This is a genomic window from Rubripirellula obstinata, from assembly GCF_001642955.1.
Taxonomy (GTDB): domain Bacteria; phylum Planctomycetota; class Planctomycetia; order Pirellulales; family Pirellulaceae; genus Rubripirellula; species Rubripirellula obstinata.
The window spans coordinates 1-53,841 of the sequence record NZ_LWSK01000029.1 but is presented as its reverse complement, the minus strand read 5'-3'; the positions used below and the strand labels follow the sequence as shown (position 1 = coordinate 53,841).

Here is a 53,841-nt window from a genome sequence, read left to right as displayed (position 1 = left end):
CAGCCGAAACTCTTGGCGAGTTCCGCTACCCGAAAATTGAGGTGACGCGGAATACTAGCTGTCCCCGTCTGAACCCTGGCGGGCCCAGCTACGAAAGATTTCGCCAAATACGGAACTTGTTTCAGGACAGTGCCCAAGTTGTAGGCCGTGTGGAGCTTTGCGACACACGGCCTACGTTTGCTGGACTCCAAGTGTGCGGGCTGCAAGCCGTCACGTGCGATCGGACGAAGGCGTGATCAGCCCTCTTCGCCACTCTTGTATTGATCCAACCGGCGATACAAAGTTCTTGCACCAATCTTTAGCACCTTGGCGGCTTCTTCGCGGTTGTCGCCGGTTAGCTTTAGCGTTTCTTCGATCGCCCATTTTTCGATCACGGCGAGTGGCTGACCGATCAAATCTGAATTGCCGCCGCCGGTCACAAGGACCGGCGATTCATCGCCACCCGATTGATCATCGATATCGACAAGTTCGGGTGGCAAATCGTCGATGTCCAGCGATTCATCGGTGTCCAGAACGACCATCGTTTCCACAAAGTTACGCAACTGTCGAACGTTACCCGGCCAATCGTAAGCAAAGAAACGCTTGGTGGTTGCTGGCGTAAAATGCGCAACCGGTTTGTCGTGGCGGCGAAGGAATTGCTTGCGGAAATGATCCATCAAGGGAACCACGTCTTCGCGTCGCTCTCGCAGCGCGGGCAACTCGATCGTGACGACTTTCAAACGGTGATAGAGGTCTCTGCGAAACGTTCCCGCGTCGATCAACTCTTCCAACGGTCGGTTGGTGGCCGAGATCAATCGCACGTTGACCTTGGTCGATTTGTTGTCACCAACGCGTGTCACCTTGCTTTCTTCTAACACTCGCAACAATTTGATTTGCGTGCTGGCGGGCATATCGCCAACTTCATCCAAAAACAACGAACCGCCGTTGGCATACTGAAACGCGCCTTCACGATCGGAGACAGCGTCGGTGAAAGAGCCTTTGACGTGACCAAACAGTTCACTTTCGACCAGATTTTCAGCGATCGCGCCTGTGTTCATCGCGACGATGCGTTTGTTGCGACGAGGGCTGTTCTGGTGAATCGCTTGAGCGATGACTTCTTTACCGGTTCCATTTTCGCCCGTGATCAACACCGTTGCATCGGTCGCTGCGATGCGTCGAACGCGATCGACCACGTCCTGCATTTTTTTGCTGGTGTAGATGATCCCCTCAAACCCAAACCGCTCATCAAGACGTTGCAGCAGTTCCGTGTTCTGCTTGCGAAGCGAAACTGCCTCGGCAGCTTTTTCCGCGATCGCTCGCAAACGATTGGGCGTGATCGGTTTTTCAAGGAAGTTGAATGCTCCCTTTTGCATCGCTTCGACTGCGACGGGCACGGTCGCATGGCCGGTCACCATCACGATTTCGCACTCGGGTAATTTCTCTTTCGCCAACGACAAGATTTTCATTCCATCGACATCGTTCATCACCATGTCGGTAATGATGATGTCGTAGTTTTCGCGTTGGATCATGCCCGCTGCTTCGGGACCGCTGGTGGCAACTTCGCAAACGTAGCCGACCTTTTCCAACGACTCGGTCATCGCTCGCGCGTGAGCCGCTTCATTGTCCACGACCAACATTTTCAGGCTGGCGGGATCAAAGGAAAGTTCATCGGGTTTGTTTGGTTCAGCAGGCATGTTTCGCGAGCGTCTCTACTTATTCACAACGGCGTAACGGCTTTGCAGCGATTCGACTTCCATCGGCCCTTCACGCATCGCTTTCATCGCCAACACGGCTGCTTCGGCCGCGGCGATTGTTGTGATGCATGGCACACCGCTTTGCACTGCCGCGGCACGAATCTGGCCTTCGTCCGTGCGAGCACCCTTGCCGCTTGGTGTGTTGATGATCAATTGCACATCGTCATTCTTCAGGTAATCAATCAAGTTGGGATGGCCTTCGGAGAGCTTGCGGATCGCCGTCACCTCGACACCGCCCTCGGTCAGCCGCGCGGCGGTACCCGCGGTTCCCAACAGATCAAAACCGAGTTCACGCAGTTCGCGACCAAGGGCGACCACTTTGTCTTTGTGTCGGGCCGACATGCTCAGGAAAATCTTTCCCGATTCTGGCAGAATACTGCCCGCCGCGATTTGGCTTTTCGCAAACGCGACTGAAAATCGATCGCTGATCCCCATCACTTCGCCGGTGCTGCGCATCTCTGGGCCAAGCACAATGTCCACGCCGGCAAATTTGCGGAATGGAAAGACACTTTCCTTGATCGAAACATGTTTCGGAATGACTTCGGCCGTGACGCCCAGTTCTTTCAACGTCATTCCCGTCATCACCTTGGTCGCGATCGCGGCAACGGGCACGCCGGTTGCCTTGGCCACAAATGGGGCCGTTCGGCTGGCACGCGGATTGACTTCCAGAACGTAGACCTGGAAACCATCGTCTTCGTTCTTAACCGCGAACTGGATATTCATCAGGCCAATGACTTTCAAACGAGCGGCAAGCTTCTTAGTCGCTTCGCGAATTTCGTCCAGCACCGGTTGGGTCAAGCTGTAAGGCGGGATCGCACAAGCGGAATCGCCCGAGTGAACGCCGGCCTCTTCGATGTGTTCCATGATGCCCATCACGACGCAGTCCGTCCCATCGGCGACGGCATCAACATCGACTTCGGTCGCGTCTTCCAAAAAGCGATCGATCAACACCGGTTGTCCATCGGCGACGACAAAGGCTTCGGCAACGTAACGTTCAAATTGCGGTTGGTCGTAACAAATTTCCATCGCCCGTCCGCCGAGCACAAAGCTGGGGCGAACCAACATCGGGAAGCCGATTTTTTTGCCTTCTTCGCGAGCTTCGTCCATGTTGCGTGCGATCCCGCTAGGCGGCTGACGCAGACCCAACTCTTCGATCAATTGTTGGAACAGTTCGCGATCTTCGGCCGCTTCGATCGTATCGACGCTGGTGCCAATGATCGGCACGCCGGCTTCTTGCAACCCACGCGCCAAGTTCAACGGCGTTTGACCACCGAACTGCACAATCACTCCGTCGGGCTTGATCGCGTCACAGATATTCAGCACGTCTTCGATCGTTAGCGGTTCAAAGAACAAAATGTCCGAAGTGTCATAATCGGTGCTGACCGTTTCCGGGTTGCTGTTGACCATCACCGATTCGATACCCAATTCACGCAGCGCGAAACTGGCGTGACAACAGCAGTAATCAAATTCGATCCCTTGCCCAATTCGGTTCGGCCCACCACCCAAGATGATGATTCGTTTTTTGTCCGAAGGCTCGGGCAATTCGGTTTCGTGTTCGTAGGTGCTGTAGTAATAAGGTGTATAAGCCTCGAACTCGGCCGCACAAGTATCGACCGACTTGAACACGGGGCTGATCCCCATTTCAAGCCTGCGAGCACGAACTTTGGTTTCCGTCGTCTCAAAAATCTTGGCGAGTTGGCGATCAGCAAAACCATCGCGTTTAACCGATCGCATCGTGTCGTCGTCGATGGCATCGAGCGAACCAAGTTTGATCAGCCGTTCTTCTTGTTCGACAATTTGTGACAGGTGATCCAGGAACCAGATGTCGATGTGTGACAGGTCGTAAATTTCCTGAATCGACATGCCCGCCTTCATTGCATAGCGAAGAAAGAACACTCGTTCGGCCGTTGGCGTGCTGAGCTTGGCGATGATTTCGTCCATGCTGGGCTGGTCTTCGCCGCCCCACAGGTCTTTGTTGTCGCTGCCGAATCCGAACGCGCCGACTTCCAAACCACGAAGGGCCTTTTGGAACGATTCGCGGAAACTGCGGCCGATCGCCATCGTTTCACCAACGCTCTTCATTTGCGTCATCAACGTCGGGTCGGCTTCGGGGAATTTCTCGAAAGCAAAACGCGGGATCTTGGTGACCACGTAATCAATCGATGGCTCGAAACAGGCCTTGGTCTTTTGAGTGATATCGTTTGGCAGTTCCCACAATCGGTAACCCACCGCCAACTTGGCTGCGATCTTCGCGATCGGAAAACCGGTTGCTTTACTGGCCAGCGCACTACTGCGACTGACCCGCGGATTCATCTCGATCACGATCATGCGACCGGTGTCGGGTTTGATCGCAAACTGAATGTTACTGCCGCCGGTTTCAACGCCGATTTCGCGGATCACGGCTTGGGATGCGTCGCGCATCCGCTGGTATTCTTTGTCGGTCAACGTTTGCGCCGGCGCGACGGTGATCGAGTCGCCAGTGTGAACGCCCATCGCGTCAAAGTTTTCGATGCTGCAAATGATGACGACGTTGTCATCTTTGTCTCGCATCACTTCCATTTCGTATTCTTTCCAACCGATGATCGATTCTTCGACCAACACTTCGGTCACGGGCGACTGGTCCAATCCTTGTTGCACCAAGACGTCGAATTCGTCTTTGTTGTAAGCGATCGCACTTCCGCTGCCGCCCATCGTAAAACTGGGGCGAACGATCGCGGGCAGGCCAACTTCCGTTTGCGCTTTACGAGCCTCTTCCAACGTTCCGACGGTGAAGCCTTTGCAGACGTCCAACCCGATCTTTTCCATGGCAGCTTTGAACTGGTCACGTTCTTCGGCCTTGGCGATGACTTTGGAATCCGCGCCCAGCATTTCAACGCCGTACTTTTCCAGCACTCCGTTGGCGTCCAATTCCATGGCCGCGTTCAAACCGGTTTGTCCGCCCAGGGTTGGCAGCAGTGCGTCGGGACGTTCGGCCGCGATGACTTTTTCTAGCATCGGCCAGGTCAGCGGTTCGATGTAGGTTGCGTCGGCGGTGGCCGGATCGGTCATGATCGTGGCCGGGTTGCTGTTGACCAGCACGACCTCATACCCCTCTTCGCGGAGCGCTTTGCAGGCTTGGGTTCCCGAATAGTCAAATTCACAGGCTTGGCCGATAACGATCGGGCCGCTGCCAATGATCATGATTTTCTTGATGTCGTCGCGAGCTGGCACTGGGATTGGGTCCGGCGGTAATGGCTGGTTTGGGGGATTCAAATTCCAGCAAAGAATAGCGAAATCTGATCGATCGTCGAAGCGGTGGTCTTTTGGGAACCCGCTACGATGTCTCGGAATCTCTTTCCAGCCGCTCGGCTCGCGACGTCATCAGCATTTGCACGGCGTCATAGGCGGCATGTGCCGTGATCGGGACCAGCAAATTCCCGGTCCAGATGACCAGACCGCCAAAATAAAGCCCCATCACGGCGGCCAAAATAATGTACAGCTTGCTGATCGGATGCACTAAACCAAACGCGATCGACGAAACGATCAGGGCCACCCAAGTCGCGGTGCTGCTGCTGGGGACGCCACCGGTCGCAGTCGCCAATGCGTTGTAGATATCGACCAGCCAATACATCAACCAGCCGCGAAACAGCAATTCTTCGCCGATTCCCGCACACAAACTGATGGCGATCATTTCCATCGGGCGAAGACTCAACAACGTTTTCATCATTCCGTCATCGCTAAGCCGTTCCAGCTCGCGGACCGGTTCGCACGGAATCCGCCGAACAATCTCAATCAGAATCAGCATCGGGATCGCGGCCAGCAACCCCAACAGGATTCCGCCGGTGACCGATTGCCCTACCCAGTCGCGTACTGAATCCCAATCCCATGACTCCGCCGCCAAACCTCGCAGCGATTCGATCACGCTGTTGTCGAGCGAAAACTCAGGAATCAGATCGCGTGGATCGGGGCCAAGCCACCAACCAAGTACCAGTGCGATCAATCCAAGTGCGATCTCGAACAGGACAGCGGTCAGAAAAACCTCATCCGGGCTCTGCGAATCTTCTTGAGGTTCTGAATTTTCCATGCGTGGATCTTCGCCCCATTGGACGAAATCGGCAAGTCACCACATTGGTGAAGAATTTGCAGAGTAAAGTTTCGCCGAGCAACAATCTTGCACTATTTGAAAGATTTGATCGCGGCAGAGTTGATCCATCCCCGGGGCGATGGACAATTAACGGCGAGAGATTGCGAATCTGGAAATCCCAAAGATCCGCAGATAATCGTTCCAACCTAATTTCGGCATTCCACTTTTGTCCGGTTCCCAACATCAATGTCTGATTAGCTTCGGCAGCAACTTGGGCAACCGCGACACCGTCTTGGCCGAAGCAGCGTCCATGATCGCGGCCGATGGCTGCGTCAATGATTTCGCTGCCAGCCGTCTGTACGAAACGCCGCCAATCGGTGGCCCCGATGGGCAAGAGCCTTTTTTGAATGCGGTTGCCGCGTTTGAAACCAACGTTGCCGCTGCTAAAATTCTGTCAAAACTGCAATCGGTCGAAGACAAACTGGGGCGGCTTCGCAAGACTCGTTGGGGAGCCCGTTCGATCGACTTGGATGTGGTCCTGCACGGTGAATTGATCGGCGGCAGTCGCGGATTGGTCGTGCCTCATCCTCGCTACACCGCGCGCCGGTTTGTGTTGCGGCCGGCATGCGACGTTGCCGGTCACTATCGCGACCCTCGGTTTGGATGGTCGCTGCAAAAACTTGCCGATCACTTAGACCAAGGCGTCGCGTCAATGGCTTTGGCCGGTGGCACCGAAGCGAATCGCAGTGAATTGTGCGACAGGCTTTCCCATGAATCCGGTTTGACCATCTTTAAGTCACGCCCCATCGCCCAGCCCATGTCAGTGATCGGTAACGCGCCTGCACCGAATCAAACGTCATCATCCGCAAACCGACATCCCACCATTCCACTGAGCACTGACACCGCGTGGGTGTCCGACTTCGTTCCCGACTTGCCCGATACAGAAAGCGAACCGGCAAAACTGCCAAACACGCCAAGACTGATCGCTCGCTTGCAGGCGACCGAACCAGGCAACCGCTGGCCGGCTCCCCATCAAATGTGGCCCGGCGGACGAAACTGGCCGGAATACCGGCTGGAACTCGACGACATGGATTGGGCCGCCAAAGAAGTCGTCTCAGCAATTCAATCGATGCGGTGCTCGTTAGTACCGGTCAGCGAAGACGGAAACTGGTGGCAATGAACGTATCGGCTTTCAAAACTCTGCGTCTCCGCGCCTCTAGCGACTTTGCGTCATCTTCTTCGATGTTCCCTTCTATCTCTATCGGGAAAAAGTAGCCGGGCAACGACTGGCCTGATGAAAATCATTGCAACGCAGCAAATTGGGCAAGCTGCACCATGGCCGGCAACACAAACTGCAGCGCTGCGAAGCATTGTGGCAACGGCACATTTCCCTGATCGCCAGCATGTAGGCCGTAGCGAGCCAAAGCGAGTTACGGCAATGTGCGCAACGCCGTAACTCGCTATGGCTCGCTACGGCCTACTTTCAAGGGTCGCGACAACTTGACAACGACACATTTTCATCAGCCCATGCGATGTAATTCTGCGGATAGAAGTGCGACCTATGTAAGTTGTGAACGCTACGCGGAACTGAATCCTGATTGGACGTCGTCGGGACCGCTTGGTTCGTCGCTTGGGTTGGAGTCCAGTTGGCAGCCAACTTCAATGATCGTCATCGATTCGGACTGTTGAGATTGGCATTAAACGGATTGGCATGGTCGACAGATCTAGACCATCGCCTCGGTCGAGGTGTCTTTCTTGGGAGACTTGGATAGCTTTAGCAATCGCAAACCAATATCGCTGCGCACGAAACCATAGAGCATTAAACCCAATAGCCCGAGGACACTGGCGGCCAGGATCTTGCTGTAATCGACCGCCTCGAACACGGCCGCTTCGCCGGGCGCGGGTGGCACCAGCGGCGGAACGGGTAAACCGTTCTGCTCGGCGATGTCAGCGATTTGTGCGAAGTGAATCACGGGAACGCCTCTCAATATAAACTTCGGCATGATGCCATCGGTTTGCCGGATCTTGTCGGGAGGATCAAGATTGAGGCCAGGACTGAACATTTTTTTGCCGAGCGTACGACCGACCGAAACGGTGCCTGCGCCGACGTTGATGTAGGCTTTGATAGGTTTGCCGTTGGCCTGCGAATCGTACAGATCCATGCGTTCTTTTACAGCGTCCTCGAACGTTTCGGCTTTCAATTTCGTCAACCCGTTTCGTTCAATTCCATAATCAATTGCCTTCAAACCTTCTTCGGAAAGCCCGAGTCCGCGATCTTCAAATCCGCCGATCGACGCGGCAATCGCTCGAGTACTGAACAGACCTTGTTCGACAAGAATGCGTTCCATGTCCAGCCACAACAGGTCGGGCAGGTTCGCGCCCCACTGCGATGCGGCTCCGCTGGTCACGATGATTGGCTTTAGTTCCATCACTTCGGCGGCCGCGTAAACACAGACGTTGATACCGGGGAACGAACCGCTGACCCCGATCGCGACGACATCGCCTTTATCGCAGCCCGCGTCGTGCAGCATTTGCACCGCGACAGCAGCGAAGTTGGGATTGATCGCGGTTCGCTTGGCGGTCACGTCACCGGCAAGACTGGTGACGTCGGACATCGCCAGTCCCAGCATGCCGCTTTGGGTCAGGTCCATCGTTTCATCGATGTCATAACCCAGTTCCATGCGAGCGTCGTAGATGACGTCGTAGGCCTCGGCGGCAAGCTCGGTGGCTGCCATCTTTTCATCGTAGTGTGGCTGTAGTCGTTCGACTTTGACCGATTCAACCACGATCAATCCAACAACGGCGGTGAATGCGATCAAGACTAGGCCGGTGCGCGAGACGGCCTTGGGACGCCAGTAAACTTTCTTCATGATGAGAGCGACATTCCGTAAATGATGATGAGGATCATGCGAATCGCGACGGATGCCGTCATCAAAGCGCACAGGGTTTCCAGCCAGCCTTGCCGGTCCATCCAGATCGCGATCAGCCCGGGCAGGATGTAACCGATGACCATGAAGTTGGCATCGCCGGTGGCCAGGAACGTGATCGAGCTGAGTTCGCCAAAGGGTACGAAGTCCAACAGGATGCGGATCAAGTAACCGACCAGGATCATCAGTACCGTTCGTCGCCGGCCGTAGATGATGATGAACGTTCCCAGTGCGTGAACGACCAGGTAGGTGATGCCTGCGGCAGCAAGCGTGAGTACGACGTCGAAGGGACGGCCAAGATTCAACGCGATGAATCCGGGAACGACCATGCCGCCGGCGGCGAGGCCGAAGAGTTCCGAAAAGATGAGACTGATGACCAGTCCCACGCCAACGGCGACCATCATCTGGTCAGCCATGTCCGTTGGGTTCATGAGGGTTTCCTTGTAAGTGGTTCGCTAAGATTGAATTGAGATTGGAATGGTTTCGTTTACTTGAATTCGCGTCGTCGGCTTCGGTTGGCGAAGTAGCGGACCAAGTCCAGGCCGACGCCAGCGATGTTGGCCATGCCCATGACCAAGCTGTTTCCTTCGGAGAGTTCGACGATCATCTCGAACACTTGGTCGACCGGTTGATCCTCAGCAAACACCAACTTCATCGGATCGATGCCCGCATTGGTGGCCGCGCGGGCAAAGATGTAAGTTCCCGATCCGATCAGCAGATAGCGGTCCGCCTCGGGCCAGTTCTTAATCACGGTTCCGAGTTGATCGCTGCGGTCAGGACGGTCGGCGCGGCAATTGAAAATCGCAATTCGTTTGTCGACGTCGGGATAACGTTCCAACGCCATCTTCCAAATCCTTTCGGTGGATTCAGGGTCGTTAGCCGCGAAACCGTTGACGAAGTTGATTTTGCGATGAAAGAAATCCATCTCGTAGGCCATCATCGCGCCGGGGTCAGGCTTGGCGCTCCACATGCCACGAAGGGCCACGCTTCGATCGACGCCAACATCCTCGCAGACTCGCAGTGCCAATGCAACGTTCTCAGCATGTTCCACGTAACTGAACCCGGCTAGGTCCAAGGGCGTGATTTTTTCAACGTCTTCTTCCGTCGTTGGAATGATCGTCGTACCACGTTCGGCGGTAACTTGGTTGTAAATGTCGATGTGGTCACGTTCGGCGGTAAAGAACTTTCCACCGCGTGGAACCATTCCTGCCAGCGCCCATGCGACATCACGTTCGGTCGGCCCCATCACATCCAAGTGGTCTTCGCGCGCGTTGGTCAGAACGCCGTGGGTTGCGCGGACCAGTTTGTCTTCGCACAACCATTGCAAGTATGGGATCAACGCCATGCACTCCAGCACCAATGCCTCGGATTCAAACTCGACCGCCGTTTTGACAATCCGAATCTGCTCGATCACGTTCGCTCGCGAGGGACGAAACACTGGGTATTCCGTGCCATCGGGTAAGATCATTCGCGGCAGCGTCCCAGTGGTTTTGCAGCATGTTCGAATGCCACCTTCACGCATTCCAGCGGCAATCAAGCGCGCAACGCTGGACTTGCCTCGCGTTCCATTGACATGAATCCGAATCGGGATTTTTTCAAGGCGTCGTCGATGCGTCAGCGATTCGATCAGCCCTCCGGCGATCACAGCGCCGGTGGTTCCAAGAAGAGCAAGTTCTGCGGTCATGCAGTCAGATAAGTTGAAAAGGTAGCAGAAGTCGCCAAGACTTTCGGCAAGGATTGAAAATTCGCGGAGGCCGAAAGTCTTGGCGACTTCCGCTACGGAATTGTGCTAATGAGAAAGCGAAACGTGTGCCAATCACTACTTTTGTTGTGACTTTATTTCTAAAAGCAACTTCATCATTTCTTCGGCGGATCGGTTGGCGATCTCGGCGATGCGAGGTCGATCGGTTTCGTCACCAAACTCGTAGGTGATCGCGTGAATGCCAAGCTCGCGTGCGACCCAGGCTTTGCTGGTCGCGCGGTGGACATTGTGCCCGTCGTCACGCAGCACATCAAAGTTCGGCATCCGCTTGTCGATCGCGGCCAACCAGTCTTTGGTAAAACCGTCCGGGAACAAATCGTTCTTCTTCGGCGCGGTGTAGAACATTTCGTTGTACGTGCTGTGGAAATCCAGGAACAACCAGGGACGACCATTCCCAGTCCTTTGCAACCGAAGCATCGAATCGCGAATCGTTTGGGTTTCTGGCTGCGTAAATTGCAGCCAGTCGCGATTTAAGTCGACACCGTTCGCGTTCGCTCGCCAATATCCGCGTGCGACACCGTCCGGATTTGCGATCGGAACGCATACGGTTTGAAACTTTTCACGAAAGTCCTTTGCCAGTGGCGTGTCGGCACACAAGGCTTCGACAAACAGCATCATTCCGATCGTGCCAGTGACTTCCGGTGGATGCTGACGAGACAGAATGAAGATCGAATCACCGGCGTTTGGATTGCCGATTTTCAGTTCGTAGATTGGCCGCTCGCGAACGGACTTGCCGATCACGGATTGGGTGACAAAAGACTTCTCTGCGAGCGATTCTACCCAGCGTGCGATGTCTTTGTTGCCGACCAACTCTTGCCCGGCAACCCACAAAGCCTGATCGCTGACGGGAAGTCGAAGCGTTATTTCACGGCCGCCCGGATGCCGGGACACGATCAGGTTCTCAGCGGGTTCCCAGTTGATTCGATCTCGACTGATTTTGGGTTCGTAACGGTGCGAACCGCCCTCGTATCGAAGTCGGACCAAGATCTCTTGCGTCTTGCTCGATTCGACTCGGAAGGCGTACCAAGCACTATCGTTAATCGGTTCGATTTCGGGTTTGATGATGATCTCAAAGTCATCTCGCCTGGTTTCAATCAAGCGGTCGATTTTTCCGCCTGGAAAATCAGTCGTGAAGCGTATTGCCTTGTCTTGAGATTCAAACGAGACCGCGGAATCAATCGTTGCATTCGGATCGGCAAGGGCAACCGAACTGGAGGCAACAAAGAGTAAAGAGAGAGTGCTGGAGGTCAGCAGGCGAATCATGTTGGTAAATCTTTTTCCAGGGGTGGAAAATCCGTTTCCGACACAGGGATTCCCCAGCAGAACTTTTGCAGAGTTTCGTGGTGTTTTGGGGAATCGGAATGCCGAGATCCGTGGTGACTTCGGCGAAACCGATGAATCGCACAGGGTGTGCCAATGTGTGAGGGACGGCAATCGCGTAGCGGAACTCGCATACGGCTTGTTGATTTATTGCCTTGCTGACTGATTGTATCGGATGCGGATCGCGCTAGAATTTGGTTTTCACTTCTTTCTTCCGAGGTCGATCCATTGCGTTGGGACCAGCCCGCTCTGTGCAGGGATCAGCAAGTGCTGTTCCCCGAAAAGCTCGATCAAATCATTCCCGCCGACCATCGTGTCCGCCAAATCGACTGGATCCTGCGACAAATCGATTGGTCCGACTGGGAACAACTCTACAAGCCCAACGATGCCGGAAGGCCCCCCATTCATCCTCGCGTCCTGGCTTCGGTCATCCTCTACGGCTTGCTCTGCCGTATCCGGGCCTCGCGTAAGCTCGAAGAAGCACTCAGCGTTCGCAATGATTTTCGCTGGCTCGTCGAAGGTCGCTCGATCGATCACACCACGCTGAGCAGCTTTCGCACCGCCCATCCCAAGCTGCTTAAAGGGATGTTCGTCAAAGTCGGTTTGCTGGCCAAAGAGATGCAGCTTTCCGCCTTCAAGATGTTTGGCTACGACGCCACGCGGGTCCGGGCGAGCAACCGAAGAACCGGAACTCGCTCGCTCGAAGAACTCAAGGAAGCCAAGAAGCAACTCCAAGAACAATTCGAGCAAGAACAGAAGAAAGCCGATCAAGAACAAACCGCCGAAGATCAATTGCACGCTGACGATTCGGGCTCCAAGGGGACGCTCGAGGATCTAAAGAAGAAGTCCGAGCAGATCGATGCCGCTTTGAAGCGATACGAGCAACTTGAACAAGAAGGCAAGACGAAGCCTGCACGTCTTCCGATCACTGACACCGATGCTCGTGTGAGCAAGAATAAGGAAGGCGGCTACGGAATCAACCACACGCCGGCCAACGTGGTCGACCAGGAAAGCGGCTTGGTGGTCGACAGTGACGTGATCGACGGGGTCAACGAAAATGGCAGCATGATCGGTGCGGTCAACCAAGCCCGCGAGAACTTGGAGATCGAAGGCGAAGCGGTGCAGGTTCTCGCCGACGGCTTGATGGACACGCCTGCGAACATCGTTGGCTGTCCTGAAAACGAGATGGAACTGTTCACCCCCGCCGGGCCGAGTAACCCGGCGTTTCGCGATGACCCCAGCGAGCCGGTTGCCGAGGAAGACATCGATCGCCTGCCCACTCGTAAGCGAGATGGCAAGAAGTACTTTGACAAATCCGCTTTCGTTTACGATAGCGAAGCGAACGCGTTTCATTGCCCGCAAGGCAAAGTTCTGGAGCACGCATCAAGCCGGACCGACCATACCGGTCAGCCTCGTGATACGTATCGAGCTTCGGCAAGCGTGTGCAACGGTTGTCCTTTGAGGGATCGCTGTTTTCAGAGCAAGGGCAACAAATCAGGTCGCCGGATCGAGTGCGGTAGCGAAGAGAAAGCGGTGCAAGATCACCGTCAGAAAATGCAAACCGAAGAGGCCAAAGTGGTCTACGCCAAGCGAGCCGCCGCGACGGAGCGTCCGTTCGCGGTGATCAAGCATGTGTTTGGACTGCGTCAGTTTCTGACTCGCGGTTTTGAGCGAGTGCGACAGGAATGGGACTGGGCCAACGTGGCCTTCAACCTGACGATCCTGGAGCGTCATCTCGGATCGGGTTGTGGCTTTCCTTAGCAGCCTGGCCTGAGCATCGTGCCTTCCCCCGTCCGCCTATCCCTCCAACCCGACACGACGACTTAACGAGGCTCCCGCTGCGCGATGAGCGCAGCGGGGGTAAGGGGGAAACCACCCCAAAACCCATCGAAAACGAGATAGTTCAACAAGTCGCCAAGAGTTTCGGCTACGAGGGGGACGCCGAAAGTCTACGCGACTTCCGCTACCTCCTAACCGAAGATTGAGCTGACATGGACTACTAACCCAACAACAAACCGCTTTCGCCACCGGCACCTTCTTCCCATTCACGCCGAATCTCGCGCAGACCATAGGCGCACATTTCAAACTGCTCGCTCATCTGCATCAGCACTTCGCTAGACGGCCGGTCATCGCCGCCTTGGATTGTCGCGGCGATCGCGTAAGCACGTTTGCCCTGTTTGCAATAATCCAAAAACTCATCACAGGATTGACCGCGTTTTGTCTTCCGCAGGCTTTCAGGATACATGCCTGACCAAAATAGAGTGAAATCGCCGATGTGCCGATGAACGCCGCGGCGAGCCAAACCGATCCGACGCTCGGCTTCGCAAAGCATCTGAAAAACCTCCGTCGCTGGCTGTCCGTCAGGCTGGCGGACTCGCTGGGTTTCATCGATTCGCGTGAACCGCAAAAGCAGATCGCTGACGTAGTCCACCATCTGGACATCGGCCACACCAAGTTTCGAGTGAAAGATGCACTCGCTTAGTCCGCGAAAGAAACGATCGATCGTTGACCGTTCTTCTCTGTTTGATTCAGGTTCCATTGTCTAGCTCCTGTGGTTTTTATCACCGTCGCCTCATTCGCCTGAATTCTACAACTAGTAGCCAAATCCTGCCGCGTCAAGAGATATTTGTGGGAGTCTAGGTTTTAGCCGACCAACTCACCAATCGAATCGGCTAAAGCATGGAATCCCGCGATACACTACCGCCAAACCGATTCGATCAAACGTTGCACAAGCGATCGATTATCCGAAATTGTCATCATTCCAATTTGACCGGTTTGCACCTCGGCACTGGTCAACGGATCCAACAGAGCGACACTCTGCATCAGAGGACTGGCGGATCTCATTTCCGCTTCTTCCGGGGATGGCTCCACCGCCAAGGGACCGCCCGCATTCGCACCCAGCGCCGGATGCGGCAGCGACTGGCTGGCACGAGGACGCAGCGGCGGCGGCATCGCGACCAATGACTTCCCGCCTCGCAAACGAATCGTTGATGGATGCTGATGGGAAACCGCTAAATTGTAAGCTTCGACATCACGAGTCGTGACAGCGACCAACAATTCTTTTTCTTGCGGATCGCAAACACAAAGCAATTCAGAACCTTCTTTGACAAAACTGCCCTGCAAACTTTCGATCCCAGCACCCGTCACTAGGCCATCACGCGACGCAGTGATCCTCAGCGACGCAACCTCCGCATTCAGTTCAGCAAGCTGGCGTTGAAAACTAGCCGCGCGTTCTGATTCCGAAGCAGCCATCGCCAAGTCACCAGTCCGACGCAGTTGCACTTCTCGCATTTGCGACGATTGCCACTGGTCAGCCAATTCATCTCGCCGCAACAACAATTCAGGTGCGTCCAATTGGACCAACAACGCACCGCGACTGACACGTTCCCCACGTTGAACAAAAACATCTTGAACAAACGCGTTCGTTGCCGCACGGGCAATCTGTTCGTCGCAAAACCGAACCACGACGGGGACACGACGCGCAAACGGCGATGTGGCCATCGCAAAGTAACTGACTGACGAAACGACAAACAACAAAACCAAACACAACCGAGTTCGATGCGGCGTTACGAAACGATACGCGTCGGCATCGTACTTCCAAACTTTGAACATCCAACGAGTCAGCGGCAACACGGCCCACAAGATCGTGGCAACCAAAGCCAAAAAGACCCCCAACCCCTTAAACCACAATGCGACACCCAACACCAAGCCGCCCATCCAGACGATTTGGAAAATAACACTGGCGATTGCGTGCAGGGTCGCCGCGGGTTGCCGCCAACCGGACAACAAGGCTGAATCTGCCGGAATCTTTACCAGCCATTGGTTGACGAAACCTGCCAATTGATTGCGGCCATGCATCCTAAGATTCGGAATCTCGGTCAAGTCAGACAGAACATAGTAGCCATCGAGCCGAAGTAACGGGTTCGCGTTGACCAACAAAGTCGCCGGTCCGGTGACGAAGAAGATTTGCACCATCAAGTGGGACGCAAATCCCGGTGGAAGAACTAACCAAGCCCAAGCGGCCATCGAAGCGATCGCCAGTTCGATGTAAACACCCGACAGTGCAATCTGAACTCGTTTCCAGCGACTGCGAAGCTTCCAAGCATCGGTTACATCAACGTATGCGAGTGGCGCGAACAGGAAAAACATGATCCCCGCCTTGCCGACATGAACGCCGTGATACTTCGCCGAGGTGGCGTGCCCTAATTCGTGCAACACCTTGGCGACCAACCAAACTCCAAACATCACGACCCACATGCTGGGATCAAACAGCTTGGCAATTTCGTGGAAGAACGATTCGCGATGGCCCAAAACCACGCCCATGCCGCTGACGACCAGCACCAACCACATCACGATGCCAACACGTGAAAAGATAAACCCAAAGTGTCTTGCCAACGGTTCCGCGATCCGATTGCAGGCAACGAGTGGAATGCGTTGACTGATCGCCATCGAAAGAATCCCAGGCAGACGACGCGACCAAGCAGCGGCCGCCGGTACCGCAGCGGGTCCAGTTGGCGGACCAGAACCCTCGATTGGCGACGCGACCTTATTGGTGACAAATCGCGAAACCAATTCGGCAACGTCTTCCGCTTCCCAGTCGATTCCTTCCACGTTCAACTGAGTCGTAATCTCGCCGATGTCACGACTGCCATCAAGCAATTCAGCGATACGAAATTCAACCGGCCCAAGTTGAAAGAACTTTCCCGCCGTCACATGACTGGCGATGACCTGCGTTCGCCCACCGACCGTGCGTTGTTCAAACGTAACGGCGTCGTCCATCGCAACGCGAGGAGCAGACGGTGGTGCAGCATTTGGGTCAGGTGTTTCCATCATTGATTCAACTCACAAATATCGCAATGAGTACTGAGTACTGAGTACTGAGTACTGAGTACTGAGTACTGAGTACTTGGTACTTGGTACTTCGTACTTACTTCCCTCCTAATACCCAATCATCCACAAACAACGTTCCACCGTCCCGCGCACCCACGACCAAATCCATGGCCTCAACGGTCCGTAGGCGACGGCTTTTCCTTGCATCCCCGGACGAAGCTCACCATCAACATTTGGCACTTCGATTCGTCCGATGAACACGTTTCGATCTTCGCGAAGTTCGGCTGCGGGATAGATTTCCTGCAGCAACAAATCCATCGACTCGCCACCGATTGCGTCGATCTTGACTCGCGTGTCCATCCCTTTGGTGATGAACCCGATTTCGTGCTCGGCAATTTCCAACTCAATCGCGACCGAATCCATTGCCGCGACTTCCAACAGCGTCTGTCCCAATTCCAGCGGCGATCCGATATGTCGCCGCAGGTCTCCGCTGACAACGACGCCGTCGATTGGACTGGTAACGCTAAGCCGTCGCAAACGATCAGACACCAAATCAATTTTGCGTTGCAGCTTTTTCTGTTCCAACGACGCTTGTTGTGCATCAGCGATTCGTCGTGATGCTAAAGCAGCGTTATGCTCTTTGACCGCTTGTTGCAACTCAGTTTGAAGCCCTTCCAATTCCAATCTTAACGGACGTCCATCCAGCAGCAGTAGCGACTGGCCAGCGGTGACCTGTTCGCCTGGCTTGACGTTGACATCCAACAATCGAGCTTCAAACGGCATTGCAATGTAACGTCCACTGAGTGTTTCAACGCCTGCCTTCGCAGCGACGCGGTAACGCACCGGCCAAACCGCAATGATGGCAACCAGCAAGACCGCGCCGACGGCCCAAGCCTTGACAGCGGAGCTAGTGCCCGACGCACTGGATCCTAACAAACCGGCCGACAAAGGCAGCCGACGCGCAGGCCGGCTGAACAAGGCCGCAGCCAAGGTGCCAGCGACCGGCTGCATCCATCGAATTGCCGCCGGATCGTCGTGAACCCAAACCTCGCAACGTGACGCACCGCCGATCGCGGGCAGAGTCACGGTTTGAATTTTGGTGTCCGGTTCCAACTGATCGGTATTACGCGAGGCTCTTCCCGACCACTCGCCGGCGACTTGATCGAACAGCGACGAACCCGAACCGATCCAACCCAACCGACAATCAAACAACCACTTCAAGTTGCTGCCACCGATTCCAGCGCGGACCGTGCTGGACGTTCCCGGCGGAGCGATCGCGCGAACGATCCGCTCCATTGCTTCGCGTCGATCTGATGCACCGCAAATCGCTTCGATGATATCTAACGTCGCCTTCGCATCGCTTGGCGATTGACTCGCGATCGCCGGATCCGCGGCGTATTGTTGACGTGCTGGTGAAGCGTCCACCGACGTCGGGATGTCATGTCCCGCCGCTGCCTTTAGCTGAGCGACCGCATCATCCAGCGCAGCGGCGATCGACGTCGAATCGCTAGTCGGCTGGGATGATGTGGGATGGTTCATGAGGTTTGATTTGATGTGTTTCGTCAAGCGTCGGTAATTTCACTTCACCCTTTGGGAAAGGTCAGGCTCTCAGGCCAACCTGCCCCGCTGCGCGGTGGAGGTAAAAGCCGTTTTCAATCCCATTGCTTCCCCTTTAACGCGGCCGATTGCACACCGCGATCTTCCAATATCTGCAGCGTGCAGCGGTCACCCGAAAGCAAACGTCCGTCGGGATTGCTTAACTTGACGCGAACTTGCACCGTGCCACTTTCTCCGTCGATCTTTGGCGTGATGGACCAGATCGATGCGTCGAGTGTTTCAGCAACGCTTCGCAATCGCACTCGCACAGAACTCCCCATCTGCAGTGCCAACGTGTCTTCCACGGGCACATCAAAAATCGCGATCAGTTCGTCGTCAGCCAACAGTTCCACAATCGATGGATTACTCGGCGAAATCGATTCGCCCGGTGACAAAAACACCTCCGAAATCACTCCGTCCATTGGTGCACGAACCGTACGTCGATTCAGCAACACCTCGGCTCGCTGAAATTCGGATTTGCGAAGTTCCAACTGTTCTTCCATGCTGGCAACCCGAGCCTTTGCGATTCGCAGGTCTGCCTCGCCGCGTCGCAGTTCATCAGGTCTGGCCATCTTGTTGGCAAACAGTTCCCGAATCTTTTCAGCACGGACTTGGTTTAGCTCCAGTTCAACTTTTGCAGCATTCATTTCGCCGACCATTTCAATCTGAATGCCAGCCGTTTTCAGAGCGGACACTTGCAGGTCATCTTCCAGCCGTGCGATCACTTGTCCAGCTTTGACGCGCTGCCCCACAACGACATCGATACTCTCGATCCGCCCGGTTTCGTCCGACGCCAACATGACTTCATGCCTGGGCTGAGTGAACCCGTCGTAGATCATCGCCATATCGCCAACGAACGATCCGCCAGTGTTCTGTGCAAAGGCGTTTTGCGAGAAAACCGGCGTAATGGAAACGCCGACGATCAAAGCGATCGCCAAGCGACGCTTGCGGGTAATCTTGACTGGAAGCAGATGGTTCATCATGGCATTGTTTCCTCATTGAGTTCGGGATTCGACTTTGAATCACCGTACATGGCGTCTTCCAACCAATCGGTATCAATCAATTGGTGTACGTCGTCGCGTCTGGGGGCAACCAGTGGCTGCATTGATTCTTGTTGTGGTTTGCTTGGTGGATCTAGGCCTGCTTGATCTAGGCTTGCTTGATCTAGGTTTGGTGGATTTAAGTTTGGTGGATCGATGTAGACAATTTTGGCGTTGCTAGGCTTCGCAAACACAGAGGTATGTTCGTCGGCAAGCGGTTGCGAAACCGATTCTTGCATCGCCGGATTCTGAATCGGCTGGTCTTGCGTCGAATCGTAAAACGAAGTCTCTTGCATTTGATCGATTGCGGACGCATCTTGGACAAACTGAACGCTGTTGTTACTTCGATCTTGGATTGGCGTTGTCCCGGTCTGTTGCAGCAAGGTTCCCATGGCACGTTGCAACTGCACGACTGCGATGACGTATTCAGTTTGAGCGGACACGAGTTCGCGTTCGGCATCGGTTCGGCGTGATTGAGCATCCAACAGCGTTTCCAGCACGACGCCGACCGACGATCCATCACCCGCCAAAGCTTCCCAACGCCCGGTCAGAATTTTTTCTTCCAAGACGGCAGTTTCCAGCAAGCGTTTTTTCGTTTCTTGGCTCTCCATCGCAGCGTTAACCGAAACCAACGCATCCTCGATCTCGGCCTGTGATCGTTGAACGACTTCACGCAATTCCTCGCTGCGCATTTGATAACGATACTGGGCTTCACGATAGCGCGACTTGGCAGCACGACGGCCGTAGGGCAATTCGTATTGCAAACCAGCGGCCATGCCAGGTCCGCCTTGCGTAAATTGGTCAGTCCAGGAATTGAAGACGCGATTGTTGCCATTGAGTCCCGCCAAGTAGGTTTCAAAGACTGCGGAAAGCTGCGGTTCTAATTCCGCACGCGTCACACGGATTGACAGAGCCGCTGCTTCCAATTGCGCGGTCGCCGATCGGATCTCGTTACGGTTTTCGATGCCCGTGCGAACCGCGTCTCGCAATTTCCAGGTCGTCGTCGGCGGACTCGGCAAGTCGCTGGGGATCATCTCCATCGAACTCATCGCCGTGGTCAATGCTTCGCTACCCACCAAGACTGCCAAGCCGACTTGCTGCCTTTTAATTTCCGCACGCAATCGCACTTCGCGATCCACGCGTCGTGCAATGCGTCCGCGAACCTTGGCCAGTTCGATTTCACCGGCATCAAAGTCCATCCGCGCGGTCAAGAACGCTTCGATACTTTTGCCACGTTCAAGCAATTCCAAGGTTTGCAAATAATGACATCGCAATTCGTACAGACGCCAATACGCTGTCACGACTTCCGAAATACGCGTCTCCACTTCGACCCGCATGTCCTGCCAACTGACGCGGCTATCGATCCTGGCCTGAGTCAGCAAGCGTTCGTTATAGAATTGACCGCTTCGCGACATCAAAGGCTGCGTCAGGCTGAGGCTTAATCGCGAATTCCCCTGTTCTTCGGGAAGGAAGAACGTGCTGTTGCTGTTCGCCAAGCCCAACTGTTGGGAAACATCTAACAAACCACCGCGGCGAGTGGTTCGTTGGATGCCGCCGCTGGCCGTCAAGTTTTCTTCGACCAATCGAGGCGGCCCTCCGGTGGTCAACGTGTTTCCCACCGGATCATTGTTTCGATTGACGCGGCTGTCGAACAAAACCCGAGCGTCAAAGACAGCATCTTGTTGCACGATTCGTTCGATCGCCACGCTGGCTTGGCTGGCAACGATCTTGATACGCGGACTGTTGTCCAACGTGTCTAGCAAAACGGTATCCAGACCGAATGCGACCCAAGTCGGCTGATCGAACAACGATTCACTCGCCCGTTGGTCCCACCAGTGAGCTGCAACTCGCTGGCTGTCACCGCGAATGATTTCAATCGGCTGCTGAATGGGATCAGGCTGAATCGGATCAGGCTGAATCGGACCAGGCTGAACTGGATCAGTCAGCGGGCTTTCAATCATCAGTCGATCGTATTGCGGTTGATTCAACTGTACTGGTGCTATCTGCACTGGGTCGATCTGTACTGGGTCGATCTGCACTGGGGCGATCTGCATTGCGTCGATCGGAATCGGTGAAACGGTTAATTCCTGTGCCAAAACTTCCGAAGGGCACAAACCAGTTAGCGCAACGGTAGCGACCAGCATGACAACCCATTGGATTGGAATGCATATTCGACGTTCATTTCGACGCGAATTTAGGGTCACTAGTTTTAAAACAATCAATGTGGGGATGTCTGTCGCAGCCCGGTTTTGGGGCGGCGCGCAGAAACTGCCGTGATTACGATGCCCCGCCTGCCTTCTAATTCGGTCGGTCTCGTCGTATCGATGACACCGTCTGTAATGAACGCACGGTTGAACAATAGGATCGCCGGGCATAACCGTTGCGTCTGCAACCCCCGACGTAATCGTCAAAGTCCAGGCAATCCGAAAACGGTCGCTCCCTTGCCGAATCGCACCCCCAAAGCGTCGATGCTGACCACGGAGAGCTGCGCCAACACTGCGCCCCATCGAAAGTTGCATTTCACGAAGAACCGTGCAACACAAGCTGGGAAACTCGACAACGCCTATCGTTACCGATCCAAGGATGGAACCAACTGTGGCCAAGAAGAACAAACGAACGTTTGATTTCTACCCGCTCGAAGACCGCGTGCTACTTAGCGGCGAGGGCTTGGAGGGACTTGACGGACTTCAAGAAGCCGACGCCGATCTCACCGATGCGTTGCTGGAAGACGCGCTGACCGATGATGCTGCGCAGTTCGCATTTACAAGCACGGTGCCACAAGGCGAATCTGCTAATTCCTCCGATGATGATCCATCGATTGTCGCCCCCATCGATACGCCCACCTTTGATCCTGCTCTACCGATCGAAGTGGTCTTCATTGACGCAGGAGTCGAAGACGCTGACACGCTGCTAAGTGATCTACGCAACGATTCAGCCGACACGCAGTGGCTAATCGTTCGTTTGACATCCGACCGAGACGGCATCGATCAGATCACCGACACGTTGTCAGAACTGCACGGCGTCGATGCGATTCACCTGATCAGTCACGGCGATGGCGAAGGCATCCAACTTGGTAACACGCGATTGGATGTCGATTCAGCGCCGTCGTACGCCGGTGACATCGCCGGATGGGGCCACTCGCTCGATTCCGACGCCGACCTGTTGATCTACGGTTGCGATCTGGCCAGCACCGTCGAAGGCCAAGACCTGATCGAGATGCTGGCGCTAGTGTGCAATTGCGACGTCGCCGCCAGTGACGATGCAACCGGCCACGAAGACCTGGACGGTGACTGGATTCTGGAATACACCGTCGGCGATGTTTCGACGGATGTAGCGTTCGGTTACGTGGCGCAGGCATCGTGGCGGAGCTCGCTGGATATCAACACGGGCTTGGTGGGTCACTACGAGATCGAAACGCCGGGTGCTAACCTCGATTCGGCGGGCAATCAAGACGGCACGCTTGTGAATTCGGCGGCCATCACTAGCTTCGATCCAGCGGTTGGCGATCGCTCGCTAGTGTTGAGCATTGACTCAGGCGGTAACAGCTATTTTGAGATCGCCGACAATGCGGCTCAGGATTTCGGCACCGGTGCGTTTACGGTCAGCGCTTGGTACAGGTGGAACGGCACGCCGACGGGTGATCTGCACTTGGTCGGTGACCACGACGGCGGCGGGACCTCATCCGGGTTTCGGCTGTTCATCAACAGCGGCGGAAACCTAATGTTCGAGCGTGACTCGGGATCGGGCGCATCGACCCTTGGCCTCGGTGCAGCCACACTCGATGGTACCTGGCAGATGGCCACGGTCACCTTGAGTGGCACGACCGTGACCGGTTATCGCAATGGGATCCAAGGTTCGTCGACCGGAGGTTTAGCCCTCAACGTCAACACAGCCAATCCGCTGCGCATCGGTGCGCAATCGGCGACGACGGGCGACTTCGACGGCAACATCGACGACGTGCGGCTCTACACGCGAGCGCTCAGCACATCGGATATTCGGGAACTCTACTCGCAAGCCGATTTGGGTCAGCCCACTGGTTACTCGAATCCCGGCGGCTCAGACAACTCCGCCGAGTTCAACACCAACGTCACGTTCGCGGGCATCGACAACACGAGCGGTCAAGACGGCAACGCCTACGGCAACTACACCGCCCAAACGGCGTCGGTCGAAATCGGGCAAACCAACACACTGTCCGTCACCATCCAAGACGACGGCAACAACTCGATCACCGCCTGGATTGATTGGAATCAAGACGGCGATTTTGATGACGTCGACGAGGAGTTCATCGTCGCTAGCGGTGTCAATGTTGCTGGCCCCCATACCATCGACATCACCACACCTAGTTCGGCGTTGCTGGGCACCACGATCATGCGAATCGGCATGGCCTTCGATGCCGCGCCAGGCCCCGACGGCGGAGTTTCGTTCGGCGAATACGAAGACTACAGCGTCAACGTTGTCGCATCCGACCCACTGCTCGACGACTTGGCCGTACACCTCGAGTTCGAGGACGGTACCGGAACGATCGCCAATGATTCGACCGACAACAACAACGATGGAACGCTTATTAATGGTACGGCGTTCGTTTCGGGAACGGTTGGGGCTGGCGCGGTTGACTTCACACCCGACACCGGCGGGCAGTCACACATTGAAATCGCCAGTAGCGCTACCAGCACAATCGGCAGCGAGGATTTCTCGCTCGCGTTTTGGGTCAACCCCAACAGCACAAGCACCACATCGCGACTGATCCACGACGTTCAGGGCAACGGTTACGATCTCATATTTCTCGGCAACAACATGCGTTTCACGGTCGACGGCACCGGCGGAACACGCATGGTCGCCGCCGCTGTCACGTTGGACACTTGGCAACATGTCACGCTGACCCGCCAATCGACCGGCGTGAGCATTTACATCGACGGCACGCTTGCCAGCAGCACGACCGGAGCCACCGGAGACATCACCAACACAAGCGATTTGATCTTGGGAGCCCAGTCACAATCTGCGCTGGGCATCGAAGCCCAGATGGATGACTTCCGTCTGTACAAACGAGCGCTCACGTCCACCGATGCCGCGGCGCTAACCGCGCTGAAGAACATCACCGACGTCACCGTCACCACGACGCTGGACACCAACAACGGTGACACGTCGAGCTTGGAAGCGTTGATCGCCGACGATGGCGGCGACGGGATCAGTTTGCGCGAAGCGATCATCGCGACCAACAACACCGCCGGTTTGAATTCAATCTTCTTTGACATCGGCACCGGCGTGCAAACGATCACGCTCGGTTCGATCTTGCCCGCGATCACCGACGCGTTGACCATCGACGGCACCTCGCAAGGCGGCTACACCGTCAGCCCGCTGATCTTCTTGAACGACGGCGCGACGATTGCCACCGGTTTGCACCTCGCCGCGGGCAGCGACGGCAGCACAATCCGCGCGATCGGCGTCGGCGGGTTTGGCACGCAAGGCATCTTTGTCGAATCCAGTAACAACACGATTCGTGATAGCTACATCGGTGTCGATTCGACCGGAATCGCCGCGAATGCGAACGCCATGGGCATCGAGTTGTTCGGTGACGGCAACACGATTGTCGACAACGTCGTCTCGGGCAACACCGAATACGGTTTGCATCTGCTGGATTCCAACAACAACACGATCCAAGGCAACTACGTCGGCGTCGATGCGACCGGAAATGCGGCACTCGGCAACTCCGACGACGGAATCCGGATCAACGGATCGTCGAACAACACCATCGGAGGCGACCGCACGGCGGGCCAAGGGAATGTGATTTCCGGCAACCTTGGCGTTGAAACCGACGGGATCGAGATTCTCAACGCGTCCGACAACAACCAGATCTTTGGCAACTTCATCGGCACCAACTTCGATGGCACCGCGGATCTGGGAAACGCTCGCAACGGAATCACCCTTTGGAACGGTCCTGACGGGACCGAGATCGGTGGAATCGGGACCGGCCAAGGCAACATCATTTCCGGCAACGCCGACTTCGCGATCTTTGCCGGTGCTACCACGGCGGACGTGGTAACGAACACCAACGTTGTCGCCAATCTCATCGGACTTGCCGCGAACGGTAACACGATCCTCGCCAACGACTCGGGCGGAATCTACGCGGACCTCGGCGTCAAAGATTTCAGGATCGGTGGTGCCACCGTCGCCCACCGCAACATCATCAGCGGCAACGGCAGCAGCGGAATTTCGGTCTTCAGCGGTGCCAACAACGTCACCATCGAAGGCAACTACATCGGCACCGACGCCACCGGTGAACTCGATCGCGGAAACAACGCCTACGGGATCTCGATCAGCGGTGGCTCGAACATCACGATCCGCGACAACGTGATCAGTTGGAACGACGGCATGGGCATCAACGTCAGCAGTTCGACCAGCGTCACGATCCAAGGCAACCTGATCGGATTGGATGACGACGGTGACACGGCGGCCTTCAACACCGGGTCGGCCATTGAGATTTCCGGATCCTCCAGCGCGATCAAGATCGGTGGCGACCAACCCGGCAATCGCAACGTGATCGCCGGCGACAACGTCACCACCCCCGTCAACCTGATCGGAATCTACGGCGGCACAGGCGTTGTCATCGAAGGCAACTACTTGGGCACCGACATCACCGGCAACACGGTCGTCGGTGGGGGCGGAACCGTGATCGCCGTCAACGGTGCCGATGGCGTCAAGATCGGTGGTGACGAAGCCAATCGGGGCAACGTGATCGGCGGCGGTTTGTACAGCGGCATTCACATTTCCAATGCGACGGGAACGTTCATCCAAGGCAACTCGATCGGTGTCGGTGCCGACGGAACCAGCGACATCGGCAACGGTGCCAGCGGCATTCAACTGCAAACCACAGCACTGAGCACGCTGATCGGTGGTGCCACCGCGCTCGCCGGCAACACCATCACCAACAACCACGGCTCCGGAGTCGCATCGCAATCGTCGACGATCGTGGGCACGACGATTCGCCGCAACAGCATCCACGAAAACAACGGCCACGGCATCGACTTGGGCCAAGACGGACCCATCGCCAACACCACTCAAGTCTTCCCGACAATTACCAGCGTCGAGTCCAACGACGGCACCGCGGTCAAGGTGTCGGGTACCGTTTCGTCGGTCGCCAACACCGACGTCATCATCGACTTGTATTCCAACCCGACCGGCAATGATCCGTGGATGCACGAAGGCGAAACGTGGATCGGCAGCGTCACCGTGACCACCGACGGATCGGGGAACGCCACGTTCGACGCCACCGTCTTCGCCGACGTCGCGGTCTCGGGCGACTACGTCAGCGCGACCGCCACGGCCGCCGACGGCAGCACGTCGGAATTCACCGCGCAAACAGCACCGACACTGGTCGCCAACTTCACGCCCACCGATTTGCAGATCACCTCGGCCGGTGGTGGATTGCAACTCAACGATGACGGCGGCAACGACGCTTACCTGATCGCCGATGACGGCGGCGCGATTCTGGGTGGTTTGACGGCAGTCACGATCGAGGTCGACATCTCGACCTCAAACACACTTGACCAAGGACTCTTTTCCTACGCCTCGCCCGACGGCAGTACCAACGAATTGTTGCTGTATTTCAATGCCGCCGGCAAGTTTTCTGTTCGCGTGGCAAACGTGAACATGGTGTCCGCCGGCGACTATAGCTACCTCCGCGACGGCAATCCCCACACCGTCGGCGTGAACTGGGACAGTGCCACCGGTGACGTCAATTTGTACGTCGATGGCCAATTCCAGGAAACGGTCACCGGGTCATCCCAGGGCACCACCCTCGACGGTAACGGTGTGCTGGTTCTCGGTAACGACCAGGACAGCGTCGGCGGTAGCTTCCAGGCGACTCAGGCTTTTCGTGGCACACTGAACCGCGTCCGCGTGTTTGATGACGTTCGAACAAACGAGCAAATGGCGGCCAGTTACCGCAGCGAATTGCCGCACGACGAAGCCGGCATGATCGCCCAATGGAACTTTGACAATCTGTCGACCGATGGAGTGATCACCGAATCGGTCTCGGGCAACAACCTGACCGTCCGGCACACCAGCGAAACCGGGTTCACGGCCAATGAACCTTCGCTGATTTTGACGCTCGACGAAAACGCACTCGACGGAACCGTCGTCGGCGCGGTTGTCGGGACCGACCTCGAACGCGAAGCTCAAATCGCGTCGTTGTTGGCCGCGGATTCAACCCTGCGTTACAGCGCCGAAACGGGCAAGTTTTATCAACTGCTCAGTTCCGAAGAATCGACCTTCGCCGCTGCCAACACGGCGGCGTCGGGCACTTCGCTGGGCGGCGTCGCCGGACAATTGGTGACGATTCGATCGGCCAACGAAAACGAATTTGTTCGCGAGATTGCCACCAGTGGCAGCATCGCCGTTTGGCTTGGCGCGAGCGATCAAACCGTTGAGGGCGAGTGGCGTTGGCAGGAAGGCGGCAGCGACGCGGACGAATTCTATCGAGGGAACGCGACCAACGGTTACCGAACCGGTGGGTATGAAAACTTCATTGCGTCTGAGCCTCAAAATGGATTTCCCGAAGAAGACTATGCGGTGCTGATACGAAACTTCGGGCAATGGCGTGACACCGGGACATTCGCATCGCACGTGATCGTCGAGTGGAACGCCGACGAAGTACTCGACGTCACCAATGCGTTGACTTACACGATCGACTCACAAACCGTCGCCGGTGCGTTCGAGATCGACGCCGACAGCGGCCAAATTCGCGTGCTCGATGGACTGCTGTTGGATTCCGACACACAGGCGACGCACACGATCACCGTGCAGGTCAGCGACGGCACGAATTCCTACAACGAGAATTTCACAGTCTCGCTAAACGATCTGGTCGAAGACAACAACGCGCCGACGAATCTTTCCAGCGGCATCGAATTGAACACCGATGGTGGCAACGATGCGTATCTGATCGCCAACGATGGCGGCGCGTTTCTTGGCGGGTTGAATCAATTTTCCGTAGAAGTTTCACTGACGAACGCTGGCGGCCGCTTTGATCTATTCTCCTATGCCAACAGTGTCGATCCGAACAACGCAATTCGATTTGGCATCAATGATTCAAATTTATTTCGATTCCATCTCAATGGGATCTTGTACACGGGCACCGTAAATTACGAACATCTACTTTCCGGAGAGCAAGCGAACTTTGCGTTCACTTGGGACAACACCAACGGTGATTGGGCAACCTACATTGATGGACAACTCATCGAGACGGGAACGGGGGCCGGCGTTGGTTGGACGGTTTCAGGCGGCGTCGGTGATGGTTCGCTCGTCTTGGGCAACGACCAAGATTCCGTCGGTGGCGGCTTCAATCCCGATGTTGCCTTCATGGGCACCCTTCACGACGTTCGCATCTGGAACGAAGTCCGCAGCGAAGCCGAAATCGCCCTGAACCATCAGCAGAAGTTCGACAGCGGCAGCTTGCCGAGCGGCCTGATCGCCAACTGGCAGATGAATGGTTTCAATGGCTCCAACGAAGTCGTCGATGTCGTTTCGGCCAACAACCTCAGCATCGGTCACGCGACCGGCACTGGCTTCATCGCCAGCACGCCAACCGACGACCTGCACATCAGCGAAAATGCGATCGCGGGAAGCACCGTCGGGTTTGTTGTGCCGACCGATCCAGATGCGTCACAGGATATCGTGAGTGATGGCTTGTTCACCGAGTCCGCTCCCGCCACAGGCAGTTTTTCCACGATCGCCGCAGGCTCCACGTTTGGTGGTTGGACCGTTGGTGATGACGCTTCGGTTTTCCTGGCCACCGACATGGAGCCGCCGCCCTCGGGTGGTTACGGGATTAGCTTGGATCGAGTGGGATCTTTGGTTTACCAGGATTTGGCGACCGTGGCGGGGAAGCAGTATCAAGTCGTCTTTGACCACGCCGGCGGATTCGGCGACGGTGTGGTTGACCACGTCACCACGCGTGTCTCCGCTGGCGGCGTCTCAGACGATTTCACCTTCGAGAAACCGGACGGGCTTAGCTATGCCAACAAGATGGGCTGGGAGACTCGCTCGCTTCAGTTTACCGCCGATGACGAAACGACGCGTTTGACGTTCGCCAGCACGATCGAGTCGCTGGCCGATAGCGGCTTTATCGCGGGCATCCGCGTGATCGAAATTCCACACGCGGTCAGCACAATCCTGAACAACGACCCGACGCTGGACTACGACGCAGCGACGGGCAAGTTTTATCGTGCGGTCAACATCGCCACCGATTTTGCTTCCGCACAGGCCGATGCGATCGGCAGTCAACTCAACGGAGTGTCGGGGCAACTGCTCACGGTTCGGTCCGCCTACGAAAACGAACTGGCACGCAACTTTGAAGCCAGCGGGAACCAGATCTGGCTGGGCGGTTCGGACGTCGAAACCGAGGGAACGTTTCGTTGGTTCGATGGCGACCAAGCCGGCGACACGTTTTGGACCGGCGGCGTCTCGGGATCCGCTGTCACTGGCCAATATGCAAATTTCCCTTCGACCCAACCAGATAATTTCGTCGGCGTTCAAGACCATGTCATTTTGGTCAAGGGTAACGGCACCTGGGATGACGTTGGCGGTACTGCGACCACACCGACCTACGTCATCGAATGGGACGCTAGCGAAGTGCTTTCCAACTTCACGTTCAACCTGACCGATGACGCGGACGGACGGTTTCGGATCAACCAGTCCACGGGCGAGATCACCGTTGACGATGGTTCGATGATTGACTTTGAAACCGCGACCAGCCACAACGTGTCGATCGAAGTCACCGACGCGGCCGGCAACAGCCGCACGGAATCGTTGTCGATCACGGTCGATAATGAACTGGACGCCAACCAAACGGTTCCGGGTTCGCTGTCGGTCGTCGAAGAAGGCACGCTGACTTTCACCAGCGGCACGGCCACCGAAGTCAGCGTCAGTGATTCGATTGGCGGAATCAATTCGCCGTTGCGAGTCACGTTGTCGGTCAACGACGGCGTGTTGAATTTGTCGCAGACGACGGGGCTGACGATCGTTGCCGGCAGCAACAATAGCGGCAGCCTGGTCATCGACGGCACCGAGTCGGACATCAACGCGGCGCTGAACAACATGACGTTCACACCCGATGTGGATTTCAACGGCAACGTTTCGCTCGAAATGACCACAACGTTCGCTTCGGTAGTCGATCTGGACGGGCAATACACGTTCGACGGTGGCAACGCGAGCGACCAAAGCCCCGGCACGGCGCAAGACGGAACGTTCCAAGGGAACGCGACGACAATCATCGACCCCCAGCGCGGCGAAGTGCTCTCGCTCGACGGCGACCGCGACTTTGTCGAGATCCCGGGCACGTTCGACAACCCAAGTAACGTCACCTTGGCCGCTTGGATCAATCCAACGCTGGCGGGTGACCAAGAAATCATTTCGCTGGGCGACAACATCGCGTTGCGTGTTCGCTCGAGTGGTCAGATTCACGGGATTTACTACGACAACGGCGGGTTCAACCAACTGTTCAGCACCGTCAACGTGCCGACGAGCCAATGGAGCCACGTCGCGATCACGTTTGATGATGCTGCCAACACCGTGCGGCTGTACATCAACGGCGTCGAAGTCCAATCCGCCACCGAAAACGACTCGCTCGTTTACTCTCGTGGAACCAACACCTTCATTGGTGCGCATGGTTTCGGAAGCACCGGTTTCGACTACAACGGCCGCATCGACGACGCTCGCGTCTACACCCGCGCGCTGTCCGCTGCCGAAATCGCCGACCTGACTGGCGACCAAGTACCGCCCACCAGTGAAAGCACCGTCACCGACACCGTGGCGATCACAGTCACCAACGTCAACGATGCTCCGACGATCAGCAGCGGGTTTGAAAGCTATGTCGGTGACTTCGGCGGTTCGACGACCCACACCGAATTAGGCAAAGGGACGGTGATTGCTGACAATCGAATCGAGGTCGACCACAACCAGACCTATGACCTGTCGGCGATCGTTTCGGCGGCCAACATTGATCCGACTGAGACGCACTACCTCGGATTCATCAGCTATGACAGTGACGGCAATGCCATCACCGGCAATCAAGTCGGACTGACGCCTGGATCGGCGCAAACCACGCTGGCGGTGGATTTGCAACCGGGTGATACGGTGATTGAATTGGCCGACGCAAGTGGATGGTACAACGGCAATAGCGACAACGGCCACGCGTTGGCGTGGTACGGGTACACCAACAGCGATGGCTTCACCTACGCCGACTACACCTACACACGCAACATTGAGTTCGATTTGTGGGAATCGGGCGACGTCGACTATGCCACCAACACGATCACGTTGACCAATCCCTGGTCGGGACCGACGCTGCGAGCCGGTGATGCCGTTGGCAATGCTCAGTCGCAAATCGGAACTTACCAATACGTGCTTCTCTCGAATGAAGCCGTGTCCGGAACGCCCACCGAGCTGACGGCCACGATCGGCGGCGGAACATCTGGCGGAAGCAGCACATTGTTTCGGCACGGCACCGCTTCGATCGCGCCCTTGATCCTGGCCAACTTCCGCAGCACCGCGACCGAACTAACGATCAGTGACTTCACCATCACGGCGAATCAGGGCACCACCATCTTCACCGAAGACGGTGGCCCGATCGCGATCAGCGACGCTGACTTTGCCATCACCGACCCCGACGACACGTTTGCCGAATCGGTCACGATCACGCTGACCAATGGACGAATCGGCGACATTTTGAACGTCAACGAAACGGCGATCAATGCGTTGGGAATTTCGGTTAGCGGCATTCCCGCTGGCAACCTGACCGCCGACGGCAGCATCACGCTGACGCTGACCAGCGACACACCCGAATCGGTCACGTTCCAGGATTACCAAGACGCGATTGAGCTGATCACGTTCGAGAACGACAACCAAGATCCCGACACCACCGATCGCACACTGACCTTCGTCGTCAATGATGGCGATGTCGATTCGGCGACCGAAACGCTGGTTGTGAAAGTTCACGCGGTCGACGACGCACCGATTGTGTCGACCACGCCGAGGAACCCGACGTTCACCGAAGGCGCAAACCCGATCGGCGTCTTTATCGGAACCAGCATCAATACCGTGGAATTCGGCGACCGAGTCGGATCGTTTGAGATTTCGATTGCCGGATTGGCCGATGGTGCGCACGAACAGTATCGCATCAACAACGAATTGATCGAACTGGTCGACGGAAATCAAGGCACCACCAACAGCAACGGTTTCGAGTACAGCGTGAGTGTCAACGCGGGTGTCGCAACCCTGACGATTTCGGACGAAGTCGGCTTCGGCGCGGGAACCGCGGCCAACATTATCTCCAACAGTGCCTACCGAAACACCAGCGAAGCACCAACCGAAGGCACTCGCACTGTCACCCTGGAATCCGTCACCGAATTTGAACAAGACGGCGTCAACGACACCACGATCGTCGGCACGCAATCGGTGATCACGATTGTCGCGGTCAACGACGGCCCCGTCGCGTTCGATGATCCGGGTGTGTTCGAGGGCGTGAATTCCCACAACCCGGTCAGCCATTGGAAGTTCGGCGAATCGACCGGCACCAATGCCAACGACATCGGATCGGCCAACAACGATGCCACCTACATCGGCGGAACGCTGGGGAACCCCGGCGCGATCAACGGCAACAGCGACACGGCGGTCTACTTGGATGGCACCGAGTACATTGAAGTCGCGCACAACGCCGACTACCTACTCGACAACGGCACGATTTCGTTGTGGTTCAACAAGAACAGCGGCGTCGGGCGGCAAGATCTGTTCAGCAAAGATGCCAACGGATTGGGCGACGGCGGACACCTGTCGCTGTACCTCAACGCGGCCGACCAACTCGAAGTTCGCTACCAAACCGTTTCGACCAGCCACATCATCACGTCATCGACCAGCGTCGCCCACCAAACCTGGCATCACGCGGCGGTTTCGTTTGGCGCTGGCGGATTGAGCTTGTACCTCGACGGCGTCGAAGTCGGCACCGACCCAGTCACCGGCGGATGGGGAACCACCTCGGGTGGAACCGGCAACGCCGAAGCCATCGCGATCGGTGCCAGTCGGCAAAGTTCAACGCCGGGAACTTGGGACACCGTCACGAACCACTTCATCGGCGACATCGACGAAGTCGCGATCATCGACGGGCAGCTTGATGCGTCGGCCGTGCAAGCGTTGTTTCTCAATGGATCGGCTTCCGCGGGCACGCCCGTTGATCTCGCAGCCGATTCCGATTCAATCGGTTTCTATCGCCTGGGCGAATCCACCGGAACGAACGCCGGCAACGAAGCCGGCGCAAATGACGGCACGTACAGCAACGTGACGCTGGGGCAACCCGGCGCGAGCACCGACGGCAACACCGCGGCCGATTTCAATGGCACCAACAGCCACGTTGATCTGGGCACGTTGGATGTCAACGGCACCGGCATCACGATGTCGGCATGGATCAACGCCGATGATTTCGGATCCACCGATGCGCGGATCATCAGCAAGGCGGATGGAACCGCCGAAGCCCAGCACACCTGGATGCTCAGCACCGACGATGTCGGCGGCGACATGGTTCTACGAATGCGACTTTCCGCGGGCGGCACCACCGACACGTTGCTCGCCAACGACGTCGCGCTGCAAGCGGGCAATTGGTATCACGTCGCCGGGACCTACGATCAAACCAGCGGCCTGATGCGGATGTACGTCAACGGAATTCTGGTTCAACAGCAATCCCACAGCGTCGGCGGCGCGGTCGATCAAGACCCGACCCAAAGCGCCTGGATCGGTGCCAATCCCGATGGGTCCAACTACTTCGACGGAAAGATCGACGAAGTTGCGATCCTGCAGCGTGAACTATCCGTCGAAGAAGTCTACTACCTCGCCACCGGCAGAACCAACTACATCGTCGATGAAGATTCCGCGATCAACATCGACGCGGCCAGCGGCGTGCTGGCCAACGACACCGATGCCGAGAACGATTCGCTAACCGTCACCGAAGTCAACTCGGTCGCCGCAAGCGTCGGCAATCAAATCACGCTTGCATCGGGCGCACGCGTAACGCTCAACGCCGACGGCAGTTTCGACTACGACGCCAGCGGCGCGTTCGACCACTTGGCCCCCGGCGCAACCACCACCGACACGTTCGACTACACCGTCAGCGACGGCAACGGCGGAACTGATATCGGCACCGTCACGGTGACGATCACGGGCGAAAACGACGAGCAAGTCGTCACGACGAACGCCGGGATCACGGTCAATGAAAACTCCGCGACCAATGTGATCACCGCCGCGATGTTGGAAACGACCGACGCCGACAACACCGCCGCCGATTTGACCTACACGATCACCGACACCGTCGACAACGGAACGTTGCGAGTCAGCGGTACGGTTCTGGGCGTCAATGATACGTTCACGCAAGCCGACATCGACGGCGGACTGATCACCTACGACCACGATGGTACCGAAACGGCGTCAGACACCTTTTCGTTCAGCGTTGACGATGCCATTGGCACACCGATCACGGGAACCTTCAACGTCACCGTGAATCCGGTCAACGACAACAGTCCGGTGATCACGTCCAATGGCGGCGGTGCGACGGCAACGTTGACCATCAACGAAACGATCTCGACCGTCACCACCGTGACCGTCAGCGACGCGGACGTTCCGGCGCAAACGATCAACTACACGATCAGCGGAGCCGATTCGGACGATTTCACGATCGACGCCAGCGGAAATCTGTCTTTCGCCGCAGCCCCCGATTTTGAAAATCCGACCGACGCCAACGGCAACAATGTCTACGTGTTCACCGTCACCGTTAGCGACGGAACGAATACCGATTCGCAGTTGTTCAACATCACCGTGATCGACGTTTCAGCCACTTCGCTTGTCGTCACAACCACCGCCGACACCGACGACACGGGACTGGGCGCGAGCTACACGATCGAGCAACTCAATGCGGTCGGTGGCGGAACCGACGGGTTCGTCAGCTTGCGTGAAGCGATCATCGCGGCCAACACCACGACCGGTGCCGATTCGATCACGTTTGGCATTGCCACGTCCGATACCGGGTACACGAGCGTTCCCGCGGGCGAAGATTATTGGACGATCAACGTCGGCGGTGCCCTGCCGACGATCACCGACGCCGTCACCATCGACGGCACTAGCCAAGCGCCCGCGGCCGGTGTTCCCGTCATTGAGTTGACCGGCGACGGCAACAGCCACGGATTGGTGCTCAGCAACCACACCGGAAGTGAAATCCGCGGCCTCGTGCTCAACAATTTCGCCGACGCGTTCAAACTCGACGGCGGTGGCGATCATGTCATCGCGGGCAATTACATCGGAACGAACATCACCGGCGACGCGGCCGCATCGAACGGTAGCGGCGTCAACATCAACGGTTCGACCAACGTGACCGTCGGTGGAATCGGTTTGAATGACGGCAACGTCATCTCGGGGAATACCAGCAACGCAGTTCGAGTTCGTTCTGGTGCGACCGGTTTCTCGCTACTGGGCAACTTGATCGGGCTCAGCGTTGACGGCGAAAACGATATCGCCAACGGATCGACCGGTCTGTTCATCGACGCCGCGAACGCCGTCATCGGCCAAACCGGTGCGGGCAACGTGATCGCAGCGAGCGCGAGCAACTTACTGTACTTGGGCAGTGGTTCCGTCAACGCAACGGTCCAAGACAACATCATCGGTTCCAACGCGTCGGGCACCGAAACCTACAGCACCAGCTTTCATGCGATTCTTTCATACGGCGATAACGTCCTGATCGACGCCAACACCATCACGGGCAAAATCACCGGTATTCGGCAAGACGGCGATGGTGGCGTCATTTCCGCTAACACGATTTCGCAAATCGGATCGACCGGGATCATCGTGACCGGCGATACTCGCATTTCCGCAAACGTGTTTTCCAACATTGGCAGCACCCGCATCAGCGTCGCCGGGTTGGGTGCTAACGACGGTGATCTGATCGACGCCAATGTCAACGACGGCATGGATCACCCGATCCTCACGTCCGTGCAACTCGTTGGCACCACGCTGTCGCTCGACGGCTTTATCGGTGTGACCGCCGGTGACACCGACTTTGCCAACGCACGAGTGGAATTTTTCAATGACACCGACGGCAGCTTCCTCGGGTTCTTGACCACCGACGCGAATGGATTGTTCAGCGGCGACTTGACGGTCAGCGGTTTGACGATCAACGACACCGTTTCAGCAACCGCGACGAGCAACAACGGAACCGGCCTGACGTCGGAATTCGGCGCGTCCACCGAAGTCAACGCGCCCGTCGTGATCGTTAACAACGTCACCACGCCGCTGGACGAAGGATCGACCGGCAACGTCATCACCACCGCGATGTTGCAAGCCACCGACGCGGACAACACCGATGCCGAATTGGTTTACACAATCACGTCGATCCCGACCAACGGCACGCTGCGAATCAGCGGCGTTGCACTGGCGGCCAATGCGACATTCACCCAAGCCGACATCGACGCGGGCCGATTGACCTACGACCACGACGGCAGCGAAACCACGTCGGACACTTTTGATTTCAGCGTCACCGACGGCAACGGTTCGACCCAAACGGGCACCTTCAACGCAACGATCAATCCGATCAACGATGCGCCATCGGGAACCGACGCGACGATCACGATTTTGGAAGATTCCACCTACGTTTTGACGGCTGCTGATTTCGGATACTCCGACATCGAAGGCGATGCGTTTGATCGCGTTTACATCGACACGCTGCCGACTAGCGGGCAACTGTTGTTCAGCGGGTCCACGTTCACTGCGCCCAACTCTATCACCAAAGTCGACCTGGATGCCGGGCTGTTAACGTTTGTGCCGACCAGTGGCAGCAACGGATCCGGCTATGACAGTTTTACGTTCACGGTTGCCGATGACGGCGGTACGGCCAATGGTGGCCTGGACCGCGATCAAACGGCCAACACGATCACGTTCGATGTCACGGTCGCTCATCGCATCGAAGGCAACGTGCTAGAAGACGTCAACGGCGATTCGATTCTTGCCGACGCGGTCGGTGCGGATGGTGCAACGGTCTACTTGTACCAAGACGCCGACGACAACAACGTCATCTCGGCCGGCGATACGTTGTTCGCCACGACGACGACCGATACCGGTGGCTTCTATTCGTTCAGTAGCCTGCTCGATGACACGTACTTTGTCGTCGTCGATTCCAGCACGATCGTGTCGAGCAACGGATTGAATTCAGGATTCACCCAAGCCGACATTCGCGCCGAGCAAACCTACGGCGTCGCCGGTGCGGCCAGCGGGATAGGCTTCCAGCCTGTCGACGGATCCAACTTCGGCGGCCGCGACGCGGGCACCACCGACGACGCCAGTTCACTGCTGACCGCCCAACACGTCACTCGCGTGATCGTCAGCGGCAACGACGTCGGCAACATCGACGCCGGGTTCAGTTTCAACGTCGTCACTGGTGTCAGCGATTCTGGCCAAGGCAGTTTGCGACAATTCGTCGACAACGCCAACGCGATCGCCGGCGGCAACGCGATGCGATTCGTGCCCGGTGTGGCAACCAACACGACCGACGGCAGCGGCAACGATTGGTGGACGATTCAATTGGCATCGAACCTCCGTACCATCGCCGACGCAGGAACCATCCTTGACGGAACCGCGTTTTCATCCGCCGACGGCACGACCGTCTTGGATTCCAACGCGGGACAAATCGGCAGCGGCGGCACCGTCGGCTTGGGTGCCGACGGAGTGCTCGGTACGGGCGATGATGTCACGATCGCCCAGTTCGACCGAACCGAATTGGAAATCGTTGGCGCTTCGACCAGCGGCAACGTGATTGTTTCCACGGCTGATGACGTCGAACTCCGAGACTTGGCCATTCGCAAGCTGGCCAACGCCGCCGTTTCGTCGAACATTGTTTCGATCACCGGTGACAATAACACCGTCGCTGACTCGCTAATCGGCGTTTCCGCTGACGGTACCACTTTCGCGGCGACCGGGACAAACAGCAGCCTGGTCTCCGCCAACACGGCATTGAACCTGACGTTTGCGGGCAACTACATCGGATTCGCTGGCAGCGGCGGAATCTCGGCCGCCAGCATCATCGCATCGAACGGGGCGTCCTTCGTTGGGAACGAATTCGATGGACAGTTCCAATTCGGTTTGTCCGCCTACAGTTCCGACTTCAACGTCTCGGGCAACCTGGTGGACGGCGTCTTGGCTGGTTTCGGCATCGGCACGTTCTACGGACCTCACGACAACATCAGCGTCACCAACAACACAGTTCGCAACACCACCGGCTACGCGGCGATCGCGGCTGGATGGGGATCGTCGGACATGACGATTTCGTCGAACATTGTTCACAACAATACCAACGGAATCGAAATTCGTCACAACGACGCCGAGCCGCTGGACGAACCGGTCAACATTGTCGTTTCAATGAACTCGACGTTCAACAACGCCGACAATGGCATCAACATAGCGGACACCGGAGCCAACGACGGCGTGCTCGACACCGATTCGTCCAACGACGGCATCGACCATCCGATCATCACCAACGCCAACTTAATCGGCACCGACCTGACGCTTTCCGGTTACGTCGGCACGGCACCCGGCGATACCGATTTCGCAAACGCTCGCATCGAATTCTTTGAGTCCGACGGTGGTGGCGAAGGCCAACGCTATCTCGGATTCTTGACGACCGACGCCAACGGCAACTATTCCGGCACCCTGACGGTCACCGGAGTCGTCGACACCGATGCGATCGTCGCCACGGCAACTTTGACCGGCATCGGCACCTCGGAATTCGGCAACGAGTTCGGCGTCAACGTTTCGCCCATCAACAACGTCCCGGCAACCCAGAACGCGACCGAAGACACCGTTCACTCGATCACCGGCCTGAGCGTCGGCGATGCGGACACGAACGTCACGTCGGTGCAGTTGAGCGTTAACAGCGGCACGATCTCGGTCACGCTCGACGGCAGTGCGACGATCACCGCCGGTGCCGACGATTCGACGACGTTGACCGTTTCGGGCACTCAAGCCGAGATCAACGCCACGCTCGCCACGCTTCAATATTTGGGCGACTTGAACTTCGCGGGCACCGACACGTTGTCGATCGTCAGCACCGATGCCGGTGGACTGACCGATTCGGATTCAGTCACCATCAACGTCGCGGCCGTCAACGATGATCCGCGCAACGCCGGTTCGCTGCCGTCGGCCGTCACGGTCACCGAAGACGTGCTCAGCGATGTCGATCTGTCCGCGATCAACCTGCAAGATCCTGACGACGCGGGAAATGATCTGGTCGTCACGCTGACCACGTCGACCGGCGGTGAACTGTTCGCGACGACCGGCGGCGGCGTGATTGTGACCGGCGATGGCACCGGATCACTCACCCTGACCGGATCCCAGAGCAGTCTGAACACGTTCTTGAACACCGCCAGCAACATTCAATACCGCCACAGTGTTTCCCACACCGAAGGCAATGCATCGGACACGATCGCGGTCGTGTTCAACGATCAAGGCAACACCGGCAGCGGCGGCGGAACCGACATTGCCATCGGCAGCGTGGCCGTCGACATTACACCGGTCAATGATTCGCCCAACGCGATCGTTGCCGGCAACGGCCCCAACCTGATCACCAACGGCAGTTTTGAAAGCGGCAGCACCGGATGGATGTTTACCGGAAACGCAGGCGTGTCCACCAATCCCGCGACCGATGGCAATCATGCGGTCGCGTTCGGTGGCGGCAACATGCCCAACAACGCTGTCGTTTCTCAAGCCATTACCACCACGATCGGACAAACCTATACCATTCGCTTCGATCATTGGGCCATTCGTGGAACCCCGGACGGATCCACCCAATCGCTAAACGTTCAAGCGATCGGGTCCGCCACGTTGTTGGATCGAGATGTCGCATCGGTCGTCCACAATATCAGCGGTGGCGTCACCGATTTCGGGAACCACAGCTACACGTTTGTCGCTGATTCAACCTCGACGACAATTCAGTTCACCGACATCTCGACGGAAACGTCCGGCATCGACGGGTACCTTGACGATGTCCGGGTCTACCAATCCGTTCCCGCGCTGACCGTCGCCGAGAACTCGGCAAACGGAACGTTCATCGGCGCGGCGTCTGGCAGCGACCCCGATCGAACCGATCAGTTCGCCTACACGCTGGACAACAATGCGGGCGGACGATTCGTCATCGACGACCGCACCGGCGAGATCACCGTCGCGGATTCGTCCCAACTGAACCACGAAGCCAACACCTCGCATTCGATCACGGTACGCGTCACCGACGATGCCGGTGAATTCACGACTCAAGCGTTCACCGTCAACGTCACCGACGTGAATGAAGCTCCCGTCATCGCGACGCCTTCCCCGCAAACCGCGACCGAAGACGTGACGCTGGCGATCACCGGTGTTTCGATTGCCGATGACGACACCAACGTCACTTCGGTACAGATTTCAGTGAACAACGGCGACCTGAACGTCACGCTGGACGGATCGGCAACGATCTCAAGCGGTGCCAATGACTCTTCCGCGCTGACGATTGCGGGAACGCAAGCCGAGATCAACGCCACGATCGCCTCGATCAACTACACCGGCGACGCTAACTTCAACGGAATCGACACGCTGACGATCACGGCGACCGACGGCGGCAGCTTGACGGACGTCAAAACCGTTTCGATCACCGTGGATCCCTTCAACGACGCGCCAACGCTGACAGGCGGCAGTACCGTAACCCTGGCAGGAACGAACGAAGACACAGTCTCAACGGGCAGCAGCGTTGCGTCGATCTTCGCCAGTGCCGGCGGCAACGACGTCGATGCGTCATCGCTGTCGGGCATCGCCGTCACCGCTTTGACTGGCAACGGAACTTGGCAATACAGCACTGACGGAACCAACTGGACCGATTTTGGTAGCGTGTCGTCGACCAGCGCACTGTTGCTGACCTCGACGTCGCAGGTTCGCTACTCGCCCGACGGGATTGATGGCGAAACAGCAACGTTTGCCTTCATCGGTTGGGATCAAACGACTTCCACCGGTTCCAGCAACGGTTCGCCAAGTTTGGTTGATCCAACGGGCAACCAAGGTGGCACCAATGAGTTCTCGACCGAGTCCGCCACCGCGTCGATGGTCATCACGCCCGTCAACGACGCGGTGATCGCCGTCGCCGACACGGGCGATGCCACCGAAGCTGGCGGCATCGCCAACGCGACCGTCGGCAGCAACGCGACCGGCAACGTTTTGGCCAACGATACCGAAGTCGACCCCGGCGACGTCTTGAACGTGACCGGTGTCGCCGTTGGAGTCCAGGCTTCAGCCGCCGGGAACATTGCCTCTGCCGTCACCGGAACCTACGGTGCGATCACGATCAATGCCGACGGTGACTACACCTACGTCGTCGACGAAACCAATCCGATCGTGCAGGCCCTGCGCACCAGCAGTAACGCGATCACGGACACGTTCACCTACACGGTGACGGACACCGGCGGCGCGACCTCGTCGACTCAGGTCGTCATCACCATCGACGGACAGAACGACGCTCCGGTCGCCGTTGCCGACACCACGATTGCGGTCGAAGCCGGTGGATTGGCCAATGCTGACTCGGGAACCAACCCAACCGGCAGCGTGTTGACCAACGACACTGATGTTGACGCTGGCGACAGCAAGACCGTGACCGGCGTTCTCGCTGGAGTCCAGGCTTCAGCCGCCACCAACGTCGGCACCTCGGTCGCCGGAACCTACGGTGCGATCACGATCAACTCGAACGGGTCATTCAGCTACATCGTCGACAACAGCAACGCGGCGGTCGAAGCGCTGCGCACTTCCAGTGACACGCTCGACGACATCTTCACCTACACGATGACCGACGACGCCGGCCTGGAATCGACGACGCAAATCACCGTCACGATCCAGGGCCAAAACGATGATCCCGGCGCGGTCGATGACGGACTGACGGCGGTTGAATCCGGTGGAGTCTCCAATGCAACGGCTGGTTCCAATGGAACGGGCAACGTGTTGACCAACGACACCGACATCGACGACAGTGACGGTCAAACCATCGTGGGCGTTGACTCGGGCTCTCAATCCATCGCGTCGGGCAATGTCGGCTCCGGCGTTGCGGGAACCTACGGCACGCTGACGATTGACTCAACCGGCAACGCGACTTACGTCGTCAACGAATCCAACGCCGCGGTTCAGTCCCTGCGAACGGTCAGCGATTTTCTGACAGAAACCTTCACTTACACGATGCAAGACGCATCAGGTGCCGATTCCACCGCCGAAGTCACGATCACGATCACCGGCCAGAACGACGCTCCCGTTGCCGTTGCCAACGTCGCGACCGCGATCGAAGCGTCCGGGATGAACAACAACATCTCGGGCACCGATCCGACCGGCAACGTTCTAACCAACGACACCGATGTTGATGCAAACGACAACAAGACCGTTGTTGGCGTCGCTGTTGGAGTCCAGGCTTCAGCCGCCGGGAATGTAGGGTCTGCCGTCACGGGAACCTACGGCAGCATCTCCATTGCCAGCGATGGCAGTTACACGTACACGGTCGACAACGACAACGCGGCGGTCGACGGGTTGCTCGATGGTGAATCGTTGACCGAGACGTTCTCGTACACGATGTCCGACACCACCGGTCTGGAATCGACGACTCAGATTGTGATCACGATTGATGGACGCACCGACTTGCCGGTCGCCGAAGCCGACACCGATACCGCTGTCGAATCCGGTGGAGTCGCCAACGCGACGCCCGGAACCAATCCGTCCGGCAACGTTTTGACCAACGACGCTTCCAACGATGGCAAAGTCGTCATCGGCGTCGATCCAGGCACCACGGGAACCGCTACCGGTGACGTGGGCGTGACCGTGGTCGGCACCTACGGCAGTGTCGTGATTGGTGCCAACGGTGACTTCACCTACACGCTGGACAACACCAACCCAGCCGTCGAAGCGCTGCGAACCTCCGGCAACCAAGTCACCGACGTGTTCACCTACACGATGGAAGACAACGCCAACAACACCTCCACGACGCAGTTAACCATCACGGTCGATGGCCAGAACGACGCGATCATTGCGATCGCCGATGTCGACACCGCCGTCGAATCGGGCGGGCTGAATAACGGCACCGCCGGTAGCGACGCGACTGGTAACCTTGTTGACAATGACACCGACGTGGATTTCGGCGACACCAAAACCGTCGTCGGCGTCCAGCTTGGAACGCACACTTCGACATCGGGAAGTGTCGGTGCCTCGGTCGCCGGTAACTACGGCAGCATTGTGATCAACAACGACGGCAGCTACACGTACACGATCAACGAAACGCTGGCCGCCGTCCAGTCACTGCGAACGGCAACCGAAACGCTGACCGAAACGTATTCCTACACCGTGACCGACACGGCCGGAACCACCAGCACGACTCAGGTCGTCATCACGATCCAAGGTGGCAACGACACGCCCACCGCAGTCGTCGATACCGCCACGGCGTTTGAAGCGGGCGGAATCGCCAACGGCACCGCAGGCACCAACCCGACCGGCAACGTCCTCGACAACGACACCGACGTGGACGCAGACGACACGCAAACGGTCACCGGCGTCGCGGTTGGAATCCAGACTTCAGCCGCCGGGAATGTGGGTTCGACGGTCACAGGTTCGTACGGCAGCATCACGATCGCCAGCGACGGCACCTACACCTACACCGTCGACAACAGCAACGCGACCGTGCAAGCCTTGCGGACCAGCGGCCAGTTCGCCAGCGACACGTTCACTTACACGTTTGAAGACACCGACGGACTGCAGTCCACGACTCAGATCACCGTCACCGTTCGCGGTGCCAACGACGCGATCGTGGCAACCGCCGACACGATGACGGCCACCGAAGCCGGCGGAACCGCCAACGGCGTCGCGGGCACCAACCCGAGCACCAACGTGCTCGCCAACGATACCGACGTGGACGCGGGCGACACGATGAACGTCTCGGGAGTTGCCGCGGGCAACGTCTCGGCGGCAAGCGGCAACGTCGGCACCAGCGTCGCCGGTTTGTACGGCAGCATTCAAATCGCTTCGGACGGGACGGCCACCTACACGGTCGATAACAGCAACACCGCCGTGCAAGAACTGTTGAACTCCGGCGAAACACTGACCGATGTCTTCACCTACACCGCCCAAGACACATCGGGCGCTGAAACGTCAACGCAGGTTACCGTCACCATTCAAGGTGCCAACGATGCCCCCGTCGCGATCGCCGATGCCGGCACCGCCGACGAATCCGGCGGCATCGCCAACGCCACCGCAGGCAACAACGCGACCGGCAATGTGCTGACCAACGACAACCCAGTCGATTCGGGCGACGACCACACCGTCACCGGCGTCGCCGTTGGAGTCCAGGCTTCAGCCGCCGGCAACGTCGGTTCAGGATTGATCGGAACCTTCGGAACGATCACCATCAACTCCGACGGCAGTTACACCTACGTCATCGACGAATCCAACACGGACGTGCAAGCGTTACGCACGTCCAGCCACACGCTCAGCGAAGTGTTCTCGTACACGACCGAAGATACCGCAGGCCTGGCGTCGACATCTCAGATCACGATCACGATTCGCGGAGCCAACGACAATCCGGTTGCCGTCTTTGATACCGTAACGGCAGTCGAAGCCGGCGGCGTCGCCAACGCGACTGCTGGAACCGACCCGACCGGAAATGTCCTCGACAACGACACCGACGTTGACGCTAGCGATTCACGAACCGTCACCGGAAACATCATCGGTTCAGCCACCGGTGCAGTCGGCACATCAGTCGCCGGTTCGTACGGCTCGATCACAATCAACACCGACGGTTCGTTTAGCTACGTCGTCGACAACAGCAACGCGACCGTCGAAGCACTCGGTTCGGCGTCCGACACGATCGACGACGTGTTCACATACACGATCACCGACGCCGCAGGAGCCACTTCGTCGTCTCAAATCACGGTCACGATTCAGGGCCAAAATGATGCTCCGATCGTTGTCGGTCCGAACACAGCCACGGTCGTTGAGTCCGGGTCGCTGGCCTTCAGCGCCGCCGATGCGGGCTTGATCGACACCACCGATTTCGACGGCGACATTCTCACCGTCACGCTCACCGCCAACCACGCCTCAATCGCGATTGCTCAAACGACGGGCCTGACGTTGATCGACGCCGACGGCACCGACGGCACGCTGCAATTCAGTGGAACCGCTGCGAACATCGACGCGGCCTTGGACGGACTCGATTACGATTCCCAAGCCGGCTACAACGGAAACGCTTCGCTGATTGTTTCGGTCGATGACGGATCTCTGACCGATTCAACGTCAATCGCGATCACCGTCACGCCAGGCACAACCACGTTCACATGGGACGGCGGCGGCACAACGAACGATTGGTCCGATGCAGACAATTGGGATCACGACTTGGTTCCCGAAGCCGACGACGTGGTTGTCTTCAACGTCACCAGCGTGAAAGATTCGACCATCGACACGGCGTTCGCGGGCGGCGTCGGCAGCATCATCGTCGATGCGGCCTACACCGGCGATTTGCTGATGCTGCGAAACCTCGACGTCGCCGGCAATGCGGATTGGTCGGGCACCGGAACGTTCGACTTGAATAATCAAACGCTCGATGTTGATGGCAACTTGAACATCGACGGTTTATTCGATGCCCGCAATGCAAGCGTCGCAATCGCGGGTGATTTGACCGCGGGTAACTCGCGAATATTCGCAGGCAATTCCAACTTCACTTTCGACGGTTCGGCCAACCAAACCATCGACAGCGGCTCGACGTTGGGCAACGTCACGTTCGCGTCGGCGGGCGAAGTGACCCTGGCCAGCGATTTGAGCGTTTTCGGAAGTCTCGTTCGCAGTAGCGGAACCGTTGATGCCAGCGGAGTGGAAGTTTCGTTACAAAGTTCGACCGGCAGCGTCATCGACGTGGCGGGCGTAACGTTCAACGACTTCGTCTTCCGAGCCGACGGGGTGACGACGTTGCAAAGCGACGTGGATGTCGATGGTACGTTTACCACCAGCGTCATCACCACCGTCAACGGTGGCCGCTTCTTGCTCGGCGGCGACGTGACGCTTGGACACAACACTGCCACGGGAACAACCGAGTACGTTCTCGATGGAACCGGCAACCAAACGCTTGCCGCAAACGGCACCGGCGGAAGCACCCTGACGGACTTGCGAATCAACAAGGCGTCGGGCGATGCCACGATGACGGGCCGATTGAATTTGCTCGGCGATCTGATTCACGATCAAGGCAACACGATCGCGACGGGATTGAATTTGCATCTCACCGGAACCAACGCCGGCACCATCGACGGCGGCATCGGCGCGATCAACTCGCTGACCATCAACACGTCGGGTGCAAAAACCATCGACGGCGACTTGACCGTCAACGGCGCGACGACGATCACGGCCGCCCAAACAATCAACGGTGGCAAGATCATCCTACTCGGCGATGTCGACACGCTGGACGGCGACTACACCGGCACGACGGTGTTTGAGATCGGCGGCGCGAACGACCAGTCGATTTCCAGCGGCGGCGACACGGGCATCCTCCGCAATCTGGTGATCAACAAAACCGGCGGCACGGCGACACTGACCGAAGACGCGAACTTCCGCGGCGGATTTACCTATCAAGCGGGCTCGTTCGATAGCGGTGCCAACGAGATCGGTTTCGGCGGATCGGGTTTGAACATCGACGCGGGTGCGTTGCAACTGGGTAATGTCGCCTTTACGGCAGACGCAGATGGCGACATCACCGGCGACTTGAACGTCAATCAATTGAATCTGAACAGCATCAACTCGCTCGACGGTGGCGAGATCCAAGTGCGTGGCAACCTGATCGGCATCGACACGACCGTCGACGGAACAACCGCGATTCGCTTGGTCGGCAACGGCGATCAAAACATCAGTGTCGCCGACACGACCGACGGCGATCTGTTCATCGACAAAGCGAGTGGTACGGTGTACCTGAACGCGGACTTGACGCTCGATGGAACGTCGCAACGATTGGTGATCGCAGACGGTTCGTTATGGACCGCCGGACACACCGTTAGCACGACTGCGGGCGTCGTCGTCCAATCCGGTTCCACGTTGACCCACGGTGGAGACATCACGGGTGATTTGACGATCGAATCGGGCGGCAGGTTGCGCACGATCGTCAACGATCCGGCCGGTGACCAGGCAACGCGTCGTGATGTTTCCGGATCACTGACGATCCAAGCGGGAACGACTTGGCAATTGTCGCTGCTCAACAACACCGTCGGCGGCTTCGTCGACAACGTGCTGACCTACGGCACGAAGAACGGCGACTTCGACAATATCCAAACGCTGAACAACAGCGGCGGTTTGGTCGCTTACGTCGAAGACGACCCGGCCAATAACGCAATCGACTTGTTCCTCAACTCCGCCCCCACCGGAACGATCAACGATGTGGCCGTTGACGAAGACGCCGCCGACACGGTGATCGACCTGGACGCCGCATTCAGCGATGCCGAACACGCCGACAGCGAATTGACGTACACGTTGGTCGGTTACAGCGACCCGGCTTTGCTGGATTCCGCCACAATCGACGACGCCGCCGGCACGTTGACGTTGGACTACGCCGCCGATCAGTTTGGCACGTACCAAATGACGGTTCGTGCGACCGATGTTCGCGGCGAGTTCACTGATGTGACGTTTGATGTGACCGTCAACCCGATCAACGACGCGCCGATTGTCACCGGTCCGCCCGCCGCGACGGTCGGTGAAGGACAAACATTGACGTTCGATTCGGCGACCGTTGGCGTGATCGACACGCTGGACATCGACACCACGAATTTGACGGTGACGTTGACCGCCAATCGCGCCGCGCTGACGCTTTCGCAAACCAGCGGACTGACGTTGACCGATGGCGACGGCAGCGACGGGACACTCGCATTCAGCGGTTCGCAAGCGGACATCGACGCGGCACTTGACGGATTGACCTATGCGTCCGTCAGCGGTTTCAACGGCAGCGCGTCGCTGGTAGTTTCGGCCAGCGATGGTTTCCTTTCCGATTCGCACACGGTCGACGTGACCGTCGCGCCGGGCCAAAGCGTGTTCCACTGGATCGGTGGCGGCGGCGACAACTTGTTCAGCAACGCGGCGAACTGGGATTTGGGAATCGTCCCACAAGCCGATGACGTGGTGATCTTTGACGGCAACAGCACGACCAGTGCCGTCGTCGACTCGGCGTTCACCGACGCGGCCGTTTGGGAAATCTTGGCCAAAGCCAGCTTCACGCACACGCTTTCGACCAACATCGACTTTGTCGTTTCCGGCAACGTCGACATCTTTGGCGGATCGTTCAACACCGCCAACGATCAACTCAACATCGGCGGCGATTTCACGCAAACCGGCGGCAGCGTGGTGACGACCGATTCGGCTTGGATTTTGGATGGGGCCGGCGACCAAGCGTTGGATGCGATCAACTCGCTCGATGATTTGACGATCAGCACCGCCGGCACGCTGACGATTGGCAGTGACTTGTCGTTGACCGGCAACCTGACGCACACGTCCGGCAACGTCGATTTCGGAACCCATCAAGTCAACCTCTCGGGCAATGCGAACCAATCCGTTGACGCGGCCGGTTTGACGTTCCACGATTTCCAATTCAACAACGGTAGCGGCGTCACCATTGTCGGCGGCCTAAACATCGACGGCGATCTGTTGATCAGCGATGTGGCCAACATCAGCGGCCAGAATTTGAACATCGCCGGCGATCTGACAATCAACGACACCAATTGGACCGGATCGTCGGTCTTGGTTTTGGACGGCATCACCGACCAAACCGTTAGTGGCGTCAGCGGCTACAACGTCCAGCACCTGGAAATCGACAAGACCGCCGGCATCGCGACGCTCGATGGCGACATGAGCCTTCGTGGCAATTTGCTCAATAACAACGGCACCGTCGACGCATCGACGTTGGATCTAACCATCGTCGGCAGCAACAACGGGATGATTCACGGTTCGATCGGCCCCGTCAACACGCTGACGATCAGCAATACTGGCATCCGAAACTTCTTTGGCGACTTGGAAGTCAACGACCAACTTTCACTCGCCATTGTCGGAACCCTGAACAACGGCAAGATTGTCGCGTTGGGCGACGTCTTGCTTTCGGATACGGATTACGACGGCTCGACGATCATCGAAATCGGCGGTTCGGCCGACCAGACCGTCAGCGCAACGTCGGCATCCTCGTTGCTGCGAAACGCCGTCATCAACAAGACCGGTGGAACGGCGACATTCACGGGCGATCATCGGGTCACCGGTTCACTGACGCACACCGCGGGCGCGACTGATTTCACGGGCGTGACGACTCAGTTCGCAGGCGGCGGTCTGGTGCTGGATACCGACGGCATGACGTTCGACGATGTCGAATTCAGCAGCAATGCCACCGTGTTGTTGCAGAGTGACCTAAACATCGGCGGTGACCTGAACATCATCAGCCTGGCGCAGAACAGCATTGGCAACGTCGGCAATGTTTTTGTCGCCGGCGATTTGACCAGCAGCGACTCGCAGGTGATCGCCGATTTTGACATCACGCTCAACGGCACCGGCAACCAAACGATTTTCGGAAACGACTTCACCAACGCTGACATCATCATCGACAAGGCGTCCGGCATCGCGACGCTGGGCAGCAACCTGGGCGTCGGACTCTCGATCAACCAACTTCGATTGATCGACGGCACCCTGAACATGGCCGGAAACACGATCGGCACCCAAAACGGCGTGATTGTCGATGGCGCCATTTTGCAAGGTGGCGGAGAGATTATCGATGATCTGGAAATCGGCACCAACGCGACCCTTGCCCTGGACGTGACCTCGACGAGTGTCTTTGAAACAATTGTCGTCGGCGGAATGGCAACGCTGGACAGCACCAGTACGTTGCAATTGGACGTCAACGGAATCACCGCAGGCGGCTTGCTTGATGACTTGGTGGCATCAACCAGCCTGACGGGAACATTTGGAACGATCAACATTCTGGGCGACACGATTGGAATCGTTCCCTTCGTCACCTACGACTCGCCGACCGGCAACGTTGATCTCTACTTGAACACCGAAGCGACCGGGACGATTAACGACGTCAACGTCGATGAAGACGCACCGAATACCGTGATCGACTTGGCTGCGGCGTTCAGCGACTTGGAACAAACCGATTCCGAATTGACGTACGCAATCATCGGCAACACCAACCCTTCGTTGTTCAACAGCCTCAACCTAAACAACACCGCCGACACTTTGACGATCGACTATGCCGACAACGTCAATGGTACATCCGACATCACGGTGCGAGTCAGCGATGGCTACGAAACGATTGACGTGACATTCACGGTCACGGTCAACTCGGTCAACGACGCACCCGTTGCTTCGGACGACACCAACGCTGCAATCGAAGATGGATCCGTGATCAGCGGAACCCTTACCGCGACCGACAATGACCCCGGCGACACATTGACCTACACCTTGGTTACCAACACCAACGAAGGAACTGCGACTGTCAATCCAGACGGCTCGTACACCTTTGATCCCGGTGCCGATTTCCAAGATCTGGCCGCCGGCGAGACTCGCGACGTCACCTTCACGTATCGAGCAACCGATGACGGCACTGGAAACCTGTCCGACGATGCCACCGTGACGATCACCGTCACCGGCACCAACGACGGACCGGTCGCTCAAGCAGCAACCGATACCGCAATCGAAGACGGCGCAGTCGTCACTGGTACGCTCAGCGAAACCGACATCGACACCAACGACACGCACACCTATTCGTTGATCACCGACACCGCCGAAGGCAGCGTCACAATCCAGCCCAACGGCGACTACGCCTTTGATCCGGGTGCCGACTTCCAAGACCTGGCCGCCGGTGAGACTCGCGACGTCACCTTTACCTACGAAGTCCAAGACAACAACGGCGCGACCAGTCGAGCTGTCGTGACCATCACTGTCACCGGAATCAACGACACACCCATTGCTCAAGCAGCAACCGACACCGCCATCGAAGACGGCGCAGTCGTCAACGGTACGCTCAGCGAAACCGATGCCGACACCAACGACACGCACACCTATTCGCTGATCACCGACACCGCCGAAGGCAGCGTCACAATCCAACCCAACGGCAACTACGCCTTCGATCCGGGTGCCGACTTCCAAGACCTGGCCGCCGGTGAGACTCGCGACGTCACCTTCACCTACGAAGTCCAAGACAACAACGGTGCGACCAGTCAGGCTGTCGTGACCATCACGGTAACCGGCACCAACGACGGACCGGTCGCTGTTTCAGACACGGCGACTGCGACCGAAGCGGGTGGCGTCAACAACGCGACGTCCGGCGTCAATCCGTCTGGCAGTGTCATCACCAATGACACCGACGCTGATTCCTCGAATTCACAAACCGTCGTCGGTGTAGCTGCCGACGTTCAAACCTCGACTTCAGGAAACGTTGGCAGCGGTGTTGCGGGTCAATACGGAACCCTCACCATCAATTCAGACGGAACGTATTCGTACCTCGTAGACAACAACAACGCCAGCGTTGAAATACTGCGAACATCTTCGGACACTCTTGACGACATCTTTACCTACACGATCGTCGACAACGACGGATCCCAATCGACCGCCCAGGTCACCGTGACGATCCAAGGTGCCAACGACAACCCGCACGACCTATCCGCAACCGGATTGTCAGTTATCGAAAACGCAGGATTCGGCGACGCCGTCGGCTCGGTCACGACCAGCGATATCGATTTGGGTGACGCGTTCACCTACGCCCTTTCCGATTCCGCAGCCGGTCGATTTGCAATTGACAACGCGGGCAACATTACCGTCGCAAACCCTGCCGGATTAGATTTCGAGAACGCGGTTTCCCATTCGATCGAAGTCGAAGTCACTGATTTGGCAGGCGGAACTTATCGCGAAACCTTTACAGTCTCGATAAATGATTTTGACGAGTTCGATGTTGGAACCCCAATCGATGTTGACGCTGGGATTAACCAAGTACTCGAAAACGTTACCGGCGGCACCGTTGGCATCACAACAATGGCGACGGACGACGATGGCACGAACAATACCGTGACGTATTTCTTGGCTGACGACGACAGCGGAAGATTTACCATCGACCAAGCAACCGGCGTCGTCACGACCGCAGTGTTCCTTGACTTTGAAACACAGATGTCCCACTCCATTGTCGTCGAAGCACGATCAAGCGATGGATCATCAAGCCAGCAAGCGTTCACGATCAACGTCCTGGATGCAAACGAAGCTCCTGTGGCGTTCGGCGAAAGCTACTCGCTCAATGCGAACAGCAGCCTGAACCTCGGTAACCCCGGCGTCGTGGGTAACGACATTGACATCGACGGTGATTCGTTGTCCAGCATCATTACAAGCTCGCCGTCCAATGGCACCTTGGTCCAACTCGCCAACGGATCCATTGTTTACACGCCCAACGCTGGCTTCTTTGGCACCGATTCATTCACCTACCAAGCGACCGACGGTTCATTGCAAAGCAACGTGGCCACCGTGACGCTGAACGTCGATGCTGTCCCGCCACCGGTTGAACCCGACCCTGAACCGGAACCAGAACCTGAACCGGAGATTGAAACCGACCCCGAAATGGAAGATCCAGATGGCCAAGAAGGTGCCAATGGACCAGAGCAGAAGGGCGACAACGAAAGCAACTCGAATTCCCAAAACAACAACGACAATATCAACAACCAGGGCATTCAAGCCGTCGGACAACACGGCAGCAGCTTTAATGGTTTCAACAAGTCGTTTTTGAGCGAGTCGCAGAGCCTTGGCGGTCGTTCGGGAACGCTGCACGTGATTGCAGGTTTCGAGTTCAAGTCTGACGAACTGCTTCACGATTACGAAGTTCAAAATCGAATCAGGAACGTCATCGCTTCTCAACCCGTCGATTGGCATCAATGGGAAGAACCACCGGCGGACGAAGAAACGTCGTATGAATTCATCGTCGGATCAGCCGGCTCGGCGGCCGGATTGTTCTCGATCGGTTACGTGCTTTGGGCACTTCGCGGCGGAGCGTTCTTTACCGCCGTGGCATCCAGCATGCCATCGTGGCGAATTGTTGACCCAACCGCGATCTTGTCAGCTAGCAGCGGATCGAACAAGAAAGACGACGAAGTGGATGGCATGTTGGGTTGATCAAATGAGGTCAACATTCAGCAATGCATAAGCGAGATTAACGCGAAGATGCAAGGACGCGAAGACGCGAGGACGCGAGGGAACCTGAACCTCGTTGTGCCTCTTCCTAAACAAGATTCCGCTGCGACCCTGCGACTTTGCGTCTCTGCGTTAGATCCCCTTTCGCCTCAACGTTCAATTCTCGGCCGACTGCGTAACCCTGGGCTGATGAAAATGCGGTGGGTGATATTATTCGCGAACCAGTCGAACATTGCAAATTGCAAAATGAACATTGCAAATTGAAAATTCTTGGGAAGCGGTATTTGCTGGTCAATTTACATTTTTCAGTGTTCATTTTGCAATTTGCAATCAACAC

The 53,841-nt window shown here is 57.1% G+C and carries 15 protein-coding genes; 3 read left to right on the top strand and 12 right to left on the bottom strand.

What is annotated here, in order from left to right:
• Positions 1-236: 236 nt before the first annotated feature.
• The 3 genes from RC85_RS09920 to RC85_RS09910 form a co-directional block, all read right to left on the bottom strand.
• Positions 237-1,673 (bottom strand): sigma-54-dependent transcriptional regulator, encoded by a 1,437-nt coding sequence (locus tag RC85_RS09920; protein WP_068261902.1) that lies wholly within the window; start codon positions 1,671-1,673, stop codon positions 237-239.
• Between the two features lie 15 nt (positions 1,674-1,688).
• Positions 1,689-4,943, bottom strand: a complete 3,255-nt coding sequence (gene carB / locus RC85_RS09915; protein WP_068261899.1) for a carbamoyl-phosphate synthase large subunit — start codon at positions 4,941-4,943, stop codon at positions 1,689-1,691.
• A 103-nt stretch (positions 4,944-5,046) separates the two neighbouring features.
• On the bottom strand, positions 5,047-5,796 hold the full coding sequence (locus RC85_RS09910; RefSeq protein ID WP_068261896.1) for a CPBP family intramembrane glutamic endopeptidase: 750 nt from the start codon (positions 5,794-5,796) through the stop codon (positions 5,047-5,049).
• Between the two features lie 226 nt (positions 5,797-6,022).
• Here RC85_RS09910 and folK point away from each other — a divergent pair, with 226 nt between their 5' ends.
• Positions 6,023-6,976, top strand: coding sequence for a 2-amino-4-hydroxy-6-hydroxymethyldihydropteridine diphosphokinase (folK, locus tag RC85_RS09905; RefSeq protein WP_068261893.1), 954 nt, complete (start codon positions 6,023-6,025; stop codon positions 6,974-6,976).
• A 544-nt stretch (positions 6,977-7,520) separates the two neighbouring features.
• Here folK and pgsW read toward each other — a convergent pair.
• The 4 genes from pgsW to RC85_RS09885 form a co-directional block, all read right to left on the bottom strand.
• Positions 7,521-8,666, bottom strand: a complete 1,146-nt coding sequence (pgsW, locus tag RC85_RS09900) for a poly-gamma-glutamate system protein (RefSeq protein WP_068261890.1) — start codon at positions 8,664-8,666, stop codon at positions 7,521-7,523.
• Positions 8,663-9,154 carry a poly-gamma-glutamate biosynthesis protein PgsC gene (gene pgsC / locus RC85_RS09895; RefSeq protein ID WP_084422528.1) on the bottom strand — a complete coding sequence of 164 codons (492 nt, stop codon included), beginning with the start codon at positions 9,152-9,154 and terminating at the stop codon, positions 8,663-8,665. Before pgsC ends, pgsW begins: the two co-directional genes overlap by 4 nt.
• A gap of 56 nt (positions 9,155-9,210) precedes the next feature.
• Positions 9,211-10,407, bottom strand: coding sequence for a poly-gamma-glutamate synthase PgsB (gene pgsB / locus RC85_RS09890; RefSeq protein WP_068261887.1), 1,197 nt, complete (start codon positions 10,405-10,407; stop codon positions 9,211-9,213).
• Between the two features lie 135 nt (positions 10,408-10,542).
• Positions 10,543-11,748 (bottom strand): M14 family metallopeptidase, encoded by a 1,206-nt coding sequence (locus RC85_RS09885; protein ID WP_084422527.1) that lies wholly within the window; start codon positions 11,746-11,748, stop codon positions 10,543-10,545.
• 285 nt (positions 11,749-12,033) lie between these two features.
• Here RC85_RS09885 and RC85_RS09875 point away from each other — a divergent pair, with 285 nt between their 5' ends.
• The gene (locus RC85_RS09875) at positions 12,034-13,566 is read left to right on the top strand and encodes an IS1182 family transposase (RefSeq protein ID WP_068261880.1); all 1,533 of its coding nucleotides are present in this window, start codon (positions 12,034-12,036) and stop codon (positions 13,564-13,566) included.
• A 238-nt stretch (positions 13,567-13,804) separates the two neighbouring features.
• Here RC85_RS09875 and RC85_RS09870 read toward each other — a convergent pair whose 3' ends face one another.
• The 5 genes from RC85_RS09870 to RC85_RS09850 form a co-directional block, all read right to left on the bottom strand.
• The gene (locus RC85_RS09870) at positions 13,805-14,344 is read right to left on the bottom strand and encodes a hypothetical protein (RefSeq protein WP_068261877.1); all 540 of its coding nucleotides are present in this window, start codon (positions 14,342-14,344) and stop codon (positions 13,805-13,807) included.
• A gap of 158 nt (positions 14,345-14,502) precedes the next feature.
• Positions 14,503-16,638 (bottom strand): site-2 protease family protein, encoded by a 2,136-nt coding sequence (locus tag RC85_RS09865; protein ID WP_149752504.1) that lies wholly within the window; start codon positions 16,636-16,638, stop codon positions 14,503-14,505.
• A gap of 105 nt (positions 16,639-16,743) precedes the next feature.
• Entirely contained in the window at positions 16,744-18,174 is a 1,431-nt protein-coding gene (locus RC85_RS09860) for an efflux RND transporter periplasmic adaptor subunit (protein WP_068261871.1), read from the bottom strand.
• A 113-nt stretch (positions 18,175-18,287) separates the two neighbouring features.
• Positions 18,288-19,214 (bottom strand): efflux RND transporter periplasmic adaptor subunit, encoded by a 927-nt coding sequence (locus tag RC85_RS09855; protein ID WP_084422526.1) that lies wholly within the window; start codon positions 19,212-19,214, stop codon positions 18,288-18,290.
• Complete coding sequence (locus RC85_RS09850) at positions 19,211-21,415, bottom strand: TolC family protein (protein WP_068261869.1); 2,205 nt, start codon at positions 21,413-21,415, stop codon at positions 19,211-19,213. Before RC85_RS09850 ends, RC85_RS09855 begins: the two co-directional genes overlap by 4 nt.
• A 439-nt stretch (positions 21,416-21,854) precedes the next feature.
• Here RC85_RS09850 and RC85_RS26780 point away from each other — a divergent pair, with 439 nt between their 5' ends.
• Entirely contained in the window at positions 21,855-53,486 is a 31,632-nt protein-coding gene (locus tag RC85_RS26780; RefSeq protein ID WP_068261864.1) for a VCBS domain-containing protein, read from the top strand.
• The last annotated feature ends 355 nt before the right edge of the window (positions 53,487-53,841 follow it).

Bases quoted from the DNA above. Each gene is read 5' to 3' on its own strand.
- RC85_RS09855 (WP_084422526.1), bottom strand. From the start codon at position 19,214: ATGATGAACCATCTGCTTCCAGTCAAGATTACCCGCAAGCGTCGCTTG.
- RC85_RS09870 (WP_068261877.1), bottom strand. From the start codon at position 14,344: ATGGAACCTGAATCAAACAGAGAAGAACGGTCAACGATCGATCGTTTC.
- RC85_RS09920 (WP_068261902.1), bottom strand. From the start codon at position 1,673: ATGCCTGCTGAACCAAACAAACCCGATGAACTTTCCTTTGATCCCGCC.
- RC85_RS09860 (WP_068261871.1), bottom strand. From the start codon at position 18,174: ATGAACCATCCCACATCATCCCAGCCGACTAGCGATTCGACGTCGATC.
- pgsW (WP_068261890.1), bottom strand. From the start codon at position 8,666: ATGAAGAAAGTTTACTGGCGTCCCAAGGCCGTCTCGCGCACCGGCCTA.
- RC85_RS09850 (WP_068261869.1), bottom strand. From the start codon at position 21,415: ATGCTGGTCGCTACCGTTGCGCTAACTGGTTTGTGCCCTTCGGAAGTT.
- RC85_RS09865 (WP_149752504.1), bottom strand. From the start codon at position 16,638: ATGATGGAAACACCTGACCCAAATGCTGCACCACCGTCTGCTCCTCGC.
- RC85_RS09910 (WP_068261896.1), bottom strand. From the start codon at position 5,796: ATGGAAAATTCAGAACCTCAAGAAGATTCGCAGAGCCCGGATGAGGTT.
- RC85_RS26780 (WP_068261864.1), top strand. From the start codon at position 21,855: ATGGAACCAACTGTGGCCAAGAAGAACAAACGAACGTTTGATTTCTAC.
- RC85_RS09885 (WP_084422527.1), bottom strand. From the start codon at position 11,748: ATGATTCGCCTGCTGACCTCCAGCACTCTCTCTTTACTCTTTGTTGCC.
- pgsC (WP_084422528.1), bottom strand. From the start codon at position 9,154: ATGAACCCAACGGACATGGCTGACCAGATGATGGTCGCCGTTGGCGTG.
- pgsB (WP_068261887.1), bottom strand. From the start codon at position 10,407: ATGACCGCAGAACTTGCTCTTCTTGGAACCACCGGCGCTGTGATCGCC.